Annotated in this window: 55 protein-coding genes and 2 tRNA genes (2 of these 57 cut by a window edge); 32 read left to right on the top strand and 25 right to left on the bottom strand. The window is 40.4% G+C overall.

Annotated features, from left to right (window positions below; translation table 11 throughout):
* The 4 genes in view from pdhA to fliG are tightly spaced (at most 44 nt apart) and all read left to right on the top strand, a layout consistent with a single transcriptional unit that may run on beyond the window.
* Nucleotides 1-784 carry the 3' portion of a pyruvate dehydrogenase (acetyl-transferring) E1 component subunit alpha gene (pdhA, locus tag EHO58_RS16425; RefSeq protein ID WP_135627033.1) on the top strand. Its footprint begins 197 nt before the window's first position, so the window shows 784 of its 981 coding nt (coding positions 198-981); its start codon lies off the left edge, out of view; its stop codon occupies nucleotides 782-784.
* Entirely contained in the window at nucleotides 784-1758 is a 975-nt protein-coding gene (locus EHO58_RS16420; protein ID WP_135627034.1) for a pyruvate dehydrogenase complex E1 component subunit beta, read from the top strand. The genes pdhA and EHO58_RS16420 overlap by 1 nt, the downstream gene beginning before the upstream one ends.
* Before the next feature lie 44 nt (nucleotides 1759-1802).
* Nucleotides 1803-3137 carry a pyruvate dehydrogenase complex dihydrolipoamide acetyltransferase gene (locus tag EHO58_RS16415; protein WP_135680643.1) on the top strand — a complete coding sequence of 445 codons (1335 nt, stop codon included), beginning with the start codon at nucleotides 1803-1805 and terminating at the stop codon, nucleotides 3135-3137.
* 22 nt (nucleotides 3138-3159) lie between these two features.
* Nucleotides 3160-4179: a flagellar motor switch protein FliG gene (gene fliG / locus EHO58_RS16410; protein WP_167483233.1), complete on the top strand. Its 1020-nt coding sequence runs from the start codon at nucleotides 3160-3162 to the stop codon at nucleotides 4177-4179.
* Between the two features lie 39 nt (nucleotides 4180-4218).
* Here the strand turns inward: fliG and EHO58_RS16405 are convergent.
* A tRNA-Asp gene (locus EHO58_RS16405) sits at nucleotides 4219-4292 on the bottom strand.
* A gap of 128 nt (nucleotides 4293-4420) precedes the next feature.
* Here EHO58_RS16405 and EHO58_RS16400 point away from each other — a divergent pair.
* From EHO58_RS16400 to lysS, 4 genes are all read left to right on the top strand, one after another.
* Nucleotides 4421-5092, top strand: coding sequence for a CDP-alcohol phosphatidyltransferase family protein (locus tag EHO58_RS16400; RefSeq protein WP_135627037.1), 672 nt, complete (start codon nucleotides 4421-4423; stop codon nucleotides 5090-5092).
* Between the two features lie 64 nt (nucleotides 5093-5156).
* A tRNA-Leu gene (locus EHO58_RS16395) sits at nucleotides 5157-5239 on the top strand.
* Between the two features lie 54 nt (nucleotides 5240-5293).
* Nucleotides 5294-5929: a hypothetical protein gene (locus EHO58_RS16390; RefSeq protein WP_135627038.1), complete on the top strand. Its 636-nt coding sequence runs from the start codon at nucleotides 5294-5296 to the stop codon at nucleotides 5927-5929.
* Between the two features lies 1 nt (nucleotide 5930).
* Complete coding sequence (gene lysS / locus EHO58_RS16385) at nucleotides 5931-7430, top strand: lysine--tRNA ligase (protein WP_135627039.1); 1500 nt, start codon at nucleotides 5931-5933, stop codon at nucleotides 7428-7430.
* 40 nt (nucleotides 7431-7470) lie between these two features.
* On the opposite strand, the gene EHO58_RS16380 is transcribed toward lysS, so the two are convergent.
* The gene (locus EHO58_RS16380; protein WP_135680642.1) at nucleotides 7471-8016 is read right to left on the bottom strand and encodes a hypothetical protein; all 546 of its coding nucleotides are present in this window, start codon (nucleotides 8014-8016) and stop codon (nucleotides 7471-7473) included.
* 113 nt (nucleotides 8017-8129) lie between these two features.
* Between EHO58_RS16380 and serA the strand changes: the two genes are divergently transcribed.
* On the top strand, nucleotides 8130-9353 hold the full coding sequence (serA, locus tag EHO58_RS16375) for a phosphoglycerate dehydrogenase (RefSeq protein WP_135627041.1): 1224 nt from the start codon (nucleotides 8130-8132) through the stop codon (nucleotides 9351-9353).
* Between the two features lie 8 nt (nucleotides 9354-9361).
* Here the strand turns inward: serA and EHO58_RS16370 are convergent, their stop codons facing one another.
* Entirely contained in the window at nucleotides 9362-9760 is a 399-nt protein-coding gene (locus EHO58_RS16370) for a putative toxin-antitoxin system toxin component, PIN family (protein WP_135627042.1), read from the bottom strand.
* On the bottom strand, nucleotides 9757-9975 hold the full coding sequence (locus tag EHO58_RS16365; protein WP_208728840.1) for a ribbon-helix-helix domain-containing protein: 219 nt from the start codon (nucleotides 9973-9975) through the stop codon (nucleotides 9757-9759). The genes EHO58_RS16370 and EHO58_RS16365 overlap by 4 nt, the downstream gene beginning before the upstream one ends.
* Nucleotides 9976-10419: 444 nt before the next feature.
* Between EHO58_RS16365 and EHO58_RS16360 the strand changes: the two genes are divergently transcribed.
* A complete protein-coding gene (locus EHO58_RS16360) occupies nucleotides 10420-10725 on the top strand; it encodes a PilZ domain-containing protein (protein ID WP_167483230.1) in 306 nt (101 codons plus the stop codon).
* Nucleotides 10726-10797: 72 nt separating this feature from the next.
* On the opposite strand, the gene EHO58_RS16355 is transcribed toward EHO58_RS16360, so the two are convergent.
* The 4 genes from EHO58_RS16355 to EHO58_RS16340 all read right to left on the bottom strand — a co-directional run bounded on the left by EHO58_RS16355 (nucleotide 10798) and on the right by EHO58_RS16340 (nucleotide 14018).
* Nucleotides 10798-11007 (bottom strand): hypothetical protein, encoded by a 210-nt coding sequence (locus tag EHO58_RS16355; protein WP_008590531.1) that lies wholly within the window; start codon nucleotides 11005-11007, stop codon nucleotides 10798-10800.
* A 168-nt stretch (nucleotides 11008-11175) separates the two neighbouring features.
* Nucleotides 11176-12069 carry an alpha/beta fold hydrolase gene (locus tag EHO58_RS16350; RefSeq protein WP_135680641.1) on the bottom strand — a complete coding sequence of 298 codons (894 nt, stop codon included), beginning with the start codon at nucleotides 12067-12069 and terminating at the stop codon, nucleotides 11176-11178.
* 4 nt (nucleotides 12070-12073) lie between these two features.
* Nucleotides 12074-12556, bottom strand: a complete 483-nt coding sequence (locus tag EHO58_RS16345; protein WP_135680640.1) for a DUF309 domain-containing protein — start codon at nucleotides 12554-12556, stop codon at nucleotides 12074-12076.
* Nucleotides 12540-14018: an aldo/keto reductase gene (locus EHO58_RS16340; protein WP_135680639.1), complete on the bottom strand. Its 1479-nt coding sequence runs from the start codon at nucleotides 14016-14018 to the stop codon at nucleotides 12540-12542. The genes EHO58_RS16345 and EHO58_RS16340 overlap by 17 nt, the downstream gene beginning before the upstream one ends.
* Before the next feature lie 227 nt (nucleotides 14019-14245).
* Here EHO58_RS16340 and EHO58_RS16335 point away from each other — a divergent pair, with 227 nt between their 5' ends.
* The 3 genes from EHO58_RS16335 to EHO58_RS16325 are packed head-to-tail and all read left to right on the top strand — an operon-like array spanning nucleotide 14246 to nucleotide 17594.
* Nucleotides 14246-14947, top strand: a complete 702-nt coding sequence (locus EHO58_RS16335; protein WP_135627046.1) for a succinate dehydrogenase cytochrome b subunit — start codon at nucleotides 14246-14248, stop codon at nucleotides 14945-14947.
* Nucleotides 14947-16863 (top strand): fumarate reductase/succinate dehydrogenase flavoprotein subunit, encoded by a 1917-nt coding sequence (locus EHO58_RS16330; protein ID WP_135680638.1) that lies wholly within the window; start codon nucleotides 14947-14949, stop codon nucleotides 16861-16863. Before EHO58_RS16335 ends, EHO58_RS16330 begins: the two co-directional genes overlap by 1 nt.
* Nucleotides 16863-17594, top strand: a complete 732-nt coding sequence (locus EHO58_RS16325) for a succinate dehydrogenase/fumarate reductase iron-sulfur subunit (protein WP_135627048.1) — start codon at nucleotides 16863-16865, stop codon at nucleotides 17592-17594. Before EHO58_RS16330 ends, EHO58_RS16325 begins: the two co-directional genes overlap by 1 nt.
* A 72-nt stretch (nucleotides 17595-17666) precedes the next feature.
* Here the strand turns inward: EHO58_RS16325 and EHO58_RS16320 are convergent, their stop codons facing one another.
* From EHO58_RS16320 to EHO58_RS16295, 6 genes are all read right to left on the bottom strand, one after another.
* Nucleotides 17667-19247: a S41 family peptidase gene (locus EHO58_RS16320; RefSeq protein WP_135680637.1), complete on the bottom strand. Its 1581-nt coding sequence runs from the start codon at nucleotides 19245-19247 to the stop codon at nucleotides 17667-17669.
* A 118-nt stretch (nucleotides 19248-19365) separates the two neighbouring features.
* The gene (locus tag EHO58_RS16315; RefSeq protein ID WP_135680636.1) at nucleotides 19366-20283 is read right to left on the bottom strand and encodes a PALP domain-containing protein; all 918 of its coding nucleotides are present in this window, start codon (nucleotides 20281-20283) and stop codon (nucleotides 19366-19368) included.
* A 59-nt stretch (nucleotides 20284-20342) separates the two neighbouring features.
* The gene (lepA, locus tag EHO58_RS16310; RefSeq protein ID WP_135627051.1) at nucleotides 20343-22148 is read right to left on the bottom strand and encodes a translation elongation factor 4; all 1806 of its coding nucleotides are present in this window, start codon (nucleotides 22146-22148) and stop codon (nucleotides 20343-20345) included.
* 106 nt (nucleotides 22149-22254) lie between these two features.
* Complete coding sequence (locus EHO58_RS16305) at nucleotides 22255-22635, bottom strand: TIGR04452 family lipoprotein (protein ID WP_135680635.1); 381 nt, start codon at nucleotides 22633-22635, stop codon at nucleotides 22255-22257.
* Between the two features lie 102 nt (nucleotides 22636-22737).
* Complete coding sequence (locus tag EHO58_RS16300; RefSeq protein WP_135680634.1) at nucleotides 22738-23730, bottom strand: UDP-3-O-acyl-N-acetylglucosamine deacetylase; 993 nt, start codon at nucleotides 23728-23730, stop codon at nucleotides 22738-22740.
* Nucleotides 23731-23736: 6 nt separating this feature from the next.
* Entirely contained in the window at nucleotides 23737-24420 is a 684-nt protein-coding gene (locus tag EHO58_RS16295; RefSeq protein WP_135627054.1) for a DUF6989 domain-containing protein, read from the bottom strand.
* 126 nt (nucleotides 24421-24546) lie between these two features.
* On the opposite strand from EHO58_RS16295, the gene eno reads away from it, so the two are divergent.
* Genes eno through lcpA form a run of 7 tightly spaced genes read left to right on the top strand, consistent with a single transcriptional unit; the run spans nucleotide 24547 to nucleotide 29423 of the window.
* On the top strand, nucleotides 24547-25845 hold the full coding sequence (gene eno / locus EHO58_RS16290) for a phosphopyruvate hydratase (protein WP_086448946.1): 1299 nt from the start codon (nucleotides 24547-24549) through the stop codon (nucleotides 25843-25845).
* Between the two features lie 6 nt (nucleotides 25846-25851).
* Entirely contained in the window at nucleotides 25852-26316 is a 465-nt protein-coding gene (locus EHO58_RS16285) for an FtsB family cell division protein (protein WP_208728836.1), read from the top strand.
* A 10-nt stretch (nucleotides 26317-26326) separates the two neighbouring features.
* The gene (locus tag EHO58_RS16280) at nucleotides 26327-26932 is read left to right on the top strand and encodes a ClpP family protease (protein ID WP_100709990.1); all 606 of its coding nucleotides are present in this window, start codon (nucleotides 26327-26329) and stop codon (nucleotides 26930-26932) included.
* Nucleotides 26933-26942: 10 nt separating this feature from the next.
* Entirely contained in the window at nucleotides 26943-27299 is a 357-nt protein-coding gene (locus EHO58_RS16275; RefSeq protein ID WP_135627055.1) for a hypothetical protein, read from the top strand.
* Nucleotides 27300-27302: 3 nt separating this feature from the next.
* Nucleotides 27303-28304, top strand: coding sequence for a YheT family hydrolase (locus EHO58_RS16270; RefSeq protein ID WP_135680633.1), 1002 nt, complete (start codon nucleotides 27303-27305; stop codon nucleotides 28302-28304).
* Nucleotides 28305-28330: 26 nt separating this feature from the next.
* On the top strand, nucleotides 28331-28876 hold the full coding sequence (locus EHO58_RS16265; RefSeq protein WP_135627057.1) for a DUF4416 family protein: 546 nt from the start codon (nucleotides 28331-28333) through the stop codon (nucleotides 28874-28876).
* On the top strand, nucleotides 28851-29423 hold the full coding sequence (gene lcpA, locus EHO58_RS16260) for a complement regulator-acquiring protein LcpA (RefSeq protein WP_135627058.1): 573 nt from the start codon (nucleotides 28851-28853) through the stop codon (nucleotides 29421-29423). The genes EHO58_RS16265 and lcpA overlap by 26 nt, the downstream gene beginning before the upstream one ends.
* 31 nt (nucleotides 29424-29454) lie before the next feature.
* On the opposite strand, the gene EHO58_RS16255 is transcribed toward lcpA, so the two are convergent.
* Both EHO58_RS16255 and EHO58_RS16250 read right to left on the bottom strand, forming a co-directional pair.
* Nucleotides 29455-30210 carry a diacylglycerol/polyprenol kinase family protein gene (locus EHO58_RS16255; protein WP_135627059.1) on the bottom strand — a complete coding sequence of 252 codons (756 nt, stop codon included), beginning with the start codon at nucleotides 30208-30210 and terminating at the stop codon, nucleotides 29455-29457.
* A gap of 39 nt (nucleotides 30211-30249) precedes the next feature.
* Complete coding sequence (locus EHO58_RS16250; RefSeq protein WP_008590048.1) at nucleotides 30250-30600, bottom strand: STAS domain-containing protein; 351 nt, start codon at nucleotides 30598-30600, stop codon at nucleotides 30250-30252.
* A 45-nt stretch (nucleotides 30601-30645) separates the two neighbouring features.
* On the opposite strand from EHO58_RS16250, the gene EHO58_RS16245 reads away from it, so the two are divergent.
* From EHO58_RS16245 to EHO58_RS16230, 4 genes are all read left to right on the top strand, one after another.
* On the top strand, nucleotides 30646-31350 hold the full coding sequence (locus EHO58_RS16245) for a hypothetical protein (RefSeq protein ID WP_135680632.1): 705 nt from the start codon (nucleotides 30646-30648) through the stop codon (nucleotides 31348-31350).
* A gap of 18 nt (nucleotides 31351-31368) precedes the next feature.
* Complete coding sequence (locus tag EHO58_RS16240) at nucleotides 31369-31716, top strand: hypothetical protein (RefSeq protein WP_135627061.1); 348 nt, start codon at nucleotides 31369-31371, stop codon at nucleotides 31714-31716.
* Nucleotides 31717-31756: 40 nt separating this feature from the next.
* Entirely contained in the window at nucleotides 31757-33292 is a 1536-nt protein-coding gene (locus tag EHO58_RS19590) for an LIC12015 family putative lipoprotein (protein WP_167483229.1), read from the top strand.
* A gap of 306 nt (nucleotides 33293-33598) precedes the next feature.
* Nucleotides 33599-34006 carry a helix-turn-helix domain-containing protein gene (locus EHO58_RS16230; RefSeq protein WP_010515694.1) on the top strand — a complete coding sequence of 136 codons (408 nt, stop codon included), beginning with the start codon at nucleotides 33599-33601 and terminating at the stop codon, nucleotides 34004-34006.
* Nucleotides 34007-34122: 116 nt separating this feature from the next.
* Here EHO58_RS16230 and clpB read toward each other — a convergent pair whose 3' ends face one another.
* Complete coding sequence (clpB, locus tag EHO58_RS16225) at nucleotides 34123-36690, bottom strand: ATP-dependent chaperone ClpB (protein WP_135680631.1); 2568 nt, start codon at nucleotides 36688-36690, stop codon at nucleotides 34123-34125.
* Nucleotides 36691-36872: 182 nt separating this feature from the next.
* Between clpB and EHO58_RS16220 the strand changes: the two genes are divergently transcribed.
* Genes EHO58_RS16220 through EHO58_RS16210 form a run of 3 tightly spaced genes read left to right on the top strand, consistent with a single transcriptional unit; the run spans nucleotide 36873 to nucleotide 41545 of the window.
* On the top strand, nucleotides 36873-38681 hold the full coding sequence (locus tag EHO58_RS16220) for a sodium-dependent transporter (RefSeq protein ID WP_135680630.1): 1809 nt from the start codon (nucleotides 36873-36875) through the stop codon (nucleotides 38679-38681).
* 6 nt (nucleotides 38682-38687) lie between these two features.
* Complete coding sequence (locus tag EHO58_RS16215) at nucleotides 38688-40685, top strand: ATP-dependent DNA helicase (RefSeq protein WP_135680629.1); 1998 nt, start codon at nucleotides 38688-38690, stop codon at nucleotides 40683-40685.
* Nucleotides 40682-41545, top strand: coding sequence for a hypothetical protein (locus tag EHO58_RS16210; RefSeq protein ID WP_135680628.1), 864 nt, complete (start codon nucleotides 40682-40684; stop codon nucleotides 41543-41545). The genes EHO58_RS16215 and EHO58_RS16210 overlap by 4 nt, the downstream gene beginning before the upstream one ends.
* On the opposite strand, the gene EHO58_RS16205 is transcribed toward EHO58_RS16210, so the two are convergent.
* Both EHO58_RS16205 and asnS read right to left on the bottom strand, forming a co-directional pair.
* Nucleotides 41514-42308: a hypothetical protein gene (locus tag EHO58_RS16205; protein ID WP_100723341.1), complete on the bottom strand. Its 795-nt coding sequence runs from the start codon at nucleotides 42306-42308 to the stop codon at nucleotides 41514-41516. The genes EHO58_RS16210 and EHO58_RS16205 overlap by 32 nt on opposite strands.
* Nucleotides 42309-42365: 57 nt before the next feature.
* Nucleotides 42366-43673 (bottom strand): asparagine--tRNA ligase, encoded by a 1308-nt coding sequence (asnS, locus tag EHO58_RS16200; protein ID WP_135680627.1) that lies wholly within the window; start codon nucleotides 43671-43673, stop codon nucleotides 42366-42368.
* An 80-nt stretch (nucleotides 43674-43753) separates the two neighbouring features.
* Between asnS and folD the strand changes: the two genes are divergently transcribed.
* The 5 genes from folD to EHO58_RS16175 all read left to right on the top strand — a co-directional run bounded on the left by folD (nucleotide 43754) and on the right by EHO58_RS16175 (nucleotide 49111).
* Complete coding sequence (folD, locus tag EHO58_RS16195) at nucleotides 43754-44608, top strand: bifunctional methylenetetrahydrofolate dehydrogenase/methenyltetrahydrofolate cyclohydrolase FolD (protein ID WP_135680626.1); 855 nt, start codon at nucleotides 43754-43756, stop codon at nucleotides 44606-44608.
* Nucleotides 44609-44624: 16 nt separating this feature from the next.
* On the top strand, nucleotides 44625-45590 hold the full coding sequence (locus EHO58_RS16190; protein ID WP_135680625.1) for an acetylxylan esterase: 966 nt from the start codon (nucleotides 44625-44627) through the stop codon (nucleotides 45588-45590).
* The gene (gene cysS, locus EHO58_RS16185; protein WP_135680624.1) at nucleotides 45587-46996 is read left to right on the top strand and encodes a cysteine--tRNA ligase; all 1410 of its coding nucleotides are present in this window, start codon (nucleotides 45587-45589) and stop codon (nucleotides 46994-46996) included. The genes EHO58_RS16190 and cysS overlap by 4 nt, the downstream gene beginning before the upstream one ends.
* Nucleotides 46993-47736 (top strand): 23S rRNA (guanosine(2251)-2'-O)-methyltransferase RlmB, encoded by a 744-nt coding sequence (gene rlmB, locus EHO58_RS16180; RefSeq protein ID WP_135680623.1) that lies wholly within the window; start codon nucleotides 46993-46995, stop codon nucleotides 47734-47736. Before cysS ends, rlmB begins: the two co-directional genes overlap by 4 nt.
* A 193-nt stretch (nucleotides 47737-47929) precedes the next feature.
* Nucleotides 47930-49111 carry an alpha/beta fold hydrolase gene (locus EHO58_RS16175; protein WP_135680622.1) on the top strand — a complete coding sequence of 394 codons (1182 nt, stop codon included), beginning with the start codon at nucleotides 47930-47932 and terminating at the stop codon, nucleotides 49109-49111.
* A 27-nt stretch (nucleotides 49112-49138) separates the two neighbouring features.
* Here EHO58_RS16175 and hisF read toward each other — a convergent pair whose 3' ends face one another.
* The 6 genes in view from hisF to EHO58_RS16145 are tightly spaced (at most 29 nt apart) and all read right to left on the bottom strand, a layout consistent with a single transcriptional unit that may run on beyond the window.
* Nucleotides 49139-49906, bottom strand: a complete 768-nt coding sequence (hisF, locus tag EHO58_RS16170; RefSeq protein WP_135680621.1) for an imidazole glycerol phosphate synthase subunit HisF — start codon at nucleotides 49904-49906, stop codon at nucleotides 49139-49141.
* Entirely contained in the window at nucleotides 49903-51363 is a 1461-nt protein-coding gene (gatA, locus tag EHO58_RS16165; protein ID WP_135680620.1) for an Asp-tRNA(Asn)/Glu-tRNA(Gln) amidotransferase subunit GatA, read from the bottom strand. Before gatA ends, hisF begins: the two co-directional genes overlap by 4 nt.
* Entirely contained in the window at nucleotides 51360-51650 is a 291-nt protein-coding gene (gene gatC / locus EHO58_RS16160) for an Asp-tRNA(Asn)/Glu-tRNA(Gln) amidotransferase subunit GatC (protein ID WP_135680619.1), read from the bottom strand. The genes gatA and gatC overlap by 4 nt, the downstream gene beginning before the upstream one ends.
* A 22-nt stretch (nucleotides 51651-51672) precedes the next feature.
* Nucleotides 51673-53088, bottom strand: coding sequence for an undecaprenyl-phosphate glucose phosphotransferase (locus EHO58_RS16155; RefSeq protein ID WP_135680618.1), 1416 nt, complete (start codon nucleotides 53086-53088; stop codon nucleotides 51673-51675).
* A gap of 1 nt (nucleotide 53089) precedes the next feature.
* Nucleotides 53090-56035 carry an LPS-assembly protein LptD gene (locus EHO58_RS16150; protein WP_135680617.1) on the bottom strand — a complete coding sequence of 982 codons (2946 nt, stop codon included), beginning with the start codon at nucleotides 56033-56035 and terminating at the stop codon, nucleotides 53090-53092.
* Nucleotides 56036-56064: 29 nt separating this feature from the next.
* Nucleotides 56065-56890 carry the 3' portion of an undecaprenyl-diphosphate phosphatase gene (locus EHO58_RS16145; RefSeq protein ID WP_135680616.1) on the bottom strand. The gene runs 20 nt beyond the window's last position, so 826 of the gene's 846 nt are visible here — the last part of the coding sequence; the start codon falls outside the window, past its right edge; it ends in the stop codon at nucleotides 56065-56067.

Genomic DNA, 56890 nt, shown 5'->3' with positions numbered 1-56890 from the left:
AGTTTCCACCTATAGAGATCATGGCCATGCACTCGCCAGAGGATTAGAACCAAAATCCCTCATGGCAGAATTGTATGGAAAGAAGACTGGGATCGTATCCGGAAATGGTGGCTCCATGCACTTCTTTGATAAAAAGAAAAACTTCATGGGAGGGCATGGGATCGTAGGTGGGCATATCTCCCTCGCAGCTGGGATCGCATACGCCTCCAAGTATCGCGAAGACGGCGCAGTTACATTATGTTTTTTTGGAGAAGGTGCTGCAAACATAGGATCCTTTCACGAAGGAATGAACTTGGCCGCTATCTGGAAACTCCCTCTTGTTATGATCTGTGAAAATAATCATTATGCAATGGGAACTCCTGAGTATAGAGCTCTCTCGGTCAAAGATGTTTCCGTAAGAGCGACAGCCTATGATATCGCAAGAGATCATATAGAAGGTGATGAAGTCCGAAAAGTAAGGGACCATGTTAAGGTTGCCGTGGAAAGAGCAAGGAGAGGAGAAGGTCCTACCCTAATGGAAATTTCCACATATAGATTCAGAGGCCACTCTATGTCGGACCCTGCAAAGTATAGGACCAAAGAAGAATTAGATAAATATAAACAAGGTGATCCTCTTATCAAAGCGGAAAAGGATCTACTCTCCGCGGGCTGGGCCCAAGAAGAATTAACCAAGATGGACGAAACCATTCTTAAAACCGTCGAAGAGTCGGTAGACTTCGCCGAAAAAAGTGAAGAACCTCCTCTTGGCTGGCTCTACAAGCATGTTTATGCGGAGAACGTATAATGGCAGTACTCACATACAGAGAAGCACTCAATCGTGCCATGACGGAAGAAATGGAGAAGGATCCGAATATTTTTCTCATGGGAGAAGAAGTAGGACATTATGAAGGAGCCTATAAAGTTTCCCAAGGAATGCTCGCTAAGTTCGGAGAAAAACGAGTCATCGATACTCCAATTTCAGAGAACGGTTTTGCTGGAGTCGGAATTGGGGCTGCTATGGTAGGACTTAGACCGATCATAGAATTTATGACCTGGAACTTCTCACTTGTTGCAATTGATCAGATCATTAACTCCGCAGCTAAAATGAATTATATGAGTGCGGGACAATTTCCGATCCCGATCGTTTTCAGAGGAGCCGGTGGTGCCGGAGGAAGACTTGCCGCGCAACACTCGCAATCCTTCGAAAGTTGGTACGCACATATTCCAGGGCTCAAGGTTCTTGCACCCTACACTCCTGCAGATGCTTACGGACTCTTAAAAACTTCCATCCGAGACAATAACCCAACCATTTTTATAGAGAGCGAAGTACTATATGGCTCCAAGGGAGAAGTTCCCGAAGGAGAATTTTTGATCCCGATGGGAAAATCGGATATCAAAAGAGAAGGTACACAACTCACAATTATCAGTTGGTCTAGAGCCCTAATGTATGTTCTTCCCGCAGCGGAAAAACTGGCAAAAGAAGGAATTTCTGTAGAAGTTTTAGATCTAAGAAGTATAAGACCTTTAGATGAAGAAGGAATTTTGGCTTCGGTCAGAAAAACGAATAAAGTGCTTATAGTGGAAGAAGGTTGGAATGTGGCAGGATTCGGGGCACAAGTGGCTTATTTAATCCAAAAAGAAGCGTTCGATTATCTGGATTCTCCAATTGAAAGAATCACCCAGGAAGATGTACCTATGCCTTACGCGGCAAACTTGGAAAAATCCTCCCTTCCGAGCGAAGAAAAAATAATCAAAAAAGTCAGAGAAATGATTCAGTAAATCATAATATTTGAATATTATTATATTATAAATAGGAAAAATAGATGGCAAAAATTTCCGAAATGACCCAACTTTCCCCGACGATGTCGGAAGGTGTTTTGGTAAAATGGCTAAAGAAGAAGGGTGACTCAGTCGCTCCCGGAGAAATATTAGCCGAGGTCGAAACTGACAAAGCGGTCATGGAAATGGAGGCATTCGATTCCGGGGTAATTTTGGAAATTTTAGCCCAGGAAGGAGCCAAACTTCCCGTGGGAGCCCCAGTTGCAATTATAGGAAAAGCGGGAGAAGATATCACTTCCTTACTTTCAGAAGCAAAATCCAGATCTTCCGCATCGGTCGCTTCTCCCCCGGCTTCCGCGCCAGCTTCTACTTCTGCTCCCTCACCTTCTCCGAGCCAAGCACCTAAAAAAACGGAAACTGTAGTATCTTCGACAACTCCAAAACTCGAGGAAGAAGAAGTTTCCCCTCCTAAAGAAAGTCCAGTTTCCAGAGGACTTTCTCCTTCCGCATTAGAAGGAAGGGTCAAAGCTTCCCCTTTGGCAAAACGTTTAGCTCAGGAAAGCGGAATTGATCTTTCTAAAATTCGAGGAAGCGGACCAGACGGGAGAATTATCAAACGGGATATTGAAAACGGGATCTCTGCATTTTCGTCTAGCGGAATATCTCCATTTGCTGGAGAAATTGTGCAAGAAGAGAAACTTCCAATTTCTGGAATGAGAAAAACAATCGCATCAAGATTGGTTCACTCCAAAACCCACCAGCCTCATTTCTATTTGGATATGGAAATTGATGCGGATGCACTTGTTCATCTAAGAGAAAACTTCAACTCCGATCTAAAAGAATCAGGAGAAGAGATCAAACTGAGTATAAATGATTTTATCATAAGAGCTTCTGCGCTTGCGCTTCTAAAAGTTCCTGAAGTAAATTCTTCCTGGAGAGAAGATCATATTCTTAAACATGGAAGAGTGGATATAGGTGTAGCAGTTTCTATCGAAGGTGGTTTGATTACCCCTTATGTTAGGAACGCAGACAAAAGGTCTGTTTTGGAAATCGGTAGGACGGTAAAAGAGCTTGCTTCCCGTGCAAGGGAACGAAAACTCAAACCGGAAGAGTTTTCAGACGGAACCTTCACTGTTTCCAATTTGGGAATGTTCGGAGTGAATCGTTTTGCAGCGGTGATCAACGAACCTGAGGCCGCGATCCTCGCAGTAGGAAACGTGGTATCTAAACCGGTAATCAAAAACGGAAGTATAGTCCCCGGAAAAACTCTTTCAGTCTGCCTTTCCTGTGATCACAGAGTGGTAGACGGTGCGGTGGGAGCCGGTTGGTTGGAAGTGTTTCGAAATTTTCTGGAACATCCTCTTCGGTTACTTGCCTGATTTTTTAGTGGGCAAAGAAGCAGTGGATCAGGATTCCAATCTTAAAATAAGAGACCAAAAAGTTAAAAAAGCAGCAATGCTACTTCTATCCTTAGATAAGGATGCTGCTGCCAAGGCATTAGCCCAATTGGACGAGAAGTTGATTGAAGAGATCGTCCAGGAAATGGCAAAGATCAAAACAATCAGCAAGTCCGAAAAAGAAGCAGTCCTTTTAGATTTCCAAGGTTCGCTCAAAGATCTGGCTGCCGAATCCAGAGGCGGAATTGAAACCGCACGAGAATTACTCCAAAAGTCTTTAGGCAAAGAGAAATCCGAAAACATATTAGGAAAACTGGATAGAAAGGACACTGAGGAAGATTTTTCCTTTTTAAATGATGCGGAACCGCAAACTCTCGCTCACCTGCTCGCTCCGGAACATACACAAACGATCGCAGTCACTCTTGCATTTTTACACCCTAAAAAAGCCGCTGAAACACTTAAGTTTTTACCAAAAGAACTTCAGAGTAAGGTAGCGTTAAGACTTGCAAATACTACTAAAACACATCCGGATGCAATCCGTCAGATCGCAAAAGTCCTGAAGAAAAAATACGAACAAAGAGATAAATCCGAATTCAGCGAAGCAGGAGGAGCAGAGGCTCTCGCAAATATCCTGAATCATATGGATAAATCTCTGGAAGAAACAATTCTAAAAGAATTGGAAGAACAATCGCCAGAACTTGCTTCTCAAGTCCGTGAAAAATTATATACTTTCGAAGATGTACTTCTACTGAACTCTAAAGAAATGAGACAGCTTATCAATCGTATTGCAGACGATGATTTGATCGCGATCGCACTCAGAGGAGCTTCCGACCAGATTAAAGCCCATTTCTTCGAAGCAATGTCCAAAAACAGAGCCAACGATATTTTAGAAAGTATGGATATCCGAGGAAAAGTAACCTTAAAAGAGATCACAGATGCAAGGAACAGTATTCTTACCGCTTTGCGTGATCTGGAAGAGATTGGGGAGATTATTATTAAAAAGGACTCGGAAGAGTTTATCTAATCCACTTCGAGTCACAGTCTAGTTGATTGTTGGGAATTTCGGAGCTGACGGGACTCGAACCCGCGACATCCTGCGTGACAGGCAGGCACTCTAACCAGCTGAGCTACAGCTCCTTTTATGAAGAACATAATTTCTGAGCGGGCTCAGGGGTCAATTCGTTTATCTGAAAAAGGGATGAATTTTTAAGTCCCTTCCATAGCCTTTCCAATAGCGGAGTTTTTCCGACCAACGGCTTTCTTAGATGCTTCACGAAAAAAAACCAAAGGATTTACTCGAAGAGAGGGTGTTTACTCTTTCAAATTTTCTTTCCGTCTCTAGAGTTTTACTTCTTCCTTTTTTTATTCAATTCACTCGCAAACATATCGAGTCTCCTCGTAACGGCGAATATTTATTTTTGGCAATAGGCACCTGTGTTCTTGCAGTACTGACAGATTTTCTAGACGGTTTTCTAGCCCGGCTACTCTCTCAAGAATCAGTCTTGGGAAAATATCTGGATCCTATCTGCGATAAATTCGTTACCATCGGTGGACTTTCTGTAATCGTTCATTATTACCAGTTCCCTTTATGGATTCTTCTCATCTATATCCTAAGAGAAATTTTAGGAGTTTGGCTAGGAGGCTTCCTATATTTAAAAAGAGGGATCCAAGGAAAACCGAATTGGTGGGGAAAGATTGGAGTCGGTCTTGTTGCGGCAGCAGTCCTTTGGTATATGACCTTACCTTTGGTAGGACCTACTTTACCTGAGAATCATTTCTTCCAACATCCTGAATATTCAGGTTATGTATTAGTTCTGATCTTAAGTATTGGAGTAGTCGCTTATTCTAAAAGATATTGGAATATAGTGTTCCATCCGGAAAAATTCATCTTGGATCCGGAAGATAAAAAGCAGAAGAAAAAGTACGAACTGGTCTGAACTCCAGCCTCCGTTGAATTTCCTTGACACCGGAGCCTAGCCACCCATTCTGTCAATCGCGACCGCTCGGGTGGTGGAATTGGTAGACACGCAAGCTTGAGGTGCTTGTGCCGGTTCGGTGTAGGGGTTCGAGTCCCCTCTCGAGCATCGTCCTACCTCAACTCCTTCCTCCATTTCGAAAAACCAACCCTCGGTAGAACTATGGCATCGGGTGCTCTCTCCGTTAAAGATTTTTTAGATAAAGCCAAACTTGTTTCTTACGGCTTTTTCGGATTATTGATCCTATTTCTGATCTTATTCTTCTCTTCTCCTTACCTTTTAATATCAAAAGCGGATCCTAAAAAATCGGACGCACTCGTATTAGAGGCAATCGAAACAGGCAAAAAAGATAAATTCAAACAAGCAGCTGCTTTATGGAAGAAGGGCCTCGCTCCTGTGATCGTTATCCTACATTCTCCACCCAACCAAGATTCCGATCTGGGACTTGTCGGAGATCCTACTTCCTCCTTACAAACCTATTTGGTTTCCTTAGGAGTAGATGAGACCAAGATCTTAGTTTATACTGTAGAATCAGGTCCTCAGGAATTCCCTAAAACTCTCTTAAAGATCGCTTTGGATCGTCAGTGGAAAACTTTTCTTTTGATAGGAAAAGAATACGATTCTGCAACCTTGTTAAAATTATATAGAAACGTTCTAGAACCTGCGGGAATTTATATCGCTGTCTCCAAAGTAAGCGAAGGAATCGGAGCCTGGGATTGGTTTACAAAACCAAAAAGCCTAGAATCCATCTTAGGAAGACTCTCGAAACATTTATATTTGATACTATTAGGAAATTAAAATGTCCCAAGACTTAAAAGAAACAAACGAACTCATCCAACAAAGAATCGAAAAAATCAAAAATCTAAAGGAGAAGGGTGTAGATCCCTACCCTATCAGATTTTTCCCCGATTCGGATTCAGCATCTTTAATAGAGATGTATTCGAAAACTCCTACAGGACCTGAGAAAAAATTTCTATTAGGCGGACGTTTGCATTCCAAACGTGTAATGGGAAAAGCAAGTTTTGCCCATTTAAAAGATAAGTCCGGAGTCATCCAACTTTATGCAACCAGAGATGATCTAGGAGAAGAGAATTATACTCTTTTCAAAAGTTTGGATTTAGGAGACCTGATCGGGATAGAAGGTTATCTTTTCCAAACCCAAAAAGGAGAGACTACTCTTCATTTAACTTCGGTTACATTACTTGCAAAATGTGTTCGCCCTCTTCCGGTAGTAAAAGAGAAAGATGGAGTTATTTACGACGCCTTTGCAGATGTGGAACAAAGATACAGAATGCGTTATGTGGACTTAGTAGTAAATGATAACGTCAGAGAAACATTTATCACTCGTAGTAGGATAGTATCCGAGATCCGTAATTTCCTAACTTCCGAAGGATTTTTGGAAGTGGAAACCCCAATGATGCAACCGATCGCCGGTGGTGCAGCAGCAAGACCATTCGTCACTCATCACAATACATTGGACATGCAATTATTCTTAAGGATCGCCCCTGAATTATATCTAAAACGTCTGATCGTAGGTGGACTAGATCGAGTATTCGAATTGAACCGCAACTTTAGGAACGAAGGAATTTCTACCAAACATAACCCTGAATTCACCATGATGGAAGCATATATGGCTTATGGTGATATGGGAAAAATGTTAGAGCTAACTGAAAAACTGATCACTACTGTTGCCCAAAAGATCTGCGGAACTCTTAAGATCAAATACGGAAACGATTTAGTAGATCTTAGCCCTCCTTGGAGAAGAGTGAAATATGTGGATATTATCAAAGAATATTCAGGGATCGATTTCTCTCAGGTAAAAACTCTGGAGGAAGCAAAAGAAAAAGCAAGTTCCGTAAAAGTGGATGCAAGTAAATGTACTTCTATCTGGAAAGTAGCGGACGAGGTATTCTCCGAAAAAGCGGAACCAAATCTGATCCAGCCGGTATTTGTTACTGATTATCCTAAGGAACTTTCTCCATTAGCAAAATCGAATCCTGAAAATCCAGGTTATGTAGAAAGATTCGAGCCTTATATAGTAGGTAGAGAGATCGGAAATGCATTCTCAGAGTTGAATGATCCATTCGATCAAAAAGAAAGATTCGAAGATCAGGTAAAACAAAGAGAAGCAGGAGACGACGAGGCATTCATGATGGACGAGGATTATATCCGAGCACTTGAATATGGAATGCCACCTACTGGAGGTCTTGGGATCGGGATAGACCGTTTAGTGATGTTACTCACAAATTCTCAATCTATTCGAGACACCATATTATTCCCGTTGATGAGACCGGAATAAGAGTTTTTATAAAAGCCCGAGAGTTGCTCGGGCGTAAATCTTAATGATTTGTGATCGTTAGTTTCGCCTGAGAATCTAACTTTTCTTTTAAGTCTTTCAATAACGATTTCAAACTGTCTGTATTGGAAGAACTTAGAGTAAATGTGCTCGTATTATCACGAGAAGAAAAGCTGAACTGAACTTCTTTCGCGGAGAGTAATTTGTCGGCTACATCTGCAGGAAGAATAGAGACTACACGAACAGTATCTCCGTAATCTGTAGAGGTCTTTCTAAGATTATGCCAAGTTTGATCTAACTTCATAGAGATCCCGATCGGAAAACTTTCTTCGAAGGAGCTCATATAGTATTCCAAGAAGATCGGCTTCTCCCCTGTTTTGTTTACCAGAATCCCTTTAAAATTCAAAGACCCAGGTTTTCCCACGCTGCAGAAAATCGCCCCGGGACAAATAGGACCACTTCTGAAAAGTGTCTGCTCCACAACCGGTTCAGGAAGGACTTGGACCCGAGCCGAGCAGGAATTGAGTAAAATAGCAAAAAATATGGCAAAGATAGAAACTTGTAAAAAAGAGAAATTAGAACGGATCATTAAAAAGCGGTCTCCTTTGTGATTTCCATTCCATTCTTCTCACCATCTCTCAAAGGTGAAGTAAAAAATCCGTTTTCAGAGAAGCCAAGGATACGTTCCATGGTAATAGAACTATGATTTCCTACCCGAAAGAAAAGATAAACGTCCTCCTCTTAGAGAATGTACACCAAGACGCATTCCAACTCTTTCAAAAAGACGGTTTTAATGTCCGCCTTCTCCCCCAAGCATTGGGCGAAGACGAACTTTCGAAAGAAATCGAGAACATTCATGTTCTGGGGATCCGAAGTAAAACCAATCTAACCGCACCAGTTTTAGCCAAGGCAAAACGACTTATGACCGTGGGTTGTTTCTGTATTGGGACAAACCAAGTGGATTTAGCGGAAGCGGAGAAAAAAGGGATCCCGGTATTCAACGCACCTTATTCAAATACCCGTTCGGTTGCTGAACTTGTAATTGCAGAAGTTGTAATGTTAGCAAGAAGAGTACCTGACCATATCCGAAATACTCACGCTGGGATCTGGAATAAAATCTCTAAGAACTGTTTTGAGGTCCGAGGAAAAACTCTTGGGATCGTAGGTTATGGGCATATCGGAAGCCAGGTTTCCGTGCTTGCGGAAGCAATGGGTCTAAAAGTGGTCTATTATGATACGCAGACAGTTCTTCCTTTAGGAAATGCGACACCTATCAATTCTTACGAAGAATTACTTTCTGTTTCCGATTTTGTTACCTTTCATGTGCCTGAACTTCCCGAAACAACAAATCTTTATGCTGCTAAAGAAATCAAGGCCACAAAAAAAGGAGCTTATATCATCAATCTTTCCAGAGGAAAGGTTGTGGATTTAGAAGCACTTGCCGAGGCAATTAAGTCCGGCCATATCGCAGGTGCAGGTGTGGATGTATTTCCACAAGAACCTGAATCCAATAGTGATCCATTCATCACTCCTTTGCAAAATTTGCAAAACGTAATATTGACCCCTCATATTGGCGGTTCCACCGAAGAGGCTCAGAAAAATATCGGGACGGAAGTTGCTTCTAAACTTTTGAAGTTTGTAAACAACGGTTCCACTACTTTTGCTGTGAACTTCCCGAATATAGAATTGAATCCAATCCCACAGGGAATGTATAGAATTCTGAATGTTCACAAAAACCAACCTGGGTTCTTGAAGGATATTAACAGTATGGTTTCCGAAATTGGAGCAAATATCAGCTCTCAACATTTAGGAACCAGCGCGGAAATTGGTTATCTTTCTATGGTAATCAATATGAGCGTGGGTGATGAATTGAAAGAAAGAATAGAAAGACACCCTGGGTCGATCAAGACCAGAATTCTTTACTAAAGTTTCATTCAGACCAAAAACTTCAGTTTGTATTGTCTTGGAGAAATGATTTCGATTTTCTGAAAATGTTTTAATTTCAGAAGATCGGAATCCCCGCTTAAGATCCAATCTGCCTTAGAAAATTCGGCAATATGCAGAATATTATCATCGTCCGGATCAGAACAAATATTCGGAGGAAGACCATGCGGCTGATAAACCTTTGTCCCTCCCCTAAGATGATTTAAAACTTCCTGGATTTCGATTTCTTTGATCTTAAATTTGCGAGAGCATACTTCTCTGAATTCTGCAAGGATCCATTCGGACAATATAATCTCGTGATTCAACCAAACATGGTCGAACACTTCTGCAGTATAACCTTGGAATAAATAACTAGAAAGAAGTACGTTCGTATCTAGAACGATTTTCAAGAGATATCATTATAGATATCTTCCTCGCTGAGATATCCCGCTTTTTCAGCGTATTTTTTTAGGTTCTTACGAAACCGTTTTGCTTCGGTTAAGAAGAAGTATTGTTTCAGTGCCTTTTGGACCACTTCACTTTTGGAAACTTTTTGACTACGTGCGCTTTTGAGTAACATAGATTCCAATTCCTCATCTAAACTAACCGAGACCACTTTTCTCATCTCAGACCCCTGTATTACAAAGTATGACAGGAAAAGAGCAAGAAGATAAAGAAGAAAAGGGAGGAAAAGTGATTCCGGAATAAAAAATTTCCAATTCGCTTAATAAATTAGCAATAAAGAAGAATGTTATGAATCCTCACAAAAATCTGCCATGTAGTAACTACGACTAAATACCAAGATTAGAAGGTCCAATCAACTGCAGATCCAGCTACTTCTCCGCTAAATCTCAGCTCTTGTTCGTTATATTAGAAAGTGACTTAATATTTTAGTGCAATGCACGATTTTCTCTTTGTCCGGGGCTGAATATAGGATTACTGGTATAGAATTTGCTTTAAATAGGTAAAGCGCCCCGTGCATCGATTTTTTCAGGATCGTAAAACGATCTTAATCGGAACGTAAGCGACTTAATCTATTCTCTTTCCAAAAATTAGGAGGAAAACCGCCATGAAATACAATAGAATCCCCTCCACTCTCAATGTAGGCTTTCAGGTTTTAGAAAGTTCTAAACTGAGGATTGCAGAAAATGTGCTCGTAGGAATCGTACATAGAACGGAAATCCCTTTGGAGCCTGGGACAAACCTGGCTCTGCAAGTAGGAACGATAAGTGTTTCCGGTTCCATCGATATACCTATGAAGGTGATCAAGTGTGATCGTGTTTCCGATGCGGAATATGATGTATTCTTGAATTATACCGAAAAGGATTTCGATAAGATCAAGGAGATCGAAGAATTGATCCAGACCTTAGCTTAAGGTCTTATTAAACAAACACCGGGTGGAAACCCGGTGTCGTTTTGGTCATATTAAAGGGATTCGTCTCTTTGGTTAGGCGACGAATAGATCCGCTTTTTGGATCATGGTGAGAGAAATTTTACTAGGATTCGCTTTTTGCGGGAAATACACGATCTCTTCGCCTACAAGTCTTCTGTTTTTATCCAATTCGATGATAGATCCGTCTTTTAAATGAAGAATGATGTCTATCCCTCGGTAGTTTACGTATCTTTCCATTTGCTCTTTAAATTTGCTGCTTACCATGTTCGCCCCTAACTACAAAACGTTGGAGGAAAACTATTCCGGTACTATAAAAGTACAAGTGTTTTTTGTAAAAACTCAGTAAAATTTTTTATGTCTCAGAAATTTTCGTACTAAACATGTGTGAGTAAAAAATACGTTATCCGACACCGTAATATATTTAAAATTCGTTTACTTTAAATTTGTTACGTAGAATTCCTCGAGTATGTTTTCGAGAATATCCGGACGATCATGATGCATATTATGACCTGCATCTTCTATTTCAATATATTTTAAATTTCTAATATGAGAGAATACTTCTTTGCTATCATCGAGTGCAAGATGAGTTTTTTGTCCGTAAACGACGAGAACATTACAAGAGATAGTTTCCCAAAGATGTCTGGTAAATTGAGGACTTAAAAATACGGGAGGCCCGTTTTTATAAGAAGGATCGCTCTTCCACATATAACCGCCTTCTTCTGCAGGTCTCGTTAATGTTTCGGTGATCTTTAAAAGTCTTTCTTTAGGAAGTCTTGGATATATGGGTGCGAGTCTTGCAGCTGCATCTTCTACTGACTTGAAATTTTTTTGACGTTTTCTATCTTTTCCTGCGAGACTTAGTTCCCAATTTTCCAACCAGCCAAGGAATCTTCTTCTTTCCTTTTCAGGATCTTGGAGAGAACTAAATCCTTCCAATGATACTAGGCTTTCGACTCTTTCCGGATAGAGACCTGCAATCCTAGAACCAAGCCCTCCTCCCATTGAATGTCCAAGTATATGAAATTTTTCAGGAAGAAATTTTTGGATGAATGTTTTTGTATCCACCAAAGGGAGCATAAAATGGTAGAAACCTTCTCTTAACCATTCTGAATCCCCATGTCCCCTATAATCGAAACGATAAAGATCGAAATGTTTGGATAAATATTCTTCCTGGAACAAAAAGGTTTGGGAAGAATCCATAAATCCATGAAGTAGAAGTAAAGCTCTACCCTTTCCATTATCTCTTTTTGTATAATGGAGTTTATATCCGCCGGATTCGAAAAATCCGTTTTCTTGGTTTTTGTTTTGAGGATCCGAAACTTCCATAGGGTCACGATGCTGGGAAAACGGAACTTGAAAACAATTCCTTAACGTTTTCCGACATTTCAGGTAGAGAAAGTTCTTTAATTCGTTCGAGGTCCCAACTTTCTTCACTTTCAAAATTACTTAAAAGTTTATTTAAATATTGGATGATAAGCGTGTTTTCCTCCGCTCCTAAAGGAGAGAGTTCTCCTGTTTCAGCAAGTTTTAGGAACTTCTCCCTGGACTTCTCCGCTTGCATTTTAGATCCGCGTATATTCGGTTTTACAAAAACCTTATTCAAGGAAATAGCAAGTTGGATCCATCCGTGTAGTAAAAACCTTCTTCCACCTGCCTCCTTTTTCCATTGAAATTCAAATACTTCATGTAATTCGAAGTATCTTCCTTTCAGGTATAACTTTCTTCCTTCTTCCCATGCGTAGTCGAAGCTCGCGTCTGCGTCTCCTTGTTTCACTTTTTCTAATATGGAAAGTATTTCAGGATCGAATTCCATTTTCTCCCCATCCTGATCTTTGAATTTCAGGCAGTTGTTTTTTGAAAATTGGAAGAATGTCTCGGACATACTTTCTTTTTCTCATTCCGAGAAGGACTACCCCTTTTTCCAGAAGAGAAGCTAAATGGAATACCATGAGAGAAGATAAACTTTCCGGAGCGTCTCCATTTGGATGGTATCTGAAGACCAGGCTTTCATATAGTCCGGATAAATTTTCAGAAGAGCGGATCCGTATTTGTTCTTCCAATAATGGAAGTGCAGTGTTCAAAACTCGCAAGTATTCTTCAGCGGATTCTTTACCTTTTTCTGAATATACTTCGTCGATGATCCCTCGCAAACTTGGGATCCAGGATTTTTGTAGAAGGACCTGGAATTGTTCTTCGGAGCGGACCTTCTCCCCGTATGTTTGCCAAAGTTTCGAAAGTGAATTCCGATTCGGATCGGGAGACAGAGGTTCCAGGAGTGAGGATTCGAGTTCTAGGATCTGTAGTATCTTCGACTGCTCCGGGGCCTGGCTCTGAGGAGTGTAAGAAAGTCGGACCATTCCCTTTCCAGCTTGGAAGGAATTGAGTGGCCGGTTAATCAGGGGAAGAAGGTCGAAGTTACTACAGATTTCAAGAAGAGTCTTACCTTGGGACCGATTTCGAAGGAATCCGTCTTCATACCAATTCGCAGGGAACTGAACGACTGCGAATCCGTTTTCTTTTCCTGCAATTTTCTCTGCGATTTGTAGGCACTTCGACAAAGAAGTATGAGTATATTCCTCTTCAGGCAAAGGAAATGTATTACTGGAAATTCCATAAAACTGGATTTTTCCATCTTTCCTTGCCTTCTCTAAGAATTGAAATGCATCTTTGATCCTGCGGTAGTATTCCGCTTGGGCTTCTTCTTTTGGAACTCCATTCTTTTCGGAATAACTTAGGAAATATTCAGGATTATGTAATAAGAACGCGTCAATCGTAGAAAGTCCTAGGCGTTTTCTGGACCTTTCCAATTGGTCTTCTAAAAATTCAGGAGAGATACAATGATAGCAGCCGGGTTGGTAATATGTGATTTCTGGAAATTGGTCCTTCTCCTTTTCTTTGGACTCGACCAACTTCATATTCCGTCCTTGGATATATCCTGCTTTGGTGACTAAAAAAATTTCCTTTCGGTGCAGTTGTCTTTTTTTGAAATTTTCATCCAGTACCTTGCCGACTAAACTTTCCGCTTCCCCATCTCCATAATTGGCAGAAACATCGATAACGTTCACTCCGGAATGTAGAGCGAATTGAAGAGCTTCCTTATGTTCCTGATCTTCCAGTCCGATCCTGTATCCACCGAACGCGATTCGGGAAAGCCTGATTTCTCGAAATAGAAAATAGCCGGATCCTTCTCCCTTTTTTCCTACGGAGAATTTTTCCTTTTTTCCCTCGTGAAGGGGCTCTCTATACAAAGTCTGAAATGGATCTGTAGAAATCATTTGCCGTTTTTTGAATTTTCGCGTCGCACTATCGGACTAAATGAGACCAAGTCTAAATATTCCCCAGCAAATGTCCATTTTTTGTCTTTTAGTTTAAAAGTGCTTTTCGTCTGGACCTGATTTTTTATCCTACTTTGTAGAGGGATTCTAAATTCGATCTTTCGTTTTTGCTCCCTTCTTCAAACAAATCGATGACTTCTTCCCATGATCCTCACAGGAGATTTTGAATGGATTTTCAAGCTGGATATCTAAGGTCGTCCATCGGTAGAAAGACTATCGTTGCGATTACCGGAATCATTCTCTTCGGCTTTGTGTTTGTACACATGCTGGGGAACCTCCAGATCTTCCAAGAACCGGATAAGATTAACACTTACGCTGAGTTCCTACACAATTTAGGCGGACTCTTATGGTTAGCCCGCGGAATTCTTTTAGTAGCGTTCGTATTACACGTTTACTACGCCCTCAAATTGTCTCTTGAAAACAAGAAGGCAAGACCGGTCGGTTATGTAAAAGAAAGTACGATCCAGGCTACTTTGTCTTCCCGCTATATGGCTTTGACAGGTTCCGTATTATTAGCTTTCGTAATATACCATTTGCTTCATTTTACTATTGGTAAGATCCAGCCTGAAAACTTCGCTCTCCAAGAAACCATTGGAGATAAACAAAGACATGATGTTTACTCTATGGTGATCTTAGGATTTAAGAATGTTTACGTTTCTATTTCCTACATCGTAGCGATGACCTTGCTTGCGTTTCACCTTCGTCATGGAGTTACGAGTGTTTTCCAATCTTTAGGATTTAATACTACTTTCTGGGCGCCTAAGACGAACGCATTTGCAATCCTCTACGCCTTGACCATCTTCATCGGCAATGTTTCCATGCCGGTTGCCATTCTTCTCAACTTCGTGAAAGTTCCAGGAGCGCAATAATGAGTTTAGATTCCAAAATCCCATCGGGTCCCTTGGAAAAAAAATGGGACGATTATAAATCCCATATCAAATTAGTTAACCCGGCTAACAAAAGAAAATATACAGTTATCGTAATCGGAACTGGACTCGCAGGTGGTTCCGCTTCTGCTACACTAGCGGAATTAGGATATAATGTTAAAACATTCTGCTTCCAAGACAGCCCACGTAGAGCTCACTCTATCGCTGCTCAAGGTGGTATCAACGCAGCGAAGAACTACCAAAACGACGGTGACTCAGTTTATCGTTTGTTTTATGACACCATCAAAGGTGGGGACTTTAGAGCGAGAGAAGCTAACGTATATCGTTTAGCTCAAGTTTCTACGAACATTATTGACCAATGTGTGGCTCAAGGTGTTCCATTCGCGAGAGAATATGGCGGACATTTGGATAATAGATCCTTTGGTGGAGCCCAAGTTTCCCGTACTTTCTATGCGAAAGGTCAAACTGGACAACAGCTTCTATTAGGAGCTTATTCCGCACTTTCCAGACAGATCGGTTTAGGAAATGTGAAGATGTATCCTAGAACTGAGATGTTGGATGTGGTTGTAATCGATGGCCATGCAAAAGGTGTTGTGATCCGCGATTTAGTAACCGGCCAAGTAACAGTTCATTCTGCAGACGCGGTAGTTCTTGCATCCGGTGGATATGGTAACGTATTCTACCTTTCTACAAACGCAAAAGGGTCCAACGTAACGGCTACATTTAGAGCTTACAAAAAAGGCGCCTTCTTCGCGAACCCTTGTTACACTCAGATCCACCCTACTTGTATCCCGGTTTCCGGCGACCATCAGTCCAAATTAACTTTGATGTCTGAGTCTCTTAGAAACGACGGACGTATCTGGGTTCCTAAAAAACAAGGGGATACTCGTAACCCTGCGGATATCCCTGAGAGCGAAAGAGATTATTACTTAGAAAGAAAGTATCCAAGTTACGGAAACCTTTGTCCTCGCGATATCGCATCCCGTTCTGCGAAAGAAGTTTGTGATGCAGGATTCGGTGTAGGACCAGGCGGCCAAGGTGTGTATCTAGACTTCTCCTCAGCAATCAATCGTTTGGGAGAACATACAATCGCGGAAAGATACGGTAACCTCTTCCAGATGTATGAGCAGATCACTGGAGAAAATCCTTATAAAGTTCCAATGAGAATTTACCCTGCAGTTCACTATACAATGGGCGGACTCTGGGTAGATTATAACCTAATGAGTAATCTTCCAGGCTTATTCGTGATTGGCGAAGCAAACTTCTCTGACCACGGAGCAAACAGATTGGGAGCTTCTGCACTGATGCAAGGTCTTGCTGATGGATATTTCGTTCTTCCTTACACTATCGGAAATTATCTGGCAGAAGTAGGATTCGGAAAAACTCCTTCTACAGATCATGCCGAATTCAAAAAGGCAGAAACTGACGCAAACACTCAACTCAATAAATTCCTAAACATTAAAGGAAAGAGAACTGTTGATTCTTTCCATAAAGAACTCGGAAAGATCATGTGGAATAATTGCGGAATGGCAAGGACAGACAAGAGCCTAAAAGAAGCTCTCGTGAAAATTCCTGAGATCAGAGAAGAATTCTGGAAAAATGTAAACGTCCCAGGTTCAGGTTCTGATCTAAATCAATCCTTGGAAAAAGCAGGAAGAGTTGCGGACTTCTTAGAGTTCGGAGAACTTCTCTGCTTAGATGCTCTTACAAGAGAAGAATCTTGTGGAGGCCATTTCCGTACTGAACACCAGATGGATGACGGAGAAGCAAAACGTGACGACGATAAATTCTGTCATGCAACTGCTTGGGAATGGAAAGGTGTAGGCGCAAAACCTACGGAGCACAGAGAAAAACTGGAATTCGAGAATATCAAACTCGCTACGAGGAGCTACAAATAATGGACCTCAAACTAAAAGTCTGGAGACAGAAAAACGCAAAAGAGAAAGGCAAAATCGTAAACTACGATGCCAAAGGAATTTCTCCCGATATGTCTTTCTTAGAAATGATAGACGTAGTTAACGAGGACCTGATCGTAAAAGGAGATGATCCGATTGCGTTCGAGCACGATTGTAGAGAAGGTATTTGCGGTTCTTGTAATATTATGATCAATGGAGAGGCTCATGGGCCTCTTCCTGGTGTGACCACCTGCCAACTTCATATGAGAAGTTTTAAAGATGGGGACACTATTTACTTAGAGCCATGGAGAGCGAAAGCATTCCCAGTTATAAAAGACTTGGTAGTGGATCGTAGTGGTTTTGATAGGATCATCCAATCAGGAGGATTCGTAAGTATCAATACCGGAGGAGCTCCTGACGCAAACGCATTACCTATTCCTAAAAAGGATGCCGACGTTGCAATGGACGCGGCAACCTGTATCGGTTGTGGTGCTTGTGTAGCTTCTTGTAAAAATGCTTCCGCTATGTTATTCGTTTCTGCGAAAGTTTCCCATCTTGCATTACTCCCTCAGGGGCAAGTGGAGAAAAAAGAACGTGTGAAAAACATGGTAAACGCAATGGACAAAGAAGGTTTCGGAAATTGTACAAACCAGTACGAGTGCGAAGCAGCTTGTCCTAAAGATATCAAACGGGATTTCATCCGAGTTCTTAACAAAGAATTTATCCTTTCTTAAGAATCAAGATTTACTGATTGAGCAAAGGCCTTCGAAAGAGGGCCTTTTTTGTTTTGAAAACGAATTAAGAGATCACTTAGCTTCCGTCTCGAGCAATAAATATTCAACAGCAGCAATCATTTTGTTCAAAAGGATCTCGGAATGATTTTTTCCTGAAGAAACGGATTTTGAAATATTCTCCGCTTTTAATAACATTTCTTTCGAATACGAGTTTAACAATCGAAATGTGATAGGACTCAGATCAGCTCCAGGATTTAAAACATTTCCCTTTTTTCTTTTACGAAAAGGAAATTTCCCATTCTCTGCTTCCGAAACCAGGATATCCGGCTGGATGCCACGCCCTTCAAGCGACTCTCCAGTTGGCAACGAGAACTGCCCAGCCCAAACTTTTAAATAATATTTTTCATTCATCGCATTCGCTGGATGCATACTTAACTTATGGATTGCTGCGGAACCATAACTAGGTTCTCCGATTAGTACCGCTCGATAATTGGCACGTAACGCACCCGCTACCAACTCCGCACCTACAGCTGTCCTATAATTAATGAGTACAAATAAGGGAATATCGGTAATCTGACTCGGACTAGCATAAACAGTGTCGGGACTACGGTTTTTTTCCCTTCTATCCGTTACGATCCCGGATTTCAAAAAAAGATCAGCGACCGAAATACATAAATTTAGAAACCCACCCTGATTTTGTCGTAAATCGAGAACAATACCTTGGATTTTATTTCCCTTAACCTTGGATTCCTCTATTATCTTTTTGAATTCTTCTGTAACAAGCGCGTCCAATGGTCTTTTATCTTCCGAAACATTATTAAAAGATAAAATTCGTATATATGCGATTTGGGATTTTTTTCCGAATACCTTACTCTGTAAATTTTGCGAGAGAACAGGCTCTGGTTCCGTACTAATAGTAATCGTTTTTTCTGAATTCAACCCAGATCTTATAAAGCTGAGTTTTAATTTTGTTTTCTCTTTTCCTTCCAAAAGACTTTCAACAAATTCAGGGTTTTTACCAGTTACTCGGATCTCGTTTACGCTTAAAATTTGATCATCGATTGTTAATCCTGCTTTTTCGCTAGGAGAATTTTCATCGATCTTTTCTATAAATATCCTTCCTAAGGAATCGGAACCTAATTTAACGCCGACACCGAAAGCCGACTGCTGCATTTGATCTGAAAAAATCTTTGAATCCGGATCGTAAGAAGCAAATAGACCATTCACAGCTAACAAAGTGACATTTCTATAATTCTCAGGTTTATTCTTTTCCAGCACCATCTTGAATATATTAGAAAAATCTTCCTTAGAAAAAGGGATATCTGCCCATTGGGTCCCGAAAGGTGTTTCATCCGGTTCATTCGATTTTATATAAGTACTAGGTATTGAATCTAAGATCTTGTAAGATTGTTCTGCGGGCAGTAAAAACTTAGGAGGTTCTAAAGAAGCTAATATTTTTTGAGAGGCCTTGATATACCCCAATCTTTCATCAAATTTTTTGGGATCAAAGCTCAATCGATTCGCCTCTTTTATAGAGACATCGATGAATTTTAATTCTTCGGCAAATTTGTCTTCTGTTACCGGATTAGATAACAAACCGGAACTTATAAAGTAGAAAGAAAAGATCGATAGGGTTAAAAGTCTGTATTTCATAAACAAAGCCAATATAGTTAAAGTAGTTTCGGGAAAACTAAAAGGGAGAAAAATTTAATAAAGCCTTTTTTCGAGCAAGTCTTAAGGCCAAAATAAAATATCAGAGAATAGGAACACCTTATATCCCCGTAAAAGATTGGAGATTTCCTCCTTGGTGTATATACAGGATCTTTCCTTTCAAAATTTCTTTTTGGATCAATTCCTCCAAGATCCGAATAGACTTCGCAGAATATACGGGTTCGAAATAAATTCCCGATCTTTTAAAATAGTTTTTACTTAATTCTTCCCAGAACCGGTCCATCTCTCCGAACTTATAGGAATTTTTCGGATCAATCTCCCTTGCATCGAAAATATTCTTCCAGGAAAGCTCAAATGGAAAAGATAAGTTCTGGATCCTTTCTTCCAACCAGGATCTTAACTTTGGTAATTTTAAACCCAAACTTAATCCATATACGGGAGGCAAAATAGAAGAATGTTTTAATGCGGATAACCAGGTAAGCCCAGTGCCTAAATCTAAAAAAATAGAATCGAATTCTGAATAAGAAGTTTCCTTCCAAAGCAAATCCAAGCCGAAAAAAGATTCAGAACAAAAAAGATATTCCGGAAGATAAAAAGTTCCCTTCTCTTTAGTAGATTCAAATAAAACATATTCATCAAAGGAAATTTCAGGATTGTTTAATAACATTACCGGTTTTAAGGTCCCCGAGATACTTTCTCTTTTTTTAAGCCAATTTACTCTGGTTTCCAAAATTTCAGATTCGGAGAATCGTCTGACTAAAATAGAAGCAGGGCTTTTTAGATTTATATCTCTGGAATATCCGAAAACTTTTGTAGGTATTTTAGCCCATTGAAAGAATAGGCAACCGGCCAGCACAGCGTTAGAATGCAAATTCCCTTGCAGAACGATTTTTCGGATATTTTCTCTTCCGACCTTCTCGACTAAAGAATTATAAATCCCCCAGAGTTTTCGGATCTTAGTTCCTTGGGAAAAGAAGATCCGATCCTCTCGTTTGATATAAAGATCTGAATTTCCCATCTTTCCGAAATATTGGATGGGTATTTGGAATGGGAGAATCCTAGGATCCTCCATAAAAATTAATCCCCGGTCTTTAAGACTGCAAGGAAAGCTTCTTGAGGGATTTCCACGTTTCCGATCTGTTTCATCCTCTTCTTCCCTTCTTTCTGCTTCTCTAAAAGTTTTTTCTTACGTGTGATATCTCCGCCGTAACATTTAGCTGTTACGTTTTTACGAAGAGCAGAAATACTTTCTCTGGCGAGGATTTTTCCCCCCACTGCAGCTTGGATCGGGATCATAAATTGGTGGCGTGGAATGATCTCTTTCAATTTTTCTATGATCTCTCTTCCACGAGATTCCGCTTTGGAAGAATGAACAATCATAGAAAGAGCATCCACAGATTCTCCGTTTACCAGAATGTCCATTTTAACAAGTCTGGATGCCTTATATCCGCAAGGCTCATAATCCAAAGAAGCGTATCCTCTGGTTAGAGATTTTAGTTTATCATAAAATTCGAAAATTAGCTCGGCGAGAGGGATCTCATAAGTCAACTGCACCTTATCTTGAGAAAGATACACTGTATCCAACTGAACTCCCCTTTTATCAATCGCCAAGGACATGATATTTCCTACGTATTCATTCGGAGTGATGATGGAAGCTTTTACATAAGGTTCTTCCGTAGCTTCTATAAAAACAGGATCCGGAAACTTAGAAGGGTTATCTATATCGAATACTTCTCCGTTTTTCATTCGGATCGTATATTTTACGGAGGGTGCGGTTGTGATCAGGTCAAGATTGAATTCTCTTTCTAATCTTTCCTGTACGATCTCCATATGGAGAAGTCCTAGATACCCTACCCTGAATCCGAATCCTAACGCAGCAGAACTTTCTTTTTCATATACGAGAGCTGCATCGTTCAGTTTCATTTTTTCGATCGCATCCACTAGTTCTTCGAATTGTTCTCCCATAATAGGAAATAATCCGGCAAACACCATAGGTTTTGCGTCTTTATAACCAGGAACTGCTTCTGCACTCGGATTAGAGAATAATGTAACCGTATCCCCGGTTCTTGCATCAGAAACTTTTTTGATACCTGCAATAATATATCCCACTTCTCCTGCTGTAAGAGAGTCTGTAGGAGTTAAACCAATTCCTTTGATACCAACTTCGTTGACTGTAAAATCCTTTTGGCTACTCATCAAAAGAATTCGGTCCCCTTTTTTTACGGTACCATTGAATACTCTGATCTTGATCACAACACCCATATAAGGATCGAAATAAGAATCATAGATAAGTGCTTTAAGAGGAGCTTTCGGATCTCCTTTAGGAGCAGGAATTTGTTTTGTGATTTCTTCCAGAACAGCTTGGACATTCAGTCCTGTTTTTGCGGAAATCGCCACTGCATTCTCCGCATCCAAACCTAAACTATCTTCGATTTGAAGTTTGGTCTTCTCTACGTCTGCTGCGGGAAGATCCACTTTATTCATGACCGGAATGATTGCTAAGTCTTGCTCCATTGCAAGATATAGGTTCGCCAAGGTTTGAGCCTCTACTCCTTGGCTAGCATCTACAATAAGAAGCACACCTTCGCAGGCTTTTAAGGATCTGGATACTTCGTACGTAAAATCCACGTGGCCGGGAGTATCGATCAGGTTCATTGTATAAGTATTACCGTCAGCAGCGGTATAATTGAATGTGGCGTTGTTCGCCTTGATCGTGATCCCTCTCTCCCTCTCTATATCCATAGAGTCCAGGATCTGATCTTTTTTTGTCCGATCATCAGTGATTCTGCCTATTTCCAAAAGTCTGTCAGCTAGAGTAGACTTACCGTGGTCAATATGGGCGATAATTGAGAAATTGCGGATGAATTGTTGGCGATCGGACATTGCTAAAAACAAAGTCCAGCGAGACGGACCCCCTGAAAAGCCTTTTACTGGGGGAAATTTGTCCCCGGCCCCTCTAGGAACCGAGGAGATAAGATGAAAAGTAAATCTAGTTTACATTTCCGTAGACATTATTATCAGGCTGTAGGTTTGAACATTGCCCGAATAGAACGCCTATTGTAGGGGCAAGACCCAGAGCACCGAATAATTTAATCTCGTCCACACATGCATTCACATCGTCCTTAGCATAGTATTCACCAGGCTTAATTCCTGCCAAAATAGGAGGAAGAACGATATTATTTATATATGTGGTCCCTGTAAAATCACCTGTAGAAATCGCGTATAATTGAGCTGCGACAGTCGCCGCATCTTTTATTTTATCCTTTGCCTCACTCCCTTTATAACGATTCGTTAATCCGGTAGTATTTAACGCTACGCAATTTATTGCGATCGTTAGGATAAATAAGAGCGGTAATATTCCGATCCGCATTGGAAACCTCTTCTGAGAAAATTTTTGACTGTTTTGATTTTTTAAAACGGAACCGTTTCTATTACAAGTAGTTTTAGGCTTTTGGAAATCACTTGCCCGAAATTAATTTCCGATCCTGATCCCATATTTTTCTAATTCTTCCGGATCACAGGAAAATTGAGCAATATCTATCTGTTTGTGATGATCAAAAAGGAAGGTTGTCATCTTTCCGAAAAATTTCCCTTCATATTTTTCTTCTACAAAACGTAACCAAGAGATGATATCGATTAGCTCGTGACATATGAATTCGTAATTATAATCCGATCTTGGATCCTTAAATTTTCCCCGAATATTATAAATTTTATCTTCATCTAAAAGTAATACGTTTTCCAAGGTAAAGGGGTAATCTTTTAATCCGCCGGCAAGTCCTATCTGATAAAAATTTTCTGCGTCCTTTTTGTTACGGAATGCGGTGGTTCTTGCATCTCCAAAATAAGAAAAATTCTCCGCTGTGAGTTCTGTCACGATCCTGGATTTTCCTACTGTGGTTCCAGGGTATTCCACTTGATGATCTATCAAAAGGCCTTCTGACTCCTGGGCCGCCGGCTCCAAAACACAATAACCCTTCTCCCAAACTAAAGCAAATGGAGAAGATACCGAGATTTTCTTTCTTTTCTCCAATCTTTTCAGATTTCCTTTAGATGGGTCCATATAAACACGATCGCAAAAATCGAAAGTGGGAAAACTGGATTCGCTCAAAGTAAAATCGGCATACACGCCAAAAGCCAACATCCAGGCGAGAGGATGTTCTATTACCTTAACTTCTCCCAATTGTATATTATGATTTCCTTTAATACAATTCTGGCTATCCAGATCGTATCGAATTCCGTTCCAGCTAAATCCTGATCTTCCATTCTGAGACGGACTTACTTTAATTACGGATTCCTTATTTTCAAAGGTGGCCTTACCTTCTACCTGGAATTCATTTTGGATTGTATAAGAATAAGAAGGATCTATATCCACCTTCTCCGAAAACTCAAGAGGAAGACTGAAAATTTCTGGATTTCGATCCGAGATTAAGTCCTTGATTTCTGAAATTTTAGTCAGAACTTTCATTCTTTCTTAGACTTTCCAGACACCTTCTACAAATAAATAACTGAAGGAAAGCGCTCCCAAGTATACGGACATGGTTGGAATTGCCCAAAGTAATTTTGTTCTAAAAGGTTTATGCTCCGTATGAAAATATGCGAATGTAGCAAATATTCCTAAAACAAATTCAGGGAATAAAACATAGATCGCAGTATGTCCAACCATAGAAACATTCTGTGCATACCAAACAGGGATCAGTCTCATAAATTCTTCGGATAAAAAGAAGATCACAAATGCACTTCCTCCAGCTAACAGATATTTGCTGATCGGATTTGCTTCCGGATATCTTTTTTCGAATCGAGTGGAAACATATACTATAATAAAAAGTGGAATGGTCCAAAGCCCTGCCATGTAAGCGGAAACAGTTCCTAACTTATAAAATCCGTCAGGCGGAAATACCAAAACCCCGAGCACTTTGGATAAGAACCAATCCGGGACCACTTGCAGGATACTTACAGGCAAAACAAAAAGAAAAATATCCATCCAACGATCATGCTCCCAAACCTGGGCCACGATTGGCAGAGAGATATTATAAGCTAAGACCAGGAAAAACATTCTCCAACCCGTTGTAGCAGGGATCGGAAGTAATAGAACTATGATACATAGTATTGCGAAGGAGATATGAAAGAATATAGAATGTTTTTCTGTCGTTTTCATCGACGGATTTCTATCGTTATAGCCGATCCAGGCAATCTTTTTTCCTCCTTTTCCCGCTTGATTTATTTCGCCGGACCAAAAGGATTTCAGGAAAAATCTATAAGAGATAGGTATTATAAGAATCACATGTCCCAATCCTCCAAAATTTCGGCGATCCGCGCCCGCGAAATCATGGATTCCAGAGGCAATCCTACGGTAGAAGTAGATGTTAAACTGGAAGACGGCTCATTCGGTAGAGCTGCAGTCCCTTCCGGAGCTTCCACAGGAGAATACGAAGCAGTAGAATTAAGAGACGGAGATAAATCCCGTTATTTAGGAAAAGGTGTCCTGAAAGCAGTCGAGAACGTAAACGTAAAGATCAAAGACGTTCTGATCGGAGAAGACGCTTTAGACCAAAACAGAATCGATTCCCTAATGTTGGATAAGGACGGAACCAAAAACAAATCCAAATTAGGTGCAAATGCAATTCTCGGAACTTCCCTTGCAGTAGCAAAAGCAGCCGCTTCTCATACAAGACTTCCACTTTACAGATACATAGGTGGAAACTTCGCAAAAGAACTTCCTGTTCCGATGATGAACATCATTAACGGTGGAGCTCACGCAGACAATAATGTGGACTTCCAAGAGTTTATGATCCTTCCAGTGGGAGTGAATAGCTTCCGTGAAGCTCTAAGAGTTGGGGCAGAAGTTTTCCATAGTTTAAAATCAGTTCTTAAATCCAAAAAACTCAATACTGCGGTCGGAGATGAGGGTGGATTTGCACCGGACCTAGCAAGCAACTTGGAAGGATTAGAAGTGATCCTGCAAGCCATCGAAAAAGCAGGTTATAAGCCTGAAAAAGACGTATTATTAGGTTTAGATGCTGCTTCTTCCGAGTTTTTCGACAAAACCAAGAAAAAGTACGTTCTGGGCGGAGAAGGAAATAAAGAGTTCTCTAGTGCAGAATTAGTAGAATACTATTCAAATCTAGTCTCAAAGTATCCGATCATTACTATTGAAGACGGTCTGGATGAGAACGACTGGGAAGGTTGGAAACTTCTAAGCGAGAAATTGGGTAAGAAGATCCAACTCGTAGGTGATGATTTATTCGTTACCAATATAGAAAAACTTTCTCAGGGAATTTCCCAAAAAGTGGGTAATTCCATCCTGATCAAGGTGAACCAAATCGGAAGTTTATCCGAAACATTGGCATCCATCGATATGGCTAAAAAAGCCAAATATACGAATGTGATCAGCCATAGATCCGGAGAAACTGAGGACGTAACTATTTCGCATATAGCGGTAGGTACGAATGCGGGCCAGATCAAAACTGGTTCCCTTTCCAGGACCGATAGGATCGCTAAATATAACGAACTTTTGAGGATCGAAGAAGAATTAGGTTCTTCTGCGGTTTACAAAGGGAGAAATACATTCTATAATCTCTGAACTTCTATGGGCATAAATCTGGCGAACAAACTGTTTTTACTTCTGCTTTTCCTTTCCGGAATGTTTTATTTCACGGTACTAGGAGAGTCAGGTTTGGTCGTCAGGTCTACCCTAGAAACCAGTCTTTCCAGCCTTCGTTTGGATGTGGAAAGACTGGAGTATGAGAATAGACAATTAGAAGAAAGGCAAAAACTTCTACGAGATGATAAGCTCGCCTTGGAGAAAGAAGCCAGAAAATATTATCTTCTCTCCGAAAACGCACAAATTATCAAATTTAGGGAGCCAGAACCAAAAGCGGAGAATCGTCCGGTCCTTGCCTCCCGTCTAATTGCTTTAAGAGCGGACCGTGATATGCCGGTCCCTCCGATCCAGTTACTTCGCTTTTTTTACGTTTCCTTTGTAGCTTTCGTATTTATTGGAGTTTTCAGGAAATTACGGAGGAAGAAACTGGAAGAACGAACCGCTGCTTAAGGGAGCCAGAATGTCTGAGACTGAAAAAATCACCGAAGTAATCGAAGAATTAGCCGGTAGCAAAATTTCCAAAAAGTTCATTGACCATAGAAAAATTTTCTTATGGGGCGCGGTTACTGACGAATCCGCAAAAGACATCGTAGGCAAACTACTCTATCTGGAAATGGCGGATCCAGGAAAAGAAATTACATTCTATATCAATAGCCCGGGTGGAGTTGTTACTTCCGGTCTTACCATCTATGACACTATGAAGATGATCACTTCTCCTGTTCATACTGTATGTATGGGACTTGCTGCTTCTATGGGATCTGTTCTTTTAGCAGCCGGTGTAAAAGGAAAAAGATCTATTTGGCCTAACGGTAAAGTGATGATCCACCAACCGAGTATCGGTGGACAGATCGTAGCTCCCGCAACTGATCTGCAAATCCATGCGGAAGAAATCCTAAAAACCAGAGCAAGATTGAATCAAATTCTTGCAGAAGCTTGCGGTCATCCTGTTGAAAAATTGGAAGAAGATACGGATAGAGATTATTATATGGATGCAGATGAAGCGATCAAATACGGTATCGTAGATTCACTCGCAACCACAATAGACTTCCCTAAACCTTCCAACTAAGGCCATTCATTTGTCTGGTCCCTCTTCCTTAGAAGAAACCGTTCGCTCCTTTCTGGAAACAATTCCGGAAGGAGCACACTCTTCCGAAAAAGAAATGCCTTCCCTATTTTTGGAATTCTCCGAGTTATTATTCGAGAATCCCGAACATACTTCTGAAAAAATTTTAATCTCCGATCTGGGCGGTTTCGAACTGGATGAATTCTTGAATTTCTATCTAGAAGATATGTTTCCGGATGATGCAAAGATCAGAGATAAGGGAAAAACATTTCTAAAAAAATTTAGAAAGTTCTTAGATAAAAAATTCCCTTTAAAAAAAGAACAAGAAGAAGAGTGGAAAGAGTTTTTTAAAGAAAACGAGATCCGTTGATCTATGGAAGCCTCTCATTTTCGGCCTAAAAGATTTGTTTCGGGCAAACACGCTCAAACAATTTATAATACTCTTTTCCCACCTGAAAATCCACTTAGGACTTCTTATTACTGCGAAGATATTCTTCTCACTGTAAGCGGAGAATCGGGAGACAAACTTTGGTTAGAACATAACCCTCCAGTTTCTTCTTATCGTAAGAGCGCTATTCCTTCCAACGGAACTTATATACTCATGATCCATGGAATGGAAGGTGACTCGGAAAGTTCTTATTTAGTTTCCCTCGCTAGTTCCGCCTTGGAAAGAGGATACGGGATCATCCGTATGAATCTACGCAACTGCGGAAGAGGAAGAGGATTTGCTAGAAAATCATATTACGCAGGCCAGTCTGAAGATTTACAAGATGTTCTGGATTATATCTATGAGTATTTGAGTAAGAAGATCTATGTATCCGGATTTTCTCTCTCCGCAAACCTCGTCCTAAAATTTTTCGGGGAATCCAGAAACCATAAGTCACTCGCATTCTCTGCAGTTTCCCCTCCTCTGGATCTTGCCAAAAATTGCGATTTTATAGATTCACTTTCCGGAAGATTTTATAGGAATCATTTCATAAGTAGTTTTAAGAAGAAGATCAAAGAAGGTATCTTGGAACTGACTCCGCTGCAGTTAGAAAATTCCAAGAAGGTAAAAACATTTTTCGACTTTGATGATATGATCACTGCTCCTTCTTTCGGATATCCGAGTGCTATGGAATATTATAAGAAGAACTCTTGCATCAATTACATACAATCCATCACTCATCCAGGAATTCTGATCCATGCGGAGGACGATCCGGTAGTTCCTTTATTCGAATGGAATTCTATTAACTGGTCCAAACTTCCGAACTTAAAAACGATCCTGACCAAACAAGGGGGCCATGTCGGATTTGTAACTGATTCAAATCCTGATCTTCCGGATGGTCGCTGGCTTACTAAAATTCTGCTGGATTATTTCGATTCCAAATTATAATCTGCTGCTTAAAACAAGCCAAACAAGTGAATCCCAAACAGACTTCTTCCAAACCCAAAAAACCTCTTCCAGCTTCTTTCTTTCTAGTGGTTTCCTACGAAAATGAAGAGGCTTATTATCGTTTGAAAGAAAAAGCGGAAGATTCGTTTTCTCAAACCTTATACGAATCAAAACCGCTTCCCAAATGGACTCACCAATTTGAGAATTTTCTGGATTCCCCCATCGGACGATTTACTCGTGTACTTTCTTTAAAAAGAAGGATTTCCAGAGAAGAACTTCCTAGTCTCCAAAAAGAATGTACCAAATTCCAAACTCATTTGCATAAATCAGATGAATCTATCAGAATATTTCCAGGTTACCTTACTCCTTATAATCTGGTTTTAGCCTCTTTGGAAGAAGATCTACATAGGATCTATATGTTCCATGGAGTATTTGCGGAGATCATTTATACGTACCAGGGACAAAAATGGATCCCTCAAGGTTCCGCCTGGGAATTTTTTAAACATCCCGAAGTTTTATACTTTTTTACTAATTTACGAGAATCTTATGTTAGCTCTTTGGAAAAACGTTAAACTCACATCATTATCCCTGCTTGTATTCGCAGCCTGCGAACCAAGTGTTCTTTCCGTAAGCAACGTGGAACTTTGCGACTATTTTACTAGAGACGGAGTTTGCAGAGAACCTTCTCCATTGAATAAAAAATATTCTGTGGATATACCGAATGCGAAAAAGCCGAATACATGGGAAGAATTAGGGAACTATCTTTATTTCCACGCTCGTGAAACTCCAGGTTTCGTCCTCAGAATGAATCGTAGGATGAGTCCTGAAGAAAGAAAACAGATCCAAGAGACCTACTTTGCAATGTATGAATTTGCAGGTGTAAAAGGTAAAATGGAAGGTTTCGAAATTGGAGAAGATTGGATCGGTTCTTTTAATTACCTAGGTTCTATGGTGAAGGAAAAACAAAAAAAAGAAAATCGTTTAGGTCAATATCCTTACGAAACTTCCATTTTTCCTACAGATTTAGAATTTACTTGGTCTGCAAAAGGGATCAAAGGTAATACAAAGACCAAAATTGATTTTGTATATCATGTTCTTCCTGCGGAAAAAACTCCTTAAAGTTTTTCCGCAAAAAGATAATTCGATTTTTCTAATATGTTTCGAAAATTTGGGCTGGATTTAAAAAGATCTGACCTATACTCAGATCCAACGTAAAATACGCAAAAAATCCCAAGATGATCGCGGATACGACCGGGATCAAAAGATTATCATCCACAATCCCATTCCAGTAAGTTCCACTATAAAGTTCAGTAACGGCGGCTGCGATCACTGCAGGCAGAACTAAGATAATATTCTGCCAAAATTCTCCGGAGGAAAATTGATAAATTCCTAGCTCTCTCGAACCCGACTGAACCACATAAATAAACCAAAGTCCTACAATTGTAGAAGATAGAATGAATGCCAAAATCCCTTCTTTTGATTTACCATTAGAAAATCTGTTCTTTCCGAAATGAGTTCCGACCCAGGCAGCCATTGGATCCCCTATCACCAAGAACAATAAAGAAAGAATCGCTATATCAGGAGGGAAGAAAAAGACCACGAATGTAATGGAAAGAAAATAAGGGAATGTGCCGTTGATCCTGGACTTCTCCTCTTCTTTTAATAAAGGACCGGCTAACTTTACGAATACCGTTTGAACGACTGGAATATGGAACCTTGCCCACTCTAATAAGACCAAAAGTACAAGACATAGAATGAGTAAAATTGTAAGAATAGCGCGGGTAGCATACACTAACAAAAATTGCCCATGGAATACATCGAAATAATAGAAGGCGGGAATGATCAGCCCGAGTAAATGCCAGGCCTTTCTAAAATAATTAAAGGAAGAAGTTTTTTCAGATTTCATTTTCTATTTCCGAGATTGTCCATCTTAGATCCGAGAATATCAACGTTTAGAGGCCATCTTTAAGGCGGCTTCTTCGTCGTTTGCGATTAGGAAAAATCCACTTAGGCCAGCCATTTTAAAAACATTGATCACGGCTTTGGAGATATTTACAAGGACGAGTTTGTTCTTACTGGAAAAACTGGATTGGCTCACTTCTTTTAAGGCCTGGACCCCGGTGGAGGATACCAAATGTACGTCTTCCATATCCATGATGACCGGTCCCTGGCGGACTGCCAAGGAAAGCACATCCTTAAATTTTTTCTCCGTAAAGGAGTTGATAGAACCCTGCAATTTCAGAACTTGAACGCTGTCTATCTTTTCCGTTGAGATGATAATCTCGTTCAGGATCATAACGGTTCGATTCGTCAAGATACCGGAATTTCATAATAGATACAAATGGTTTTTCTATTCTTCACCTCAGCTTATCTATTTTTCAAAACCTATGGATTTCCATTTTCAGGTTCCTTGGTGCTTTGTCTTACCATCGCATTTTCCCAATTCCATTCTTCTAAAACGCTTAGACCCAATCTCAATTTTTTAATATTTCCGGCTTCTATATGTGCAGTTTCCTTTTGGGACGGAACTGCTGCGGAATCCATTTTAGATTTAGTTTGTTTGAGTCTTGCAGGTATGATCTCTTCGGGTGGATTTTCTTTTTTAGGAAGCCGTTCGCCAGCGTTTAGGGAGACTTTAGGTGTCCTAATATTGGCAGGTTCTTGTATCCTTTCTTTTTCCAGAAGGGAACTTTCTCCATTTCTGATCCCTGCACTTTCCTTATTTCTAATTTTATCCATTCCGAAACAGGTTCGTATTATTATTTTAGGACTTTGTGTTTTACTTTCGGGAGTTTGGCTCTTATATGAGCCGGCTCATCCCGGTTTAGAACCTTCCCTATTTAAATCAGTACTCTTATTTTTAGGAATGTTTTGGGTAATTTGGAAGGGAAAAAAAGATCTTATTAGCGGTCTCTTATTTTCTACCTTCTTCTTTCTTATATGCCTATCCAAACCGGGAGAGGAGTTGATGATCCTCACCTGCGGACTCTTTTTTTCCTACTTGCAAGAAGCAGCCTGGGGCCTAGACTCAGGAACTGAAGTTTAAAGTTTCAGGTCTCATTCCATGAAAATTAAAGTGGCACATCTTTTACGCAAAACAGAAGAAATAGATAGGGACCTGACCGAACTAGGCAAGATCAAGGATAGAATTGCAGCAGACCGGGATTATTCCGAATCTTTAAAAGTATCTATTGGAGCGGAGATGGATAAGCTCTCCACTCAAAAACAAGAGATGCTTTCCATGAAGACAAAGGAAACTCCATCCGATTGGAATTCTTCCGGCAATCCTTCAGGCGCTAGGGCAGCCGAAGGACTTTACCAAGACAACGAAAAACGCCTAACTCGCGAAATATCCGTTGAAATCCAAGGTAAGAAGCAGCAACCTGCCCGAAAGACCATTCATAAATACTAGTTTTTTCGAGATCCGAAAAGAACAGGTTATATAAAACAACATGAACAAAAAAATAATCGTACTCTCCTTCCTGGCGGCATTACTCTTTCAGTGTAATTCGGACTCGGATGTATTAGCCTCTTTCAAAGGAGGAACAGTTACCAGAAAAGAACTCAGGAACTTCTACCAACTAAATACAGGCGGACGCAAACCGGAGCCGAATCATCCAACCAAAGAAGAACAAACTCAACTTCTGGAAACTTTAGGTCTTTTCAAATTGATCTCTTTGTACAATACAGAAAAGAAACTTGTATCCGAAGATGAACTATCAGTTTTCTTAAAATACTCCAAACCACAAATGGCTGCTTCTTTCCTCCAAAGAAATTTAGCGGAGAAGTTGGAGCAAGTTGGTAAATTAAAATTCGCTTTTGTTCGAGTAATCGCAGTTTTTTCTTTCGATCCTAAAGACGAAGAAGTCACAAGACAAAGAGCCCAAAGTATTTTTGAAGGGATCCAAAAACTTTCCTCTAAAAAAGAAATCATCCAATATGTGCAAGATCATACTGATCAACCTGCATACAAAGCAGTGGGTGGATTATTAGAGCCACAATGTTTAAATTGTGGAAATGATCCTAACCTTGCTTTTTACCAAGAAGCTGCCGAGAACGAAGGGAAATGGGTCTTAAAAGAGATCGATGACCAACTTCCTCCAGGATCTGATCCGAAAGCTCCTAGAAGGAAAAAATTCCTGATCTTAAGAGTAGAAAGAGTAGAGACAATTTACGCTTCGAGAGTAGGAAAATTTTTCTCAAAAGAATTCGGAAAACTAAAAAGTCTCGCTAAAAAATACATTGAGACTCCTGGAATTTCGGACCAGATCAAAGCAGAAGTAAAACGTAATTATCTAGACCTGAAAGTAGATGATATCGCCCCTCGTTACGAAGACTTCATGAAAAAAAGATTCTTGTTCAGCGCAGTTAGCGAGCAAGAAGAACAATTAGTAAAGAATGCTGGTTTCGAAAAGGCTAATATCACCCAAGACAATCTGAATACTTTCAATCATGAATCTGTCCTATTAACTAATACCAAAACAGGCGAAACCGTTAAGTTCAAAGATGTTTTGAACGAGTTGGAACAATTGGCAAAACAAAGCGGCCTTGATTCTTCTAAACTAGATGATAAAGCGAATGTGCTCCAATTTTTCAGACAACAATATATTTGGTATAAAATAGCGGATCATTCTACTGAATTAAAAGACGCTTTAGAATCTAAAGATTTCCAAGATATGTTCAATGTAATGAAACTATACATTGTACAACCATTGGTATTCAAGAGAGAACTTCCAAGCGATGTAACTGTTTCAGAAGCAGAAATGAGAGAGCAGTACGAAGCTGCCAAAATGTTCTCTTATGCTAAATCAAATCCGAACAATCCTCAAGACAGAACTCCTATGCCTTATGGTGAAGTTAGAGAGAGAATCAAAGAAGATTTGATCCGTGCTAAGAAACAAAATTTCGTTAGAGAGCTTACCCAAAAGCTTAAAACAGATTACCAATTCATTCTGGACTCTAGCAGATTAAAAGAAGGTAAGATCTGATCGTATAGCGTATAGTTTACGATAGCTTAGATATCCCTTAAACCAGTAGTCCGAAGAGGTTATTGACCTTTATACTTCGGGCTACTGACCGTGTTCTACAATTCTTGATAAAGTCTAACGCCTTTTTTTATAGAATAAGATTGCAAATGCTTGATTCTTATTCTTATCTCTCTTAGTATTAGCCGACTTTGGAAAAAATTTCTATACTTAAGTGCCTGTTGAGCATGATGGAAATTTATTCTTGAGGCAAAGTAAGGTCGTTTTAAAACGGTTAAAAAGGGGAAAAGAATGAACAACCACATCTATATGCTCCGTAAAAAACGGGGAATCAAGCAATATGATATGGCAAGGGCTCTGGGTGTATCCCCTAGCTACCTTTCCAAAATTGAAACCGGAAGCCAAGCTCCTACTGAAAAATTCAGACAGGCTTGCGCTAAATATTTGAAAACGACATTAGATAAGTTATTTAACGAAAGTCCGGTAGAAGAAGTTTATCCTGAATTCAGCCAAGGACTTACCAATAAACTCTGGGCAAAACGCAGAGAATTGGGAATCAAACAATATGATATGGCTAAAAAATTAAAGGTCTCAACTCCTTTCCTTTCCAAAGTGGAGTTAGGACTATTAGAGCCGCCTGAAGATTTCAAGAGCATGGCTTCTAAAGTTTTAAAAATGAAAAAAGAGGAATTATTTCTACATAAAGTAGAATTCTAAATCGAACACGGGAGGTAAAACTCCCGTAAGCAATACTGCACATTCTTTTTCCCTTACTATGTGCTGTACCTTAGTAAAACCCCAGGTTTATAAAACCCGGGGTTTTTTATTGGAGGTTACTTGACGAGTACGGTTCCGCCGGAATAATCCAGAACGATACTCTGCCCTTCCTTAAATTCACCCTTCAGTATAAAACTACTAAGAGCGTTCCCAATTTCTCGTTGGACTAGTCTCTTTAAAGGTCTTGCTCCGTATTCAGGATCAAAACCGGCCTGCACTATATGTTTTTTTAATGCAGGAGTAAAGCTAACTGTAAGTCCATTCTCTGCCGCCTTCTTAGCCATGATCTGCAATTGAAGTTCTGCGATCTTAGCGATCATTGCCTCATCAACGGATTTGAATAGGATCACTTCGTCCAAACGATTTAAGAACTCGGGTTTGAAATGTTTTTTCAACCTTTGTTCCACCATTCTTTCTTTTTCCTCTTCCGAATATTCCGTAGAACCTAAAACATCAGAGCCGATATTGGAAGTAAGAATGATGACAGTATTCTTAAAGTCCACATTCCTTCCTTTGGAGTCGGTCAACCTACCCTCGTCCAGTATCTGTAAGAAAATATTGAATACTTCCGGATGAGCCTTCTCTACCTCATCGAATAAGAGCACAGAATATGGTCTGCGTCTTACTGCTTCTGTCAATTGTCCACCTTCATCATGTCCAATATAACCTGGAGGAGCACCGATCAGTCTGGATACGGAATGAGCTTCCATATATTCGCTCATATCTATACGAAGCATCGCATTCACATCATCGAATAAAAATTCGGACAAAGCCTTTGCAGTTTCCGTTTTACCCACACCTGTAGGTCCCAAGAATAAGAATGTACCAATAGGACGATTCGGATCTGCAATCCCTGCTCTGGATCTACGGATCGCTTCGGATAATAATTCCAAAGCATGATCCTGGCCGATTACCTTGATCTTCAGTGAATCTTCCATTTTAAGAAGTTTCGCCTTCTCTCCTTGGAGCATCTTAGATACTGGAATTCCGGTCCAGCGAGAGACTATATTTGCGATATCTTCCTCATCTACTTCTTCTTTTAGAAGTCTTCCCGAGCCTGAGATCTTTTTTAGTTCCGCGTTCGCCTTTTCCATTTCTTTGGAAAGTTCTATTAGTTTTCCATAACGTATTTCCGCGACCCTATTGATCTCTCCCCTTCTCTCCGCCTCGGCTTCTAAAACCTTGTATTTATCCGTTTCTTCCTTGATTTCCTTAATTTTGGAAATTTTAGATTTTTCAAGATCCCAACGTGCTTTTAGATTTCTAAAAAGTTCTTCCTGTTCTGAAAGTTCTTTTGCTATATTCTCCACTCTTTGTTTAGAAGCAGGATCCGTTTCTCTTTTGAGGGCTTCTTTTTCGATCTTCAAAGACTGGATCTTTTTACTTAGCTTGTCCAATTCTTCCGGCATAGAATCCATTTCTATCCTCATCTTGGAACTTGCTTCGTCTATCAGATCAACTGCCTTGTCCGGAAGGAAACGATCCGCAATATAACGATTTGATAAACTGGCTGCAGCTACGATCGCGGAATCCAATATTTTAATTCCATGATGAAGTTCGTATCTATCTTTTAAACCGCGAAGAATTGTAACTGTTTCTTCCACACTTGGTTCTTTTACATAAACCGGTTGGAACCTTCTTTCTAAGGCCGCATCCTTTTCGATATACTTCTGGTATTCCTTTAAGGTAGTTGCACCTATACAACGAAGTTCTCCACGTGCAAGCATCGGTTTCAGCATATTAGAAGCATCCATTGCTCCTTCTTGCGCGCCTGCCCCCACGAGTGTATGGATCTCATCTATGAATAGTATGATATTCCCGTCGCTATGTTTTACTTCGTCTAGAGTGGCCTTTAACCTTTCTTCAAATTCCCCTCTATACTTTGCTCCTGCGATCATCGCTCCTAGATCCAAAGCATAGATAGTCTTGGTCTTAATTCCTTCCGGAACTTCTCCTTGTATGATCTTACCGGCGAGTCCTTCTACGATTGCTGTTTTACCGACTCCAGGTTCACCGATTAAGACCGGATTATTTTTGGTCCTGCGAGAAAGCACTTGGATGGTCCTTCTGATCTCCTCGTCCCTTCCAATGACCGGATCTAATTTGCCGAGTTTCGCCAGCTCATTTAGATTTTTTGCATATTTTTTCAAGGCATCCGCTTTGTTTTCAGGTGTATCATCCATGATAGGTTGTCCTTTTCTGAGTTCTATTACTGCTTTTAATAATTTAGGATAATCGATTCCCAATTGAATGAATTCTTGGCGAAGTGAAGAAGTTCCATTCTTCAAAAATGCCAAGAGAACATGGTCCGTAGATAGATATTCATCCTTCAGCTCTGCCCGAACTTTGTCGGAAGATTGTAAGAGTGAGATAGATGCCCGTGAGAATCCCTTCTCGGAAGGACCTTCTACCTTTGGAAGTTTGTTGATCGCTTCTTCTGTCTTGCGTCGAAACTCGGACAGATTCAAACCCAGCTTGGAAAACAAAGGAGGTGCAAACCCATCTCCTTGGCTTAGGATCTGAGCAATGATATGTTCCTCTTGTATCTCTGGGTTCTTATCATAAGAGCTTTGAGCACCGGAAAGCGCTTCATTCAATTTTAATGTGATCTTATCTAGTTTCATTTATGTACGAATCCATTCTATATTCGAGTTATTACTTAGACTGGAGCTATTGCATTTTTTCCAATTTTTTCTGCCATAAAGTCAGATACGGTTTTAAGCCCATTATGTCCCGTTTTTTTCCATTCCTAAATCCGAATTCGTTTTGACAAGGAGGACTATTTTACTGGGATTAAGTTCATCACATGTCTAAAGAACCGCCCAAGGAAAGTTGGAAATCCCGTACTGGACTCATATTAACCGTTGCCTCTGGAGCGATCGGACTCGGAAACTTCCTCCGATTTCCGGGACAGGCAGTACAGAATGGAGGAGGAGCTTTCCTTCTCCCCTATATCATCAGTTTTATCCTGGTTGGAATTCCAGTCTGTATCACCGAGTGGGTAATGGGAAGAATGGGTGGTGAACAAGGGCATAGTTTTCCGAATTTGTTCCGTGCCTATCTTTCCGGTGTTCCTCTTAGACTGCTTGGAACGATCGGAGTTACCATTCCTTTATTGATATATGTCTATTATGTTTTTGTAGAAGCTTGGTGTCTTGCCTATGCTTTCGATTTTGTGACCGGAAGTATCAGTTTGAATTCAGGAAATGGGGATCTGAATTCTCTCATCCAAAATTCTTCCAACCATTTCCATACATTGGTGGGAGCAAAGGAAAATGGAAGCGCTGTGCAGGGTAAAATTTTTTACGCCACACTCGCCTGCTTTCTAATGAATTTTATATTAGTATATAGAGGGATCGCAAAAGGACTGGAAGTATTCGCCAAGATCGCTGTTCCTTCAATGCTCATCTGTTCCGTCATCGTTCTCGTCCGAGTATTAACCTTAGATAATATAGAATTAGGTCTCGCACAAATGTGGAACCCAAATTGGTCCGCATTGGGTGAAGCGAAAGTTTGGATCTCTGCTGCAGGCCAGATATTTTTTACTTTGTCTGCCGGTTTCGGGATCGCTTTGGTATTTTCCAGTTATCTCAAAAAAGAGAATGATGTGATCTTATCTTCCGTATCTGCCGCTTCTCTCAACGAGTTTGTAGAAGTTGCATTCGGTGGAATGATCACTATCCCTGTAGCATTTTTATTTTTAGGTGTATCCGCTACTTCTTTTGGAACATTCGGGATGGGATTTATCGCACTTCCTTCCGTATTCGCGTTAATGCCAGGCGGATCTTTTTTCGGAGCGATCTGGTATTTCGTTCTATTCTTAGCGGCACTTACCTCCTCCGTAACTATGTTACAACCTGTGATCGTATTTTTGGAAGAAGCTTTCCATATCAGAAGAAGGACTTCCAGTTTTATACTTTTTATTTTCACATTCGGACTTTCTTTCCCGATCTTATATTTTAATAAAAATTTCAATGCGTTAGACCAAGCGGATTTCTGGGTCGGAACAGTTCTTATTTATATCTTGGCCACTTTACAGATCGTAATTTTCGGTTGGGTGATCGGAGCTAAAAAAGGTTTAGAAGAAGGTCATAAAGGCGCACAGGCTCACCTACCTAAGTTTTTCTGGTGGGTAATCCAATATGTGACACCGGCATTCTTGTTGATCGTATTCGGAATGTTCCTCTACCAAAATCTGGGATCTTATATGAATAAGATGGATGTGGATTGGATGATTGTAAACGCTCCAGTCGGAACAAGCGCAGAAGAAGCAAAATTCCAGGCATTGATCTCTCGTTACGTATTTCTGGCAATTATCGCAGTTTTCGGATTCGTCTATCTACTCGTACATCTTAGCTTAAAAGGTAAGGAAGAATCTAAGAATAAATCCACGAACAAAGTGCTACCAATCTTTTTGGGAAGTTTTATACTGATCTTGGCATTCTTTATGAATATTTTCCCATACAAAGAAACCGGCTCTGTCAAGGCGGCATTCGGATCCGTTTCTCCAGAATTAACATTGGATGGAGCACTCATCATGTGGGTTTCTCTCGGTTTAGTAACCCTTCTATCCTTATATTGTGTAATCAAACTTTTCCGAACCAGGGAAGCGTGAGTCGCTTTGAGTAGAGTAGAAGAACAATTCAAAAAACTTTCCAAACTCTGGCCCGATTTCGAATCCAGAGCGGGCCAGATCCAAATGGCAAATAGTGTAGAACAAGCATTTGCCAGTTCGGAACACTTGATCGTAGAAGCGGGAACCGGTGTTGGAAAATCATTGGCCTATCTAATCCCGGCAGCAATCAGCGCACTCGAAGGAGAAGAGATTGTAGTTATCTCCACAGAAACTAAGGCTCTACAAGACCAGCTTATCCGAAAGGATATCCCTCTTGTTTCTCAAATTTTGGGACAAGAAGTAAAAGCGGAAATCGCGATGGGCGCTTCTAATTATGTTTGTAAAAGAAAATTAGGAAATGTTCTTACCCAAGGAACCTTCGGTCCTGAGATGATGGAACATTTGAATTCCTTTAAGGACTGGGTAAACCAATCCGAATCAGGAAGAAGGCAAGAATATGATGGATATGCCTCCCCTGATTTTTGGTCCAAGGTAACAAGAGAAGCTGATTCTTGTTTAGGAAGAAGTTGCCCTAACTTCTCCCATTCTTTTTATTTTTTAGAAAGAGCTAAATGGCAAAAATCAAATCTACTGATCGTAAACCATTCTTTACTCGCGGCACATATAGCATCCGATTTTAATATTCTTCCTGATTTCAAAAAGATCGTAGTAGATGAGGCTCATAATTTTCCTGAAGTTTTAGGAAATGCATTCAGAATCGAATTATCCTCTTTAGAGATCCAAAAACTTTTGCAAGGTGTATGGAATTCATCTAAAAAATCCGGATTAGGAGCAAGACTGAATTCTCCTAAAATCAATGATCTAACAAATCTTGCGGGAGAAAAACTTTTCCTTTGTTTCAATAAGGTAGTGGGAGAACTTCCACTCAACTTCTATGGATCTCAAAGGATCCGTAGACCGTTAAAAATGGATGGAGGAGAATTAGAAGCAGCATTAGATTCCTTGCAAGAAGCTCTGCTCATAGAATTAAAAAAGTATTCTAAAGACAGCGACGAGATAGAAGAAAAAGAGATCGCGATGGAGATAGAAATGTCTTCAGGTCGTATCGGACAGATCGCAGAAGGTTTACATCTTTTCCGTACGATGGATGAGGGAGAAAGAGTATATTGGGCGGATCCTCCTAATACTAAAACAAAGGAGATGTTCCCGAAACTCCTAACCCAACCTTTAAAGTCAGAAACAATACTCCGAGAAGTTTTAGAACCCCGAACGGAAAGTATGGTATTCACTTCCGCTACACTTTCCACCAATAAGGGTGATCTAAGTTATTTTGCGGATCGGATCGGAAGATTACCTTCCCGTTCTAAACTTGTGGCTTCTCCTTTCCCTTATGAGAAAAATGCACTTTTGTTTTTACCTAAAGATATTAAGGACGCAACTGAATCAGCAGAAAGAAATGCTGCGGACCTTTCTCGTTACATTTTAAAACTGATAGAGCTGACTAAAGGTGGAGCATTCGTTTTATTTACTTCTAATAAATCATTGAATGAAATTATAGAAACGATCCGCCCTCTTACCGATCTACCGGTGATCTCTCAATTGGAGATGGGACCAGAGGCCGCTAAGAATCGATTTTTAGCAGAGAAAGATGCTGTTCTTTTCGGAGTATCTTCTTTCTGGCAGGGTGTGGATATCAGAGGTGATAAACTCAGATCGGTGATCCTGACTAAACTTCCTTTCCAACCTCCGAATGATCCCGTTCTGGAAGCAAGAAGCGAGAAATTAAAAGAGAGAGGTGGAAATCCTTTCAAGGATCTACAACTTCCCTATGCAACCACTGTGCTTAAACAAGGTTTCGGAAGATTGATCCGTTCCGAAAAAGATACAGGGATTGTAAGTCTTTTGGATTCTCGTATCTGGACCAAGTCTTATGGTACTGATCTGATCAATTCACTTCCACCCGCGAAACGGATCTCCGAATGGAACCAACTAAAATTAGAATATTCTAAACTTCCCAATTATTCTTCCGGAGAAGCGGTATGAAACTTAAGAGCCTGGCACTCTTTTTAATCTCTGGAATTTCACTTTTTGCTTGGGAATCCAAGGACAAAACGGAAACGATCGTGAACTGGAGAACCGGTGAGATCATTAAAACCGTAGAGGTCAAACTTCCTAAAATTGCATTTCATCCGGATGATCCTGATTATAATAAGATCGGGACGGCAAAAAATATCACGGAAGCCAGAAATATCGCAAAAGAGACCGCTAAAGAAGAGATTAAGAAATACTTATATAGAAGTATGGAAAATCTAAAATTAGATTCCAATCTTCTTCTTAGGGAAAAAATAGCCCAGGACGAATCCTTTCGGGAAATTTTTCAAGAGATCTATGAAAAGGAACCAATCGAGATCCATAACCAATTTAAAGGAAATCATTTAATAGCAACCGGTGTTCTTTCTTTAAAAGGAAAAAAGGGAATTCTATCCCATATTACCCTGCCCTATTCCTCCGAAAATTTTCCCGAAGCTCATCCAATTCATAATCCCGCGGATTCCTATACAGGATTGATCGTAGATGCAAGACATTTGGATGTTGTGCCTGCTTTATTTTCAGAGATCAGAGACGAGGATGGGATCGGGATCTATTCTCCATTATTCGTTAAAAAAAGTTCCATAGTGAATTACGGATATATTCGTTATTTTTCTAAAGTGCAGGACGCAATGAAGGAAGAAGTCGCCGGTTATAAACCTCTTTTGACTACTGCGTTAGGTGTTTCCGGGAAATTGGGAGCTGATCTTGTGATCTCCAATGAGGATGCGGAGAAGGTCTTGGCCTCCCCAAAATCCAGGGAGGCTCTTTTAAAAGGAAGGGTTATCGTGATTCTAGGGACACCAAAGAAGTAAAAACTTCTTCCGCTTTTTTATAAGACTCGGAGAATAAATAAGCATACCCCAAGTCTAAAAGTTCGGTTCTAGAAAGTTCTTTTTTTCTCGCTTCGTATTTAGGGATGTTTTTGATCCTGTCTGAATACTCAGTCACCTTATCTTCGAAAGAAGGGATCTCGCCTGCACCAGGAAGTTTTTCCAGGATATTGCAAGCTTCTTCGAATTTTCCAATATGAACAAAACATAATCCTAAAGCGGCCAGAACATCTCTGTCTTCCTTTAGGCTTTCCGAATTTTCTTTGAATACTTTAAGAGCTTCTTCAAATTTCCTTAAATGATATAAGGAGAAAAATTCCAGTTTGGAAAAATATCCGTCAGTCCAAAGAGCCTTATACCTTTGGATCAGATCCGCACATGCTTTGTGGGCTCCCACTTCTTCACATGCTTTGATCCCGGTGGTTAAAATAGAATAAGATACTAGGCTGGAAGATGCCTTGAAGTATTCGTGAAATAATACTGCGGCCTCTTTTGCATTTCCTTTAGCTTTATGCAAATAAGCACCCAGCAAAGGTGTAAGGACCGTTTTTCCTTCTAAAGGAAAATTATTGGCAGTATTCGTTTCCGTTTCGAATTCGCAAACCGCTCTTAAATGATTTAAGAACACGTTTTTCGGATTCTTCTCCGCTAGTTTGGATACTTCCTCGTACGCTCCCGTTTCAAAGAGTTCCCAAGCGGACTCTTCTAAGGAAAGCTGTGTGGAAAGGGCGGAACTTTTAGCCATACGATACCTCTATTTCTGGTATCGGCCGGTCGTGATTTTTTCTGCGATTTTTTTTACCTATGGATACAATCTCTCCATCATACGAGGGTAAGGGATACATTCTCGAACATGTTGTAATCCGCAGATCCAGGCGATTAGTCTTTCCGTCCCAAGACCGAAACCTGAGTGCGGAACGGAACCGTATTTTCTGAGCTCCAGATACCATTCATAAGATTCAACAGGAAGGTTTTCTTCCTCTATCCTTTTAGTGATATTTTCGTAACTTTCTTCCCTTTCGGAACCGCCAATGATCTCCCCCACCCCGTCCGGAGCGATCAAGTCGGCGTTAAGAACTGTTCTTGGATCCTCTGGGTTGACCTTCATATAAAATGCTTTTGCTTCTCTCGGATATTTTTGGATAAAAACAGGCCCACCGAATTTTTGGCAAAGCATCTGTTCTCTTTCCGAATTGATATCATCTCCCCAAGTGATATCTTCTCCTTGGGATTGAAGGTATTCCAATGCTTCTTTATAATCGATAAGAGCAAATGGTTTAGAGATATAGTCCAACAACGGCGCAGGATCTCTTTCCAAAACTTTTAGTTCCGGAGCGCATGCTGCCACAGTCTCCCGGATCACAGTTTTTACGAAGTCTTCCTGTAATTTTAGATTTTCTGCATGTGTTAAAAATGCGGTTTCTGCTTCTACCATCCAGAATTCTGTTAAATGCCTTCTGGTTTTACTCTTCTCCGCTCTGAATGTCGGCCCATAACAATATACTTTATTATGAGCGAATATTGCTGTTTCTAAATATAATTGTCCAGTTTGAGCAAGATATGCATTCCCGAGATCAAAGTATTCCGTGGAAAATAATGTTCCTGCAGATTCTCCTATGGAACCGGTTAAGATAGGAGTATCAATTAAAGTGAATTGATTGCTGTGAAAATATTTTCTGATCTGATAAGAAAGTTCACTTCTTACTTTTATAATAGCAAGCTGCTTACTAGAGCGTAACCATAGATGTCTTTGAGAAAGTAAGAAGTCTATCCCATGCTCTTTGGGTGTGATCGGATAATTGTCCGATTCTCCTACCTTCTTAAAAGAAGAAAGTACAAGTTCGAATCCTATGGGAGATTTTTCATTCTCCACTAATTTGCCGATTACCTCGACTGAAGTTTCCTGTTTTAGGTGTTTGATCTCGGTGAATAGATCTTCTCCCAGAATTTCTTTCTCCGCAAGCACCTGTAGGATTTTTCCGGAATTTCTCAGACTTAAAAATTGTCTGGCGTTAGATCCTCTCAAACCGTGAACCCAACCTTGGATACGTACGGTTTGGTTTACATGTTCCGGCAAACGATTTAGGTCAATGGTGGAAACTTCGGACATGATCCTATTTTAAGCATTCTACCCGACTGAAAAGGATTATTTTCGGATGACATCGGGACCGGAAGCTAAATCCTGAACCCATGACTGCGATTTTACTGGATGGCAAAAAACTTTCCCAAAAGATAAAAGATTCTATCGCCGAAGATATCAAAACTCTTACGGCTTCCGGAAAAAAGCCCCCGAAACTCGCAACGATCCTGGTCGGAAGCGATCCTGCTTCTGCCACTTACGTAAATATGAAAGTTAAGTCCTGCCATGCGGTGGGAATGATCTCCGAAAAAATTGAACTTCCTGAAACTACCACCACCCAGGAATTACTTGCAGTCATTGATCGCCTGAATGCGGATCCGGATACTCACGGAATTCTTCTACAACATCCTACACCTCCTCAAATAGACGAAAGAGCTGCATTCGATCGGATCGATTTGAAGAAGGATGTGGACGGAGTTACTACATTGTCCTTCGGGAAATTGTCCATGGGAGTGGAAACCTATCTTCCTTGCACTCCGTACGGTATGGTTCTTCTTTTAAAAGAATACGGGATTGATCCCGCAGGAAAAAGAGCAGTGGTTGTAGGACGTTCTCCTATTTTGGGAAAACCTATGGCGATGCTTCTTACGGAAATGAACGCAACTGTTACACTCTGTCATTCCAGAACCCAAAACTTACCTGAGATCGTGGCCCAAGCGGATATCGTAGTGGGCGCCGTAGGAAAACCTGAATTTATTAAAGCGGACTGGATCAAACCCGGAGCAGTATTATTGGATGCCGGTTATAACGCTGGAAACGTGGGAGACATTGAAATTTCCAAAGCCTGGGAAAAATCCTCCCATTATACTCCTGTTCCGGGAGGTGTAGGACCTATGACAATTTCAGTCCTTCTTCTACAGACATTGTATTCCGCAAAAGATCACTTTACACCCCCGTTGAAATGAAAACGATGTATCTCTGATGGCTATCAGTTTCGACGAGTGCTTCCAGACCTATCCTCCCTTCTCACCTCCAGCGGATTTGGACGATTTTTGGGCGGAGTCGATCCGAGAACTCAAAGGTTTTCCGGTTAAAAACCAAACCAAGGCCCTGCTCAAAGGGACCATTTTAAAAGAAACCATCTACGATATTTCTTTTCAATCTTATGGGAACGCAACACTTACCGGAAGTTTGGTGATCCCAAGAAAAAGAGGAGATCTTCCTGTCCTCGTATATTTCCACGATTATGCAAAAGACAGACCTCAAATTATTAAAGGTCTGACGGAAGCTGGAGTAGCACAACTCATCCTAGACCTAAGAGGTCATGGCACGCAACTCATCCGTCCGGTTCTGAAAGAAGGGGAAATTCCTGACCCTGATTGGACTCCTGGATATTATAGAAAAGGATTAGAGGCAAAAGAATCCTTCTTCTTAAAAGCAAATTACTTAGATGTAATCCGCACGATCGAATTTTTAAGACTTACTGATGGGATTGATGGAGATAAGATCATTCTGGCCGGAAAAGGGATCGGCGCCTCGATGGCATTATTCGGTGCCGCGAATTCTCCGAGAGTAAAAGCACTTATATTAGAAACTCCTAATTTTTGCCATGTAGACGATACCCAATTAAAACTAGGAACTAGCTGGTCCAAAGAAGTTTCGGAGCAGATCGCTAATGCAAAATCCAAAAAAGCTCAGGTAAAAAAGAATCTTTCTTATTTTGATAGTTTGAATTTTTCCAAAAAGATCAAGATCCCTACTCTGGTTTCAGTCGGAATGGAAGATAAGGTTTCTCATCCAAAATCCGTATTTGCATTATTCAATCATTTAGTCTGCGATAAAAGAATGCAGGTATATCCTACAGAAGGAAATGAAGCAGGTGTCGCAGGGGACAAACAGAATTTGGCCAATTTGGAATTCTCGAAAGAGATCCTGTTCCCTGAATGAAAGAAATCCGTTTTCATAATTCTCTTAGCGGAAACAAAGAAGTATTTCGTCCGGAGTTTCCAGATAGAGTCAGAGTATATTCCTGCGGACCTACAGTTTATAACTTCGCTCATTTAGGGAATTTACGTGCATTCTTATTCGTAGACCTTCTAAGAAGGGCCTTAATCGCATTCGGTTATAAACCGGATATGACAATGAATATCACCGATATCGATGATAAGATCATCCGCGAATCTTTAGCGCAAGGTAAAGGGATCAGAGAATTTACCGAACCTTGGGTAAAAGCATTCCAAGAAGATTTAGAATCTTTGAATATTCAAAAACTAGAACATTATCCTAGGGCAACTGACTCCATTCCTTCTATGGTGGAGATCATAAAACATCTTCAAAACCAGGGATTAGTCTACGAAAAAGACGGAAGTTTGTATTATTCTATCTCTAAATTCAAAAATTACGGAAAACTTTCCAAAATTGATGTAAGCGGGATGAAAACAGGTACTCGTTACGATACGGACGAATACGAGAAGGACGATGTAAGGGATTTTGTTCTTTGGAAATTCCCGAAACAAGATGGAGAACCTGCTTGGGAAACTGAGATAGGGTCCGGAAGACCAGGCTGGCATTTGGAATGTTCCGCAATGGTACGCGACGTATATGGTTCCGGAGTGGATATACATACGGGAGGTGTGGACCTCACCTTCCCTCACCATGAAAATGAGATCGCTCAAAGTGAAGGAGCTTATCCGGAAGAATCCTTCGTAAAATATTGGTTACACTCCGAACATTTACTCGTGAACGGAGAAAAGATGGCCAAGTCCAAGGGAAACTTTTTCACCTTGAGGGACTTGGTAAAAGAAGGAGCAGAACCACGAAATATCCGGTTCCTTCTACTCTCTGCACATTATAGAAGCAAATTAAACTTCACAAAAGAAAGATTAGAAGAAGCTTCACAGTCCGTTTCTAAGATCCAAAACTGTATCAATCGATTATTAGAAGAATTATCCAAGTCGGGAAAAATATTCCAGGCTCAGGAAAATGTAGCACCAGGAACCTGGGATGAATTTTTAGAAAGTCTCGCAGATGATCTAAATATTTCTAAATTTCTGGCATCCGTTTTTGAATTGGTAAAAGATTCGAATCAATACTTAGACCAAAACTCTCCGAATGAAAATGAAATTTGGAAAAGATTGGAATTGTTCTATAAAATAGATTCTATTTTAGGGATCTTAAATTTCGAGAGAAAGGTAGAAGTTTTAGACTCCGAGATAGATGAACTCGTGAGACAAAGACAGGAAGCGCGCAAAAACAAAAACTTTGCGGAATCAGACAGACTCAGAGATAAATTGAACGAATTAGGGATCATAATAGAAGACACAAAAGAAGGTCTTCGCTGGAAAAGAAAATGAGCCGCCAGGATTATATCTACGGAAGAAGGAATATCCGAGAGATTCTGGAAAGACATCTCGAAAAAGGTTCAGAACTTTCCTTCCAAGAAATTTGGCTAACTTCCGGAGCCAAAAAAGAATTAGAAGAAATTTTATCCGAATTAGGAGACAAACTTCTGATCAAAGAAGCTTCTCCCAGTAAGTTAGACAAAATGGCTCCCGGTGTAAATCACCAGGGGGTGCTTGCACTTAGGATACAACTCCACCAAGGGGATAAAAAATCGTTCGATTCTCATCTGGAAAATTGTAAGGGTCCTATTCTTGTTTTGGATCGTATCCAAGATCCGGGTAACCTCGGAAATATTTTAAGAACAGCAGAATGTTTCGGAGTCGAAACAGTTCTCATTCCTGATAGAGATTCCTCAGGTATCACTCCTGCAGTGGAAAAAGTTGCCTCAGGTGCACTCGCATATCTAAATGTTTTTAAAGTCGGGAACCTCGCACAAATATTAGAAAAATTGCAAAAACGAAATTTCTGGGTAGTTTCCACTTCCGATAAAGGAACGGAAGATTGGTCCAAAATTCCCGCTTGGGAAGAATTAGTGATCCTGATGGGAAATGAGGGAGAAGGTCTAAAAAGGATCTTAATGGAAAAATCCGATTTTACAGTTCGTATTCCACTTCATGGTCATATCTCCTCACTAAATGTGACAGTTGCCACAGGGATTGTACTGGATCGTTTAAAAAACCGACCGAAGTAAATCTTACTCAAACATTTATTTCCTTTCTGTTACGATATTAATGAACTACATCCATCAAATTCTAGCTTGCGGTTTTTTAGGATTGATACCAAACTTTCTAGAACATGTAGTTTAAACCTTTAGTTTATTACGCTGTAGGAACTCCTACATCCTTACTTCATGTGACTTTGAAATAGTATTTAGGTCTTTTAGTATGAAAAGATTTTTATCTTTCCGAATTCTAGTTTTATTTTTTACACTTTTATCCTTTTGGAACTGTGATTATGTTCAAGACAGGATCACTCCTCCCGACCACAAATCAGTAGCAGAGCAAATCAAGGATTACATTGTTTCGAGTTATTTTGCAGAACAAAATCATGCCTTATATAAATTTTCCACCGTATTTCCGGATATGGCAGTAGGCAGCCTTTCCCCTCTATATTTCCAGGATCCATATTTTCAGCGGAATAATTCCAAAGCAAAAATCGTTCTCATTCACGGTTGGGACTTTGCAGAAAGACAAACAGATCTTCCTACCGATTTTAATAAGAAGGTAGCAAACCTACTTGGAACCTGGAACCAAGGACTTGCATTTATCACTCAGACCACAGATCTTCCAAGTGGTTACGGCTCTACAAGTGTATATGATACTTTCGAAATCTATGTTTTTACTTATAGGACCTCCGACTATATAGAAATAAATGGCAGAAGGTTTATAGATTCTTTAAATGCTGCTTTCACTTCTTCCGACAAGGTTGTAGTTGTGGCGCATTCCATGGGAGGGTTAGTTTCTAGAGCCGCAATCCAACATCCGAATAATACTAAGAATGTGATAGATCATATTGTAAGTTTAGGAACTCCATATTACGGATCTCCCTACTCTTCTCCCCAATATACCGGAAATTTGAGCTCCATCGGAACTATTATCAAGTTTATGACGGACACTCCTGGTGGACAAGGTCTTGCTTATACGAACGGGCTCAGTGCCGGTGTGACTGCCATTTCCCCGCCTATCACGGATGGAACCAACCAAGCATTTAATTTCTTTTTAGAAAGTATGATCGCAAATACTTCCAAGGATTCAATCACGACCGTATATGGTGGAGACATGGGTTCTGGAAATTGTAGCGACAATGTGCACGGTACTACCTATCGAGCTGCGTGTGCAGTGATTACTGCCGGCACACCACCTTTTAATAACTCCGACGGCATTGTTCCTTTAGCTTCTGCATTGTTGAACGGAAGGGCCGGAACACAACATACTGTTACCAATATGGACCATTCTCAGATGTCTTTTAGGAATGAAGGCGGAACAGGCACTGGACTCACCGCAGTGAAAACACATTTTAATAATGTGTTTGCCGAAGTTTTTACGATTATTAGTAGCATCCCGTAGGAAGAAGGTAGCCGATAGGAACTGACTTTAGAGCCGAACCTTAATCCCCATTTCTCTCATATTTTCTTTCGTTTCTTGGATGGTGAATTCTCCAAAATGAAAAATGGATGCAGCAAGTACTGCATCTGCTTTTCCCCTTAATATAGCTTCTACCATATGTTCAGGATTGCCTGCGCCACCGCTTGCAATAATAGGAATTTCTAAATTAGAAGAAAATGATTTTAGAAGTTGGATATCGAAACCTTTTTTGGTTCCGTCGCGATCCATCGAAGTAAGTAAAATTTCTCCGGCTCCTCTTTCTTGGGCTTCTTTTCCCCAATCTAATGCGTCTCTTCCTGTTTCAGTTCTTCCTCCGTGGAGGAATACTTCATATCTTTGTCTGTCAGGATGGAATTTTACATCCACTGCGCATACGATACATTGAGAGCCGTAAATTTCAGCAGCGGCACGAAGAAGGTCCGGATTTTGGAAAGCGGCAGTATTGATGGAAACTTTATCTGCTCCCTTTTCCAAAACAGCTTTCACATCATCTAAGGTGCGAATTCCTCCACCTACTGTGAAAGGGATAAATATCCTTTCTGCAACAGCTTCTACCAAATGTATAAGGATATCTCTTTTATCGCTGGAAGCTGTGATGTCCAAAAAACATAACTCATCCGCGAGGTTTTTTTCGTAAACCACTGCCGACTCTACGGGATCTCCCGCATCCACAAGATTTACGAAATTTACTCCTTTAACTACCCTGCCGTCTTTAATATCAAGGCAGGGAATAATTCTCGCGGCGAGCTCACTCATTTGATCGTTTCAGGCAATTCTACTTTAGAAGCCCAGTCGGAGATCATTTTAGCAAAACCGAATATTTTATCTTCATGTAAAGCAGGAGCCGTGATCTGTAAACCGATCGGAAGTCCTTTCGAATCCGTTCCGATCGGAACAGACATTGCAGGAACTCCAGCTAGGTTCACGGAAGTAGTAAGAATATCCGCTTTATACATTTGGATCGGATCGGAAGTTTTTTCTCCAACCTTGAACGCGGTAGTTGGAGAAGTAGGCTGAAGGATCAGATCCACTTTGGAAAAATAACCTTCATATTCTTTTTTGATCAAAACCCGAGCCTTCTGTGCCCTTCCATAATACGCGTCGTAGTATCCAGCGGATAAGGAGAATGTTCCGAGTAGGATCCTTCGCTGTACTTCTTTCCCGAAACCTTCACTTCTAGTTGTTACATATAGATCTTCCAGTTTACCGCTTGGATCTTTTCTTTGTCCGAAACGGATCCCATCAAATCTGGAAAGGTTGGAAGAACATTCTGCAGTAGCGATAATATAATAAATCGGAATCGAATTGGAAAGAAGTGAAAAATCCAGGTCTACAAGTTGAGCACCCTTGGATTCTAATTCCGCTAAAAGAGACTCGTATGCTTTCGCAATATCGGGTTCTATTTCGGAAGTGATCTTCATCTTACCTATTTTCAATCCTTTCCAAGGAAGTTCTTTTACCTTAGAAGGATCGAATGCGGGAATATTTTTAGAAGTAGCATCTCTTTGATCTTTTCCTGAGATCACCGAATACACATCAATGATCCCGTCTATATCCTTAGATAATGGACCGATCTGATCCAAACTTGATGCATAAGCCACAAGCCCATATCTGGAAACGGTTCCATAAGTAGGTTTTAAACCGTAAATCCCACATAGAGATGCAGGTTGTCTAACGGATCCACCAGTATCAGAACCTAATGCAACAGGTACAAAAGAAGCAGCAACCGCAGCAGCCGATCCTCCGGAAGATCCACCAGGAATTCTTGCGGTATCAAATGGATTTTTTGTAACCTGGTACGCTGAATTCTCAGTAGAAGAACCCATTGCAAACTCATCCATATTCGCTCTTGGGATCAGAACAAAACCTTTTGCCAAAAGTTTTTCGATAGCAGTCGCATGAAATGGAGAACGGTAGTTTTCTAAAATTTTAGAAGCGCAGGAAGTAATCGTATTTTCAATACAGATATTATCCTTCACTCCGATTGGAATTCCATCAAACTCGGAGAGAGGGTTGCCCGATTTTCTTCTTTCAGTACTTTCTGCGGCGGCCTTTAGGATACTTTCTTTTTCCCAAGAAAGAAATGCCTTAATTTTAGAGTCTTCTGCCTCTATACGAGAGACCAAAGATTGGGCTAATTCAATAGGAGTAAATTCTCCCGAATTTAAACCTTTTTTAATATCAGAATATTTTAATTTCCAAAGTTCTTTCATGTTTCGATCACCTTTGGAACTACGAAGTATCCATTTTGGAAGCTAGGTGCGAAAGATTCTATCTGAGAACGATTTAAACCTTCTACCGTCTTGTCCGCGCGAAGTGAATTTCCTTCGTTAGGATATAGGTCCTCGTCGGATACGGAACTCACATTTAACTCTGTGATCGTATCCACATAATTCAGCACTTTATTAAAATCCGTAAGGAAGTTTTGGATATCCTTAGGATCAATTTTGAGCCTAGATAACTCTGCGATTTTTTGAAGGGATTCTTCGTTTAGGTTCACGGCCTTCGTTCTCCTTTTTCCCTTAATAGGCGTTCTTATCCATTACACCCTTTAAAGGTGTAAGCAGGATGATTTTAATATCCAACCAAAGAGACCAGTTTTCTATATAGTAGATATCCGCATCTATCCTATCATCGATAGAAGTGTCCCCTCTCAGACCCTGGACCTGTGCAAGACCGGTAATCCCAGCCTTGACCGCATGCCTTCTCATATAATGTCTATGATCCGTTTTGAATTTTTCGACAAAATGAGGTCTTTCGGGCCTTGGACCCACCACGGACATATCTCCTAAAAGCACATTAAAAAACTGAGGTATTTCGTCAAGGGAGGTCTTACGCAAGATCTTACCAATCCCGGTCACTCTTGGATCATTTTGGACTGTCCAGGTGGTCTCCGACTGGGATTTAGTTTGGACAACCATACTTCTGAATTTGAGCATCTTGAAACTTTTATTATCCAGACCCACTCTTTCCTGATGATAGAACACAGGCCCTCTGGAAGTTAATTTGATGAGAAGTGCAATGATCAAAAATACGGGGGAAAAAAGACTGATAAAGAAAAGAGAAAATAAAATATCAAAACTTCTTTTGATAACTCTGTTATAACCTAGACGAACAGGAATGTTTCGGATAGAAATGACTGGAAGGCCATCCATCTCATCCACTCTTCCTTTCGCCTTAATGAATTCTTGAAAACCGGGAATTACTTTTAAGTCGATACCTTCCGTATCACATGCATCCAAAACGGTTTCCAGACAATCACCTTCCGCATTATTCAAAGCATAAACAACCAGGTCAGGTTTGATCTCGGATAAAACTTTTTCAATCTTATCAGTCTTTCCGACAAGTACCATGTCTTTACGGATTGCCTTAGAATTTCCCGAGCTTACATAGCCGATAATTTCGTATCCGTAGATTTGATGTCTTTGAACAGAATCTGCAAAACGAGCCGCTGTTTCTCTTGTTCCGATCACAAGTACTCTACGTAAATTGTATCCCTTACTTCTGAGATATCTTAAAAATTGGCGGGCAAGAAGATGAAGAAGCCCGATAGAAAAAATATTTGTCCCTGCAAAAACTAAAATGAAGGAACGAGAAAATCTTTCGCTTCCGAAATCGCCTCGAAAGAAGAATAACATGGACAATACGAAGAGTAAATTTAAGAATACTCCTCCGAAAATCGCAAGGAACTCATCCAAGAAAGATAACCCTCTTCTTGGATGATACAGATCTATGAATAAGAAAACGATTACTTGCGAAATGGAAAGAACAGAACCAAGGATAAAATAACTTCCTAGATCAATATAAGATCTATCTACTCCTGTAGGATCTCCTATATAAAAACGAAGAAGGAACGCGAATACACAACTTCCCAATGAGAAGATCAGGTCCAAGAAGACGAATAATAATTTAAAAGTTTGGCTTCTTTCTTTCAGCATATTATTCCGACTCGACTCCTTCCGTATAACCTGTCTTAAGAGGACGTTTTCTAAATCTGAACAAACGGATCCTGGAAAGTTGGGCAGAATCTTCCTGACCCAAACTGAAATCCGTCAAGGATATGGAGAAAAATATGGATTGGTCATAAAAAGTCACCTGACTCGCTCCGGTAGTTCCCCCAGGTACGGATCTAAGATCACTACTTAGACCTAATCTGAAATTCATGGTGTGTAGATTATACTTTAAAACTGCCATCGCACGGTTTACGTTCATAGCAGTGGTTTGTCTTGCTTGGGTTCCGTTTATCCCGGAACCGTTGATAAGATCCTGACCTAAATTTGTAGAGTTCATATTCATGGAAGTGAATGGAGAAGTTGGATCCGTATTCAGGATATATCTTTGGTAATAATAATTGTCCGTTTGGTTCGTATATCTCCAAGGTTCGGTTACCCTAGAATCTATCTCTGCCTCAAAACCGAATTCTCTAGTGATATCTATACTTGCCTTAGCATATATCCTATAATTATCCATCATAGAAGCATAATAAATATGATACCAGGTCCCACCTACTTCCAACTCACGAATATATCTTAGGAAAGGAAGCCTAAATCCACCCATCTTATAAGATAAGGTAAAGTTATTGGATAAAGGACGATGCAGAGGTGTATGATACACAAAATCGTTATTGAAGAATAATCCAGTGTAAAAACTTCTTTTTCTTTCCAGAAGGGTCCTTTTTCTTTTGCTGAATCCTTCCAAGAAGTCTATATAACCCGCAAAACGGAATACTGTATAATACCATCTTTCCTGGCTCGTAGGTTGAGGTTGGTATTCGTCTGAAAAGGTTCTCAGGTCTCGGATCGTTCTAAGAGAAATTTCAAAATTCTCCAGAGCATAACTTTCCAAAGAAAATTCCATCTCATGTTGGCGGTTTTTCATGAGGATCGGATCTTGTAAGTCAGGCTTCTCCGCTTCTAATTTACGATAAGTTGTATTAAAGAATAAGATCGGAGCACCAATTCTTAAATTGGTATTCGTTCTGAAATATTGATAACTATCCCTTGCCAAACTTCTTTCTAAGGAAGTGAAGTTTGTATTAACAGTATCCGCACTTCCTGCAGGTAATTGAGCGGATTGTTTTTTAGCACCGTAATAAACGCTCGGAGCCAAGGACACATAACTTCCGAAATTCATAGAAGTCCTAAATCCTGTCTCACCCTGTAAGAAGTTTTGGGTCCTAAGAAGGTTTTCCTTATAGTCACCGTTCGGATTATCATAACTCCCGTCGGAGGTAGGGATTTTCAATTTTTCTTGGGTAGGAACTCCGTAGAATCTCATCAATGTATTCGTTAAATACACATCCCAATATACAGGAGTTTCAAAATAAGGAAGTCTAGCGATTTCGGAACTATTCTTGATCGTAACGGAAGGAAGAACATCCACCGTAGGAAAATAACCGGATTTGTTAAAAGGAGAAAGGTTATAGAAGAGCATATTTCTCTTCATGTTGATATTAACCGAAAGATCTCCCCTATTCTCCGTATAATCCAATTTCCATTCTAAGTTGTTACGAACATAACCGTAACGAACATCTCTGAACGTATATAATGACTGCAAACTATTGCTTGGCTGATATCTATTTCCGTATTCGTATTCGAATAAACGGTTTGTAAAATTCTCATATTGAACGGAAAGGTTTCGAGTAACGTCCTTCTCCGTGTTATTCATTTTAGAATTTAAGAATATTCTACCTTTCCACCATGGATCTCTATCTTCTCCGATATTAGGGATATTGGTTCCCCAATAATTTCCCTTATCCACTTGGTTGGTGACAGCACTCGTACCTAAACCGTAATTTGCAAATCTATCCTCAAAACCGGAAGTGATTTGATAAGCCTTATGATTTGCGAAACCGATATCTATCAAATAGTTTAGGTTAACACTTTGCCTCCACATTTCCAGCTGGAAGGCTTGTCCCGTTTTTTCGTAGAAGTCTGCACGAGCCTTATAACCCATTGGAGTCCAAGACCAGGTTGGGATCGTAGACCATTGTAAAGAGTTCTGGAGGAATAGACCTTGGGTATTATTCTTACCCGCCTGAGTGGTCCAACCGTTCCCTAAATTATTATTATAGAAGAAAGGAAGCCAGAATACCGTTGTACCTCCTACCTGGAATCTGACGTTAGTTCCAACAACAGTCCTATCCTGGTAGAGCACTACCTTATCTACTTTGAAAGAATAATGTGGCTTCTCCGCATTACATGATGTGAAATATCCCATCTCCAACATGTAACGTTTATCATCTAATTTTTTGACCTTCTCTCCGAAAAAATATGCGGGAGCAACTGTGCCCTTAGTATTATAGACAACACCCTTATCCAATCTATAATCATAGATGAATTTATCCCCGGTGATCTTTGCACGGCCGTCCTCGAATTTGATCCCGCCTTCTGCATACACTTCTTGGCGATCCGAATCCACGGATATTGTTTCCGCTTCCAGACTTCCTGATCTAAGTTTGATACGAACTCTACCTCTTAAGACCAATACTCCGCCCTTAGTTTGGTCCACTCTCATGAGTTCACCTTCTGCGGCGTTCTCGATTACCATTGGTAGATCTTTCTTAGATGTTCCGGCTAACGCGGCGAAATCGGGCTTATTGTCTTCCTTCTCCGCTAAAGCGGCTTTTAATCTTTTACGTCTAGTGTAGATGGAACCTTCTCTGGACAGACCCAGGTTTTCCAACTGCTCATCCACTTCTCTTTCGCTCAGAACTTCGATGGATTTGTTTAAAAGGCGGTTTCTGGTCTTAACAACCGACCTTTGGGTATCGTCTTCGGAGTTGGTATCACCCGCAGAACCCCGAGGGCCTAGGTCGACCGGCTGCCCCCATAGCAAGGTAGGCAAAAAAAGTAAAAATAGACAATTTCGGATCCAGGGGCGCATTCCGATCTAAGCCACACTATTGTGTAAGGTCAGCCCTGCATCACTAATTTGTAGAAGGAAAGCACTGAGATCCCAAGAAGTATCCGATACCAGCCAAACCCGGTAAAGGAATGGGTTTGTAAGTATTTAAGGAACCATTTGATCACGAAAAAACAAAGTAAAAAGGAAAGAACAAAACCCAAACTTAAGATAGGAAAATTCTCCCAATTTAACACTGACCTATGTTTGAATAATTTATAAGCTCCTGCTAAGAATAAAACTGGGACTGCAACGAAGAAGGAAAACTCTGCGGAACTTCTGGTATCCTTTCCTAAAAATCTGGCGGTCACTATTGTTGCTCCCGATCTGGAAACTCCAGGGATCAGGGCTAAACATTGAAAAATACCGATTAGAATTGCATCCTTTGTTCCGATAGGCTCGCTTGTTTTGATCTTTTCTCTTTTTTGGAACCAGAACTCAGAGGCTAGGATCAAAATTCCTCCAACAAGCCAAGCTCCTCCCAAAATCGCCAAAATATCTTCTCTTGCTTTGATCTTATCTAAAAATCCTCTAAATAAGAATCCAGCACCCATAATAGGCAAAAATCCGATCGTAACTCTGGTTAAAAATAGGAAGCCTTCCTTGTTTTCCTCTTTGCGGAGAAGGTAACGTACTGCAGATCTTCCCTGATCTAAGAACTTTTCCCGATATAGAACAACCACTGATAGGATCGCTCCACTTTGGATGAATATATCGAATAAGTCGTCAAAATCCGCTCCTTCTGAAAAAGGATAGAAGGAGGAAAATAAGAAAAGGTGTCCTGTGGAGGACACCGGTAAGAATTCCGTAATCGCTTCAATTACGCTACGGAAGATT

The sequence above is a fragment of the Leptospira selangorensis genome, from assembly GCF_004769405.1.
In the GTDB taxonomy this organism is placed as follows: Bacteria; Spirochaetota; Leptospiria; order Leptospirales; family Leptospiraceae; genus Leptospira_B; species Leptospira_B selangorensis.
The sequence above is the reverse complement of the archived record's forward strand: the minus strand, read 5'-3'. Positions and strand labels throughout refer to the sequence as shown.

What these genes read in the sequence shown, in the direction of transcription:
- EHO58_RS16190 (WP_135680625.1), top strand. Translation starts at nt 44,625, where the DNA reads ATGGCTATCAGTTTCGACGAGTGCTTCCAGACCTATCCTCCCTTCTCA.
- EHO58_RS16420 (WP_135627034.1), top strand. Translation starts at nt 784, where the DNA reads ATGGCAGTACTCACATACAGAGAAGCACTCAATCGTGCCATGACGGAA.
- gatA (WP_135680620.1), bottom strand. Translation starts at nt 51,363, where the DNA reads ATGAAAGAACTTTGGAAATTAAAATATTCTGATATTAAAAAAGGTTTA.
- EHO58_RS16285 (WP_208728836.1), top strand. Translation starts at nt 25,852, where the DNA reads ATGGGCATAAATCTGGCGAACAAACTGTTTTTACTTCTGCTTTTCCTT.
- cysS (WP_135680624.1), top strand. Translation starts at nt 45,587, where the DNA reads ATGAAAGAAATCCGTTTTCATAATTCTCTTAGCGGAAACAAAGAAGTA.
- EHO58_RS16320 (WP_135680637.1), bottom strand. Translation starts at nt 19,247, where the DNA reads ATGAAATACAGACTTTTAACCCTATCGATCTTTTCTTTCTACTTTATA.
- EHO58_RS19590 (WP_167483229.1), top strand. Translation starts at nt 31,757, where the DNA reads ATGAACAAAAAAATAATCGTACTCTCCTTCCTGGCGGCATTACTCTTT.
- EHO58_RS16220 (WP_135680630.1), top strand. Translation starts at nt 36,873, where the DNA reads ATGTCTAAAGAACCGCCCAAGGAAAGTTGGAAATCCCGTACTGGACTC.
- EHO58_RS16415 (WP_135680643.1), top strand. Translation starts at nt 1,803, where the DNA reads ATGGCAAAAATTTCCGAAATGACCCAACTTTCCCCGACGATGTCGGAA.
- EHO58_RS16230 (WP_010515694.1), top strand. Translation starts at nt 33,599, where the DNA reads ATGCTCCGTAAAAAACGGGGAATCAAGCAATATGATATGGCAAGGGCT.
- EHO58_RS16345 (WP_135680640.1), bottom strand. Translation starts at nt 12,556, where the DNA reads ATGGAATTCGATCCTGAAATACTTTCCATATTAGAAAAAGTGAAACAA.
- EHO58_RS16380 (WP_135680642.1), bottom strand. Translation starts at nt 8,016, where the DNA reads ATGATCCGTTCTAATTTCTCTTTTTTACAAGTTTCTATCTTTGCCATA.
- EHO58_RS16205 (WP_100723341.1), bottom strand. Translation starts at nt 42,308, where the DNA reads ATGGCTAAAAGTTCCGCCCTTTCCACACAGCTTTCCTTAGAAGAGTCC.
- serA (WP_135627041.1), top strand. Translation starts at nt 8,130, where the DNA reads ATGATTTCCTACCCGAAAGAAAAGATAAACGTCCTCCTCTTAGAGAAT.
- EHO58_RS16365 (WP_208728840.1), bottom strand. Translation starts at nt 9,975, where the DNA reads ATGAGAAAAGTGGTCTCGGTTAGTTTAGATGAGGAATTGGAATCTATG.
- EHO58_RS16270 (WP_135680633.1), top strand. Translation starts at nt 27,303, where the DNA reads ATGGAAGCCTCTCATTTTCGGCCTAAAAGATTTGTTTCGGGCAAACAC.
- EHO58_RS16400 (WP_135627037.1), top strand. Translation starts at nt 4,421, where the DNA reads ATGCTTCACGAAAAAAAACCAAAGGATTTACTCGAAGAGAGGGTGTTT.
- rlmB (WP_135680623.1), top strand. Translation starts at nt 46,993, where the DNA reads ATGAGCCGCCAGGATTATATCTACGGAAGAAGGAATATCCGAGAGATT.
- EHO58_RS16340 (WP_135680639.1), bottom strand. Translation starts at nt 14,018, where the DNA reads ATGATTTCTACAGATCCATTTCAGACTTTGTATAGAGAGCCCCTTCAC.
- EHO58_RS16315 (WP_135680636.1), bottom strand. Translation starts at nt 20,283, where the DNA reads ATGGGAAATTCAGATCTTTATATCAAACGAGAGGATCGGATCTTCTTT.
- EHO58_RS16245 (WP_135680632.1), top strand. Translation starts at nt 30,646, where the DNA reads ATGGTTTTTCTATTCTTCACCTCAGCTTATCTATTTTTCAAAACCTAT.
- EHO58_RS16330 (WP_135680638.1), top strand. Translation starts at nt 14,947, where the DNA reads ATGAGTTTAGATTCCAAAATCCCATCGGGTCCCTTGGAAAAAAAATGG.
- EHO58_RS16240 (WP_135627061.1), top strand. Translation starts at nt 31,369, where the DNA reads ATGAAAATTAAAGTGGCACATCTTTTACGCAAAACAGAAGAAATAGAT.
- EHO58_RS16210 (WP_135680628.1), top strand. Translation starts at nt 40,682, where the DNA reads ATGAAACTTAAGAGCCTGGCACTCTTTTTAATCTCTGGAATTTCACTT.
- EHO58_RS16150 (WP_135680617.1), bottom strand. Translation starts at nt 56,035, where the DNA reads ATGCGCCCCTGGATCCGAAATTGTCTATTTTTACTTTTTTTGCCTACC.
- EHO58_RS16360 (WP_167483230.1), top strand. Translation starts at nt 10,420, where the DNA reads ATGAAATACAATAGAATCCCCTCCACTCTCAATGTAGGCTTTCAGGTT.
- EHO58_RS16250 (WP_008590048.1), bottom strand. Translation starts at nt 30,600, where the DNA reads ATGATCCTGAACGAGATTATCATCTCAACGGAAAAGATAGACAGCGTT.
- eno (WP_086448946.1), top strand. Translation starts at nt 24,547, where the DNA reads ATGTCCCAATCCTCCAAAATTTCGGCGATCCGCGCCCGCGAAATCATG.
- EHO58_RS16355 (WP_008590531.1), bottom strand. Translation starts at nt 11,007, where the DNA reads ATGGTAAGCAGCAAATTTAAAGAGCAAATGGAAAGATACGTAAACTAC.
- EHO58_RS16300 (WP_135680634.1), bottom strand. Translation starts at nt 23,730, where the DNA reads ATGAAAGTTCTGACTAAAATTTCAGAAATCAAGGACTTAATCTCGGAT.
- EHO58_RS16390 (WP_135627038.1), top strand. Translation starts at nt 5,294, where the DNA reads ATGGCATCGGGTGCTCTCTCCGTTAAAGATTTTTTAGATAAAGCCAAA.
- EHO58_RS16255 (WP_135627059.1), bottom strand. Translation starts at nt 30,210, where the DNA reads ATGAAATCTGAAAAAACTTCTTCCTTTAATTATTTTAGAAAGGCCTGG.
- asnS (WP_135680627.1), bottom strand. Translation starts at nt 43,673, where the DNA reads ATGTCCGAAGTTTCCACCATTGACCTAAATCGTTTGCCGGAACATGTA.
- folD (WP_135680626.1), top strand. Translation starts at nt 43,754, where the DNA reads ATGACTGCGATTTTACTGGATGGCAAAAAACTTTCCCAAAAGATAAAA.
- EHO58_RS16335 (WP_135627046.1), top strand. Translation starts at nt 14,246, where the DNA reads ATGGATTTTCAAGCTGGATATCTAAGGTCGTCCATCGGTAGAAAGACT.
- hisF (WP_135680621.1), bottom strand. Translation starts at nt 49,906, where the DNA reads ATGAGTGAGCTCGCCGCGAGAATTATTCCCTGCCTTGATATTAAAGAC.
- EHO58_RS16305 (WP_135680635.1), bottom strand. Translation starts at nt 22,635, where the DNA reads ATGCGGATCGGAATATTACCGCTCTTATTTATCCTAACGATCGCAATA.
- EHO58_RS16325 (WP_135627048.1), top strand. Translation starts at nt 16,863, where the DNA reads ATGGACCTCAAACTAAAAGTCTGGAGACAGAAAAACGCAAAAGAGAAA.
- EHO58_RS16295 (WP_135627054.1), bottom strand. Translation starts at nt 24,420, where the DNA reads ATGAAAACGACAGAAAAACATTCTATATTCTTTCATATCTCCTTCGCA.
- EHO58_RS16155 (WP_135680618.1), bottom strand. Translation starts at nt 53,088, where the DNA reads ATGCTGAAAGAAAGAAGCCAAACTTTTAAATTATTATTCGTCTTCTTG.
- EHO58_RS16280 (WP_100709990.1), top strand. Translation starts at nt 26,327, where the DNA reads ATGTCTGAGACTGAAAAAATCACCGAAGTAATCGAAGAATTAGCCGGT.
- lysS (WP_135627039.1), top strand. Translation starts at nt 5,931, where the DNA reads ATGTCCCAAGACTTAAAAGAAACAAACGAACTCATCCAACAAAGAATC.
- EHO58_RS16350 (WP_135680641.1), bottom strand. Translation starts at nt 12,069, where the DNA reads ATGGAAGTTTCGGATCCTCAAAACAAAAACCAAGAAAACGGATTTTTC.
- EHO58_RS16175 (WP_135680622.1), top strand. Translation starts at nt 47,930, where the DNA reads ATGAAAAGATTTTTATCTTTCCGAATTCTAGTTTTATTTTTTACACTT.
- lcpA (WP_135627058.1), top strand. Translation starts at nt 28,851, where the DNA reads ATGTTAGCTCTTTGGAAAAACGTTAAACTCACATCATTATCCCTGCTT.
- clpB (WP_135680631.1), bottom strand. Translation starts at nt 36,690, where the DNA reads ATGAAACTAGATAAGATCACATTAAAATTGAATGAAGCGCTTTCCGGT.
- lepA (WP_135627051.1), bottom strand. Translation starts at nt 22,148, where the DNA reads ATGTCCGATCGCCAACAATTCATCCGCAATTTCTCAATTATCGCCCAT.